The sequence below is a fragment of the Paracoccus sp. DMF genome (assembly GCF_004407025.1).
Classification (GTDB): domain Bacteria; phylum Pseudomonadota; class Alphaproteobacteria; order Rhodobacterales; family Rhodobacteraceae; genus Paracoccus; species Paracoccus aminovorans_B.
On record NZ_SOKV02000029.1, the window covers coordinates 1 to 40,646 of the forward strand.

Sequence of the window (40,646 nt, forward strand, 5' to 3'; positions counted from 1 at the left end):
TGTCAGCGGTTCAAATCCGTTATCGCCCACCATTATTTTCAGTGACTTAGGTAGCTTCCAGCGAAGTGATCCTAAGTCGCATGAACCTTCTTCCAAAATTTCACCCCTGCCCCGCGGCGCGTCGATTCTTCCCATCCACGGAGGAGCGACAGCATGATCAGCCTCGGCATCTCCATGATGAACGCCGTCATCAACGTCGGCATGGTGGCCGGCGGATTAATCAGCGCCGAATGGGCCGCAGCCAGCTGGACCGGCGGGAACACCGCGCTTCTTCAGCTTTGGTTCTTGTCCCGCAGGCCCGCCCTGCCCCAGCCCCCGGTGGACGCGCGATGACGCCAAAGCGAATCCAGCTCAAGCGCACGAAGGGATGGCGAATGCCCGAGAGCGCGGTGAAGGTTGACCGATCAACGCGATGGGGCAATCCGTGGCGGGTGGGCGAACCGGGCATTCCCGACGCGGCCGAGGCGGTGCGCCGCTTCGCTTCCGCCGTCGAGGGCTTCATGTCGAACGGCTCTTTCTGCCCGCCGGTCGCTCACCCGGACAGCCACATCGGCCGGATCATCGCTAACGTCCATCATCTTCGCGGTCGCGATCTGGCCTGCTGGTGTCCGCTCGATCAGCCGTGCCATGCGGACGTGCTGTTGCGGCTGGCAAACCAGGAGGATGCGCGATGAGTGACGGCCTATGGCATGCCCGCTAGCCTTCAGGCCACATGCCGGATCGGCGCATAGCCCAGCACCTCGATCCCGAGGTATGTGTCATCGACGACATGTGTCTTGATCGTCTCGGTTACCGTTTCCCGCTTCCCGAGCTTGCGTACGTCGGCCAGCCAGCGATCCCGGCCGACCCGGCGCACCGCCTTGACCTCGCACCCGGGGATCACCTCGCGAAGCTCGTCCGCGATCAGTTCCTCCTCGGTCACGTCGAACGCCATCACGCGACAGCTGATCGGCTTCAGTCCCATCATCATCATGCTCCATTACCTTGCGCCGGCAGCCGGGCACCGATGCCCACCCGCAGCGCGGTTGCGATCCGCTTCAGCTCGGCATAGCGCAGGCCGCCATTGGCTTGGCCGAGGGCCTTGCCCCATGCAGCGGCCAGCATCGCCCCCTTGGGGTGCGCAGCCGTCGCCAGGGCCAGCGCCGCTTCGAGCTCCGCGTCTCCGCGCAGGTCTTCAGCCAGCGTGTCGATCACGGCCCCGTCGAGGCGCCGCATGGCCGCCTCCAGCGCCTCGTCATCAGCGATCTGTTCCGACCAAGCGCCGCCGAAGCTGACGTTTCCGAGCTGCTGTTTCCTGTCCATTTCGTCCTCTTGCCGAATGAGAACAATTATAGAACAAACGGGCAGGAACGCCACAATCAGAAATCGTTAGAAATGGGCCCTTTCCGCACGCTCTACATCGACATGAACAGCTTCTTCGCCTCGGTCGAGCAGCAGCTGAACCCCGCGATTCGCGGCCGGCCGGTGGCGATCACCGCCATGGAGAACGAGAAGGGCTGCTGCGTCGCCGCCAGCTATGAGGCCAAGGCATTCGGCGTGAAAACAGGCACCAGTGTGCCAGACGCGCGGGCGCTCTGCCCCGGCATCGTGTTTTTGCCAAGCCGGCACCGGCTCTATGTGCGGTTCAATCTGCGCGTGGCCGCCGTCCTGGACCGGTTTGCCGAGCTGGAGCGGATCAGGTCAGTGGACGAATTTCAGATCGTGCTGTCGGGCGAAGCAACCGAACTGGCCGGCGCCCGCGCGCTGGTGGCCCGGCTCAAGGCGGCCGTGGCGGCCGAGGTCGGGGAATGCCTGCGGTTCAGTGCGGGCATCGGGCCTAACCACCTGCTGGCCAAGATCGCGGGCAAGCTGGAGAAGCCGAACGGCTGCCAGCACCTCGGCCCTGACAACATGCCCGACCGGATCGCGCATCTGGCGCTGGACGATCTGCCCGGCATCTCGCGCTCGATGCGGGCGCGGCTGGAAGCCGCTGGCGTTCGGGACATGGTGTCGCTCTGCCGCCTCGACCCGCGGCACGCGCGGGCGATCTGGCGCAGCGTCGAGGGCGAGCGGTTCGTCAGGTCGCTGCAGGGCGAGCCCATTCCGCTGGTTAAGACGCAGCGCGGCGGCTTTGGTAACAGCAAGGTGTTGGCGCCCGAGTTCAGAGCCCCGGCCGAGGCCTATCTCGTATCGCGCTGGCTGATCGAAAAGGCCGCAGCCCGGTTGCGGCGCGACGGGCGGGTGGCCAGCAGCTTCGCGCTGCACCTCGCGCCGATGGGCGGTGCGGCATGGGCGCGGTCGATCCGCTGCGCCCCGACGCAGGACACGCTGGAGTTCATGCGGATCAACCGCGCTCTCTGGCGGCAGGCGTGGCCCGCGATCCGCAGGCGCAAGCTGGCTGCCATCGGCGTGCATCTGGGCGACGTGGATTTCCTGACCTCACGCACCGGCGACCTGCTGCTGCCGGTCGCTCCGGCCGAGCAAACGCGCGGAGAGCGCGCCTCGGCTGCGGCGGATTTCATCAACCAGAGGTTTGGGCCGGGGACGATCCGGTTCGGCGTCAACCAGCCGCATCCGGGATTCTTTGAGCGAGGTTAAGGGCGGGGAGCTGCCGTTCGCTGCGCTTGTCACGAACGGCAGCAGTGCGCATTACGCGGACGTAGATCCGCGCGCATTTGGTCTTGGTTACCCAGGCGCATTCGGCCTCCATTCCGGCGACATGGCGTTCGCGCCGCTCCGCGACCACCCGAGCGCGCTCGGAACTGGCTTGGATTCCTGCCCAAATCTTCTGTGTCGCCTCCGCCTGTTGGTGAAGTGAGATCAGCATGCTTGCCTCCCATCCCAAACCTCGCGCAGGGTGGATCTAGCTATGAATAATCGCAGATTGCCGAGGGTCCATGTGATCGTCCGGGCCGGAACACCCAATAACAGTCGGGGCTAGAATAGTTGATCCATGTTTGCATCAATTTCCTCAAGTCCTCCAAGGTGGGCTTCGCCGATGGACGAGCTTGCTTTATCAATGCCATCTCTCACGCGCCGCTTGACAACGCTCATATCTAGCGTGGCCAAATCGGATCTAACCTTCTCAGCGACACTCATCAAATCGGGAGGGATGTTATCGAAAAGTTCCGGCGCAAAGACCCTGACACTGTCAGAATCGTTTCTATAAGCGATATCACGCGCCGGTCCGTAGGCGAGATATTTAAGAAGGAAGTCCAGCGACATGATGGGAGAAATGAAGTTCGGATCTGCGGCACGTATTTCCGCCGCGGCTGCCATTCGATGCGCGGCGCCATCTAGCGTTAAGAGCCATGACTTGAAGCCAGCTTCCCTTCCTTCTCGAGCTCGCTCATTGAGGACAGTTATTACGCACTCGATATCGTGCCGAGCCAGCTTATCTGTGTCGATATTGTACTCATCCCCACCTCTTCTCCGCGCGTGAATCTCTTGCCAGTAAGAAGTAATTTTAGACCTCAAATCATCATCCAGACGATCACCCAACTCTGGTTCCGCGACATCAATGCCAACCTCGCCAAGGAAATCAATAACGTCATCCATAGGCCTGTAATCGCCTATGAACTTCTCAAGCCAACCGGAAAATCTATCCCGTTGCCCACCTTGAAGAACATACCTCTGATAAACGTAGGGCACGCTCCCGCTCCAATTTTGAGAGCTGGCGTAGGACCTGCAGCGATTGAGGTGCCTTTCCACTTCTTCAACAACACCGGGGCTAACCTTTAGTTTGGTGCCGGTTCGCTTAGTGCGTTCGAATATGTTGTGAAAGGTCCTGTCAAGCCCTTGGGAGGTCGCCTCTGGGAATAATGGCAATAGCGCGGAGGAGTCGAGCCAGATAATACCCCTTGAGAACAGCTTGTTTGTCGCTGACTGGATGTCAGGCGTTTCTGACAGGAATGCTAGAAGAGTATAGGAATTTGCGCGTCCCGTTAGGTACTTCTTCGCCGATAAACTCGGAGCGGCGAGTGTGTCTAATACAAGGTCAGTAACTTTCTTCTTCAGGTGGGCATGGCGCTTATTGACGCCCGCAATGGACATCCCCTCTGATGCGGCATCCGATAAGTCAGATGCCTCCGGTGCTGGAATCTCTCCTTTAATTACTGCGGAGGCAAATCTCTCTCCTTGTTTCAAGAAGTACGAATCAATACAGGCGAATGCCCAATCAGTGGCAATCGAGGCTAGTTCGGGGCCTCCCTCAACCCGGCCACTGATCGTCTCCGTAATCTCTCGCGCAAATAAGTCCTTGGACAGCAGGCGCTGAGCCGCGAGATCTCTCTGGTGTTCTCGAACGGTATGGTTGAGGTTGAATGAGTCAGTCTTTTCCCAGTAATTAAGGTCACGCCTCTTCAATCTGGAAAGCGCGCTATCGATGAATCTCTTAATGTGAGAAATCTCATATCGCGGCAAGAATTTCTTGACCTTCGTATATATCTCGTCTCGAGGCATGGGGTTTTCAGGGGTCGCATCGGCGAGCGCTGCCTTAACGAGAGCCTCGAAACTAGTTCGCGTCAGGTTTTTGCCCATCTCGTCATCAGCGCGCTGCATGTCCAGATAGAAGAGTGCCACGCTGAGTTCATCGCGCGTGAGTGACTTGGTTGACCTGCCGGACAGCCCCTTCCCATCGATGATCGGGTCTGCCACAAGGCTGCAATATCGTTCTGCGGCGCCTGCTCTGTTCATATCTGAGTCTAAGCGGTCCAAAAACCAGGACTGGTCAAGAACATCGAGAACTTTGCCCTTTCCCATAAGTTCTCTCTTCAACTCGTCAGCCTTCGCCCCGATTTTCTGATTTGTTACGTACTTCAATACGGCGATGTCACCAAAATTTTCCTCCAACCTCCTAACTGTACTGCGAATTTTGGGGCCCCACTCGTCAGTGACAGAGTACTGAAATGCTACAGAGCTGATCCCTTCGTCAGAGAATAGCTCGCTGTCACGCCCACCATCTCCAGATGCAGAGGCCATCGTCCTCAACTGCGTGTACTCCGACGAAAGGAAAGAGGACGCTAGCTCCTCGAAGAGCTCCCACTGAGTCTTTTTGGTATTGTCGAGTGCGAACTCAAACCGATCTCTCGTTGGCATTGTGTTTCAGTACCTTTTTCTCAGATTGGCAGCTGCCGTGTCATGGGTCTAACTTGTGTTGGATTCGCGATTTCGATCCGCCTGATCGTGGCTCTCGGGCTCACTCGAAACAAGCCGGGGATTTGCTCGGTTCTGCCAGCGCACCTCGCTTATAGGGAGGCGATGAACTTTAACTCAGCCCGGTCATGTCGAAAATTGTCGCAGATGTCCAAGGGGCGTGTCACGGATATGCGAGATTGGCTTTGTTCAGGCGGTGAGGTCAAGGGACTTCAGCTCGATAGGCTGTTATCGCTATGGCTGATTCAGCGGTTCCAAATCCCTGAGCGAGCGCCGGGTGAGAGGAGATTGCCAGCTGTTGAGCATAGTAGACTTTCATGCGATTGCAGAAAATGACCTGTATCCGTCCTTTGCGTCGGTGTCTGCCGTCATGCTGCGTGTTGTACAAATGTCGCGGAAGGGCCGTGAGAGACTTGGGCGATCGGTCAGTTCCGACCGCAACATTGCTTGTATTTGCGGCCCGACCCACAGGAGCATGGGTCGTTCCGCCCGGGCCGGGGACCGGCGTTGAACGGCATCTCGGAACGATTTGCGGGCTCCATGCGGGAAAGCTCGGGACGAGACTGATAGAGTATCGTCGCAACGCAGTTCGGGATCAGATTGGGTGCTTCAAGGTCGATTTCGTCGATCTCCTCATCCGTGAACTTGCTGTGGCCAGTGTATATTTCCTGAAGCGCCATCAAGAAGATCATCGTCGTCCGCGTCTCTTCGTCGGCCTGAGCGAGCAGTCGATCCCAAGCATCCGGTCTTAGCCCCATAGCGCGAGTGAAGCCATCGATCCAAGGCTCCCACATCACCTCATCACTGTTGGGGTCAACCTCGTAGATGGGTTCGATCCAAGGTGAGCGGGTCATCGCCTCCGCAACCGAGTTGTAGTGAGCCATGACCGCACCGACCGTGGCTTCGGCGGATTTCTGATCGGGAAAATTTGCCTCACCTGTCTCTCCCCAGACATGGGACATCCATTCCGAGGGCGGGATCATATCCGGGCAGGCAAGAACACCGACTACATAGCCATCAAGTTCACTGAGCGTCATGGGCATGTTCTCGATGGGCAGCGCATGCAACAGCGCGCTGAGACGCTCGAGTTCCTGATCGGACTGGTCCATAAATACCTCCCGGTGTTGCTCGGAATTTTTTACTCTGCGCGACGCCAACCCGCAATCCGCGCGAAGCCTGCTTCAAGCTCGGACAGGAAGATTGCTGCAGGCACCCCGAATGTCCGCAGTGGTGAAGCCGCGACGTAGCATCAGATCGTCGCGCCAACGTCTGCAAAGGGCCGAATTAAACCTTTACCAGCGCACCATCCGGAAGCGGCCGCTGCATCTGCTTCGCGATCTCCCATGGGGCATTCAGCCACGCTTCCCACTCGCCGGGCGCGGTCAGGATCACCGGCATGGCCTTGGGGTGGATGGCGCCGACCTCGGCGTTCGGGGGGCAGGTCAGGAAGCCGAACAGATCGTCGGTGGTTTCGCCGTCCTTGACCTTGCGGATGCTGGTCCAGCCTCGCGTCTCGATGCCGGCAAAGAAGATGGGCTCGCCATCGACCGGCTCAAACCAGACTGGCTTGTGGTCCTTGCCCGGCTCGCTGAAGCGCACCACCGGCACCAGGCATCGATGCTCCGGGCCGAGCCAGCGGCGCCAGTGCGGGCTGCCGACATTGCGGATATTGGTCACGCCGCTGTCACGCCGGGACGCGGGGAGGAATTGCGGCGGCGTCGGCATGCCCCAGCGGGCCTGGGCAATCTCGGGCCCGTCTTCGCCGTGCCGGATGATCGGCGCCAGCCGGTCGGGATAGACGTCATCCTGCCATGCCATATTGCCCGTGCGGTCGCGGGCCGGGAATACTCGCCGCACCTCGTCTGCCGATGGTCTGGTCTGGTAGCGATTACACATCTGCGGATGCTCTAGACACGGATTAAGCCAGCGGCAAGCACGAGACACGCGGCGAAAAACGCTAACCCTGACACAATAATTGTCAATACTCCGGAAAACATCCAGACATCTGATTTTTCATAATCGCCCTCTTCTCCGCGAAGCGCTCGATCAACGTAGCGCGACGCCATAAATCCAGACAGCCACGCGACCATCCCACCCAGCACCCCAGTCGCATAGAGCATCATCGCAGCGCCGATGGTCCAGGCAGACATCAGATTTTCCAAGCTGGCGAACTGAGAAAGCGCCGCCACTGCCGCACCTCCGTTGATCAGGATTGAGGCATTTATCCCGCCTTGAGCATACTGCTGTGAAATCGTGCGATAATCAGCTTCCGGCATCGGTTGATTCTTACTCATTTCACCCCCACTCCATGAGGATCAACCCTAACGCCGCCGATGTGCAAAAAGAAAGGCCCCCGCCCCGGGCGAACCGGGACGGGGCAAGCGGAACAATCCCGCGCGCGGCGGGTTGCGAGGGGTCAGCAATGCGAGGTGGCTAGATGCCCAGTACGAAAACGATCAGGCCAGTCACCTATGAGGAGGATATCGGGCGATTTCGGACGGTGACCGACGCCCGGGGGATGGGCGCGGCTCTGCTGGCGCATTGCGACCAGGACGACCCCGACTACCAGATGGCCGTGCTGGCCTGCCTCGGCCTCGACCGCGGCACCGTCGATCCCGAGCGGGCACGGGCCGATTTCGTGGCCGCTCTCTCCGCCGCCGAGGTCTCCCCGAGCCAATGCGGCCCGAGGAAGCTGCAATTCTTGTATCAGCTGACAAGCGCCTGGCGGTTCTGCGCGTGGCGGGCCGCCATCGTCCGGCCCTGCCGACCAGACGAAAGCTGCCTCGCAGCCACCGGCGTATAGTCGTCCTGCGCAAGCTCCGGGAACAGCGCCAGGATTTCCTCGCGCGCTGCGGCACCCACTGATTTCAGGGCCTCGGTGCCGGTATAGAGAGACTCGCTCTCGGCCCCATTGGAAACGACGACTTCGTGCTGGTCGAACAGGATGTGGAAGTATTCGACCGCCTCGACATCATCGGCTACGTCGATCCCGTCGATAGCGACAAGCTGCTTGGCCGCGACCAGAACCTCGTTCACTCCGAACATGCGCTGTGCGATCCGGGAGCGGACAAGGATCCGGTGCTGCGGCGATACGAGGAGGTCGGTGCTCGGAATCGCCTTGCCGAGCGCGCCGGCTTTGATGCGGATCGGGCGCAGGTGCGGCTGCGCTTGCAGGCGATCAGCCGTCACCAGCGTCGAACCGATCCAACGCACGGCCTGCTGGCCATGGTCCTGCGTGAGCACCATGTCACCGACGCTCAGCGTCTCGATCAGTTCTTCGCCACGAGGCGTGCGGATGGCGGTGCCGCGCGTGAAGCAGGCCACCAGAGTGCTGTAGTCGACAGTGCCGTTGTAGTCGTTATCGCCGGTCGAACTCAGCGAGACGACATCCCCGGCGCTGACCTTGATGGTCGACGCCCAGTAGTAGTCGCCGACCTGTCCACCAAGGTTCTCGTTGGATGTGCCGGAGTAGATCCGGATGGTGTAGGCAGTGCCGGTTTCGCCGGTGGTCGAGTTGACAATCGTCTGCTTGAAGACGCTCCGGACAACCTGCCCAGCGGATCCGAGGCCAAGAGCCGCGGCCAGAACCTGCTCACCATCAAGGTCCAGAGATTCTTCGGGACTGTTGCTTTCGTCTTGCAGGACCGGGTCGTTGTCCTGAATCTGCATGACATCCACAGCGCTTACAGCGAGATTCTGGGCTCCACCGAGGAACCAGTTGGGTTGGCCGATGGCCGCGTTAGAGAAAACATTAAGCGTGTAGACAGGCATGGAAATTCCCAATGTCAGAGGTTGGGCGAAGTCAGGTTGATACCGAACGCGCTGTCTGCGGTGCTTAAGGATTGCACGTTAAAGTTGTCAACGATTATTAACGGCTGTCCGTAAGGACGGGTGAGTGCGACTGTGCCATCACCCGGACCCTATCTGACGCACAGGCTCGATCAAATCTTTGAAACGCAAAAAGCCGCCCCCCGGTGTGAGCCGAGGGGCGGTCTTCGTGGTGGGTTTAACAGTAGCACAAGAGGCAGCGCGCGCTCGGCTGCCGACCCGATATAACCACAGCATGAGAGAAGCAGCAACTGCGCAACCTATACGGGTCCGAGCAAGGTTGACCAAAAGGGCAACTTCACCTCGCGGAAGCTCTCGTGCAGATTGCAGGGGTCGGTGGCGAGTAGTCCTTTTTCGTGGCGGTAATTGGTTTGTGGTTGCCCCGACCTGATCGGGCGGGCTGTGTGGTGCGGCCGGCCCGATGTCGTTTCAGCGGTCAGGTGACGCCGCCGCCCTTCTTGGCCCAGATCCGCCAGAGCATGCTTGCGCCGGCCGAGGCTCCCCCGCCGAGGAACAGCATGAGTGCCGTCGCCGTCGCATCGGCGACAAAGCGGGTGTCGAAGCAGTAATAGCCGAGATCGGCAGTCGCGGTGATGATGCCGGCCGATGCCAGCATCCCGGCAAAGACGAGCAGAACTTGGCGCAGCACTAGCGCGAGGGCTCCCTTGAGCATGGTCACTGTCCTTTCAGTGCATTGAGGCAGAGTTTCGTTTCAGCCGCGCGCCGGTTGGTCAGGCCCTTGACGGGCTTGCCGCCGGCCTTGTCCCAGCGCGGGAGCTGGTTGCAGGCGCCCTGCCAGTCGCCGGCATTGGCTTTCTTCGCGAGCGTCGAGCCGCAGGCCGCGCCCGTCCCGACGTTGTAGGACCAGGACACCAGCGCCACCTGCACGCCCTCGGGCTGCTGCGGCAGCGCCGGGACGCACCGGGTCAGGCCGTCGCGATAGGTCGCGAGTGCCGCCATGAGCATGTCGGTGCATTGCGCGCTGGTGTAGCGGTCGCCGGCCTTCACGCCGCGCGTCTCGCCGTAGCAGACGGTCCAGACCGGGGGCTTGGCAATGCGGTCAAGGTAGGCCTCGGTGCGCTCGCCTTCCCAGGGTCCGATGAAGATGGCAGCGGCGGCGATGACCCCGGCCGCGCCGGTCGCGCCGGCTGCTTTCTTGGCCTTGGACTTCGATCCGAACACGTCGGAGAGCCACGCGAAAAGCGCGGTGATGGGATTGGTCATGGTGTCCTCATGAAAAAAGCCCCGCGCGGTGGCGGGGCGGGCTACAGGGGTGATCGACCAATGATCAAGCCGCTGCTATGCGAGCGTCCGAGACGCAGGCGCACGGAGCGGTGGTGATGGGTTGGGCGATTAGGTTGCTGGATGATGGAGATGTCATTTCCGAGGACGGCGAGGTCCTGGGGACGTGGGACAGAGATGACGAAGATCATCCGTTCTTCATCCCCGCCGGGGAAACGGAGGTGCTGTTCTGGGACACGTATATCCCGGGTCTATGCGACAAGATTGAGCGCTGGTGGCGGGAGCGCGCCTAGATGAAGGCGACGCATGACGAAGCCACCTTCACGCTGACCGGCAATATGTGGTCGGCAACCTATCCGCTGGACGAGCTGCCGAAGTGGCTGGCCTTCTATCGCCGGCAGAAAGCCCGCTTCCCGAAGGCCGGAGACAGCTACGACGGGACCATCGCCGCGCTGGAGGCGCTCGCAAAGGATCTTGGCGTCAGCATCAGTGAGGAGGAAGCGTCCTCTCCTACCAGTGGCACGACGACCAGTTGATCATCCTAGTGGATCGTCACCACCACGGCAGCAGGCGGATCTTCGTCGGATGCAGCCATGCGCGCCACCATGGCCAGCGAGACCGCTCCTCCTCTGGAATCATCTTCTGACGGCACTTCAGGGCGCAGAAGAACGCCACCATCTTCATGGCGCTGAACACGATGTTGATCAGCCGCCCCCGAGTGGCCTCGGACCAGGACGCGGCGAACTCCGGAACCCAGAGCCGCATCAGAGGCAACGATACGTCCCAGTAGAGGCCGCGGGCGATGATGGCGCCGGCAAGGATGGCGAACCCCATGGCGAACCACCATGTCGCGCTGTTCAGTTCGCGGAAGCTGGCTCGAAACGCCCAGATGACGGCGAGATAGCCGAGCGTGTTGATGATGGCGAGCGCGCCGATGGTCAGGGCCATGATGTCACATCCTTCTGAATTTCCGCGACCAGGCGTTCCAGCACGAGCCGCTGAGCCTTGGCCTTCCGCTCGCCCTGCTTGAGGTCGCGCCGCAAGTCGTCGGCGAGCCGGTCCCCTTCCGCCTCTCGGCGGCTCTTCCCTGCGAGTTGTCGGATGAGGCTCATCATTTGCGCGCCCTCATTTCTCGGACAGCCTCGCGCAGCGGCTCGGCGAGGGTGCCCAATGCCAGGTTGGTCTGCTCCACAATGAGGCGGGTCTCGCGCCCCATCTCTCGCATTTCCTCGATTCGCTTGTCTTGCACCGCGATCAGACGCCGGAACAGGACCACGACCACGATGCCCAGGGCGACGATGACGACCGCGCCCAAGCCCCCGCCGATCTCGCGGATGATGTTTTCAGGGTTCACAAGCGCTGTTCCTCCTTTAGTCGTTTGGCCTGCTGTGTCCGGTATGTGACGCAGGGTCGCGCCGGGCGTGCTATCAAGAGGGAGAGGCGGGCGTGTGGTGGCGCCCGCCGACCCTCAGGCCACGATGGCGCGCCAGTCCGTGCCGAGGACGTGACCCGATCCGGTGGTGAGCCGCAGCCATCCCGTGATCACCGCCCCGCTGCCGTCCGGTGTCGGGGCCAGGTTGCGCACGAAATGGCCCCTCGCATATTTTCCCGTGCTGGGAACGGCCGACGACGCATGGAGAGCCCGGCTGGTTACGCGACCAAAGTTCGGCAGGGCGGGATTGCCCTGTTCCACAATCAGTTGACCCACCCGAGAAATGCTGCCGCCAAAGCCGCCGATGCCGATATTCCCCGCGGCCTCATCGTCTGATACCGGGTCGCAAAACAGCCGGTTATCGCTGAAACTTGCCTGAGGGATCGACCCTTCGACAATCCGGCGCAGGTTGCGGAAGCTGTTGCCATAAACCGAAAGCGCTAGGTTGCTGGCGTCCGAACCATAGAGCGCCCCGCAGGCGGCGGCGCCAGAGAAGTTCCAGGTTCCGTCCGCATTCCGACTGGCGCTCTCAAAAAGCGGGTCGCCATCGAATTCGTTCAGGGAAATGGCCGCGTCTCCTGAAACCCCAAAGAAGCGGATCGCGCTATCGGAGAAATTGCGCAGCGTGTTTCCAACGATGGAAAGCGCCTTGTGATTGGAAACAGGCGCGGTTTCACCAACTTGATACTCACTGGCGTCTATGCAAACCGCCGCGCCGTCCACGATATTGTTGGAAATTCGGCAGCCTCTCGATCCGCCCTCAAAGCGGATGCCTCGATCCAGCATCATCGCCCGGGTGATTTCTCCGGTGTATGGTCCGAGTCGCGTTCGGATCTGCTGCGGCAGGCCGTATTCGCTCCACGAGGCGGCCGGCGGCAGAGTGCGCGTGATCACGTTTCCGTCGATCAAGACCGAATGCATCGGGGATGCAGCACGGGTTTTCGTGCCAACACCTTCGGTGCGCCCGACCTTGTAGTAATTGCCATAGGGCGTCTGCACACCACCTGCGCCATTGGATTCCCATTCGTATCCGGGCAGGCCGAGATTGTTGACGGCGGTTTGCAGGGTGACGTAAATGGCATCGGATCGCGGCACCAGAACGCCAGACATTAGCTCCTGGTTAAACATATTCTCGATCACATTGCCCGTGATGGTCAGGCTGTGGAACGTCGCCCATCCGAACACCCCGATAGCGCGGCCAAAGCACATCGAAAATCGGTTATTCGAGATGGTCGTTGAGGCACCACCAGACGCGCAAATACCCTGGCATTGGTAGAAGGTGTTGTTCGTGACGATGTGAATGCGATCAAGGGTATATTCGCCATCGTCATTGTGAACGCCGACGTAATCATCCCACCCATATTCGAAATGGTTGCCGTCAACCATGCAGATCTTGCAGTTCCTGATACCGCCGCCGCCTGTCGCGTTCATCGAGAATTTGCAATTCCGAATGCGCGCCCGATAAGCGAAAGTGCCGGTCGGGCCGGTGCAACCCACGGCGCCGCGCTTGGAGCCGGTGAATGTGCAGCCGTCGATATCCAGCTCCCGAATCCACTGCCCGGACAGGAAATTGCTGCCATCGGCGGTGACGCCCTGGCTCCATGGGCCGACGAAATTGACGCCGCGCAGCGTCACGTCACGCGGCGGGGCAGCAGATGCCAGCACCAGCGCGTCGCGGCGCGCCGTAGACGTGTCGGGACAAATGATAGCATTGCCCGCGTCGCCACGGATGCGCAGATCCATTCCGCCGATGCTGGGCGAGAGCGTCAGCGTGCTGTTGTCGCGCATGTATTTGCTGGTCAGCACGAGCCAGCGCCGGTTGCGCGCGCACCATTCCATGGCCAGCCGCAGCGCCAGGGTGTCGTCGGTCCCGGTCATGGCGGTTTCGTCGGCGTCCCCGACAGCGCCGAAATGCTCCGGGGTGACAGCCCCGCTCGGAATCCAGCCCCGGCCATCGGCGGTCGTCAAGACCGCGTCGGAGCCGGCAGGCTTCCAAAGCAGATCGCCGGTCTTCAGCCGGTTGAGCCCCAGCGTGACCATCGACTGCGCTGCCCGGATCGTCTCGGACTCGACCGCCTTCGGCAGCCGGCTGTCGATGGTGGCATCCTCGACCATAACCGAGTTGATGACTTCGTATGCCGGGTTCGCTGCGTAATTCGAGAATTGCAGGGCGATTTCGACCTCGGTGTAGCCATCGCCAGGCGATTGCAGGTCCCAGGACTGCAACGTTGCAACGCCCGCAGCCCAGCCGGATTTATTATCGGCAAACACCGGCCCGACAATTTCGCCTGCGGCATTGCGCCAGCGGACGCGGGGGCGGACCTGGAGCGTCGGGGAGGTCGCAGTAATGGAGACGGTGATGCGGATGGCCCGACCCGAGAACATCGTCAGATACGGGCTGCGCCGCAGGATTGCCGCTGCGGATTGACCCGCCACGCCTTGCATCCGCAGGGCGCCGCCGCTGACAGACACGGTCGCGCGACCGGTCGTCTCGGACACCCAGCCATCGAGCGTCGAAAACGCGGATTTATACAGCACGCGCCGGTCATATGCGGACAGCGCCGTCTCGTTGGCGATGCGGGCTGCCTCTGCCGCCGCCCGGTCCCCGGCAGCCTGCCCCGCCGCAAGCTGCGCATCCTCACGCGCCTGATCGACCTGCGGCAGAGCCACCTCCAGATCATTGGCAGCGGCAACGGCCTCGTCGATCTTATCGCGCTCGCCCGGAGTGATTCCGTCACCGGCAGGACCGCGGACAATCCCATAGGTCGCTACACCAATAGTCGGCATCAGCGCCTCCATGCCTTGATGAAATGGTCCGGGCCCGGCAGCTGCGTCCATCCGGTGCCGTCGTTGATCTCCGGCGCGCACGGCCAGAGCCGCGGCAGCAGCTGGAAGTTCTCTGGGGTCAGGTCGAACAGGATCAGCGAGGGATGGTGGACGGGAACCGTCTCACCGGGCGGGATGACGTCGCCAGCGCCGGCGTAGGCCGGGATGACCAGATCAGCGCCGGTCAGAAACACCACGACGCGCAGTTGCAGCCCGTCCAGCGGCATGGGCGTTCCGTCTGCCTGGTCCACGGCAAAGCCAAGGGTGGTGGTCTCACCCAGATTGTAAGGGAGGGTCGTCATGCGTGGACCTCACAGGCTGATGGGCAGCCGCGATTGCAGCGGCAGGCCGGGCTCGCCGGGGAAAATCGGGTCGGCGGGATCGGACAGGCGGATGATCCGGCTGGCGTCGAAACGCGCCTCGCGCGCGGGATAGCGCAGGGTCGCGGGCTGGCTCGGGCAGGTCAGCGTCACGCTGTCGCCGGACCAGGAGGCTGAATAGGGCAGCCGCACCCCGCCCGCGTCGTAGAGCCCGAAGTGCGCTGGGTGGGTCGGCTTGACCAGCGCGCCGCCGGAAGGGACGTTGATATTGACGGTGACATTGTTCCCGGAGCGGCTTGCGCTGGCGATGCTGGGGGCTTCCAAGTTGCTGCCCGTCGCAAGTTGCGCTGCGATCCGCCGGCCCGTGTGCGCGCCGAGGGTCTGATAGCCGATCTGTGTCGGATGAAAGGTGCTGTCCAGCTCGATGGCGTATTTCTCGGCGCCGCGCATCACGTTGGGCTGGTCATTGATGACGCCGATCATCATGTCGCGCATCATGTTCTCGCGCGCCTCGTCCGCGACATAGCGGAAGCCCAGCATGTCCACGAAGATCCGCACGCCGAGAGGGGCGCCGGAATTCAGCGCCGCGCGAATGCCGGGGAACAGTCGGTTCACCACCGCTGACCGCACATTGTCCACATCGGTCTGCGTGTTCACGAATTGCGCGTCGCGCTCGCCATGCGACCAGATCGCGAACTGCGGCTTCACGGCATACCCGGCGATGGCATTGACCGCCGAAGTAAGGGACGGCCCGTTGCCATTCCCGTTCGTGACCCAATAGCTGTTGCCGTTCGCGAATTCTTCGCGGATGGCCGAGCCGCCGACCGCCACCTGACGTAGCTGCGTCATGTCACCGGCGGTCACGGTCACGCCCAATGCGCTGGACAATGCCGCCGGTGCCGAGTCGATCATCCGGCGCATCGCGACGGCGAAGGGCCAGTAGGAAAAACTGCGGCCATAGCCGAGTTCCGCATAGGACTGGCCGAAGGTAAGAAAATGAACCGAGCGCGCCATTACGACCTCGTCACGTTGCTGAAATGGATGAGGACGGGATGGGTCATCAGCGTGCTGTTCGGGTTGTAGATCGCAGCCCGATTGGCGGCCAAACCGTTCGTGGTGCCCATTTTGGTGATGAAAGGGGGCGAGCCGTTATAGGACGCCCCGTCCGTCCTCGGCTGTAGCGTCACCGACAGGACCGAGGCGCCATCCAGCGAAAATCCGGCCGGCAGCACAATGTCGGAAGCCTCGGTTGTCGCGGCAATATTCCCGGCCCGGCGATAGAGCACGTCATAGGTGCCGTCATCCATTCGCCGCCAGGAATTATTGATGTCGGGCTTAACCCAGTAGACGCCTTCGACGTAGACATGCACCCGCGTCAGGTTCGCGCGCGTGATATAGGCCACCTGCCCGGGATCGACGGTGATTTGCGTCGTGGTCAGGTTGTTCGGCGTCACCCCGAAACCGAGGAAACCATACTCCGCGCCACAATCCAGCGTCAGACGGTCCCCGAGAATACCGGCGTTGAAAATGGCATAAGTGTATCCGACCACTGCGCTGGACACGTCGAGAATATAGTTCCGCGTGCCGTTGCCCCCGAAAACTGTCGCGTTCGGCAGAAATTTGGTGGCGTCCAGGACATGGGTTCCATCCACGGTAATGGCATCGCGATCACCGGCCACGCCGATCAGGGCTCGCCACGCCCCAGGATCGTCAGGCCAGGCATCCAGCTCGGCCAACACCTCATCGGCTGCCGCCTGCGTGTCGTCCCGAAGCTGCTGGAACTCCGTCACCAGCGCCTCGGCCTCGGGGGTGCCCATGCCGGCAACCACCGCTGCATCCCAGACTACGCCGAGACAGCGGTTGATCTCCGCATCATGCGTGGCTTTGGTCGCGCGGGGGCCCGCCAGCAAAGGCAGGCTGTAGACAGGCTTTCTCGCCATGCTGTTCTCCGATGTTAGGTAGTGGTGGCGCTGATCGAGGCGCTGAACGGCGACCGGCTGCCGTTGCGGTCGAGGGATCGCGCGAAGTAGTAGCGCGTCACGCCCGAGCCGAGACCGGTGTGGATCTCGGTCACGCTGGCATTGGCCGCGCCATAGATCGGCCCCGCGCGCAACACGGCCGCGCCGGAGTTGTTGGTGTTCGAGACGTAGATTTCCATCGCCCGATAGTCGGCGTCGTTCGGTGCCCGGAACGTCACCGCGATCTGTCCCGCTCCGCCGATGGCGCTAACCGGCGCAGGCGCAGGCGCCAGGTAGGCCCCGGCCGATGCGGTGATCTCGCTCGACTCGACCCAGTCGGACGCCCCGCCGGGCGCCAGGGCGCGCACGCGGATGGTGTAGGGGTTGCCCACGACCACCGGCGCCAGGAAGCCGAACGGATTGCCCGAACCGTCCTGCACCATCGCGTCGATGGTGCCGCCGGTCTGCCAAGGGCCTGTGCCCTCGCGATACTGCCATTCATAGGCGATGACTGTCCCTGAGGTTGACGGCGCAAAGCCCAGGCGGATACGGGCGATGGACGTGTCGCCGGAGATGACCACCGTCGAGGCGTCGCTGGTCAGCGTGACGGCTCCGGGCGGTTGAACGCCCTTGATGGTCGGGTCGAAGTCCTCGACCACGATATCCTGCTCGTCGGTCTCCGGGCTCCAGGCATAGATCGCCGCGGTCGTCTCGCGCAGGCTGACCGGGCAGCGCATCGCCACACCGTCCAGCCCGACCGGGTCGAAGCCGGGATGGATCTGCTCGACCTGATAGGTGCCGCTGCGCCGAGCATAGGGTGCGGGCAGCTCCAGCTGCATCACCGATCCCGCGACCAGGTCAAACGCATCGCCGGGCAGCACTCCCGACCAGGACCGCTGCATGCGCGTTCGCCGCCCCAGTATGGCCGCGACGTATTGCGCCTGCCGGTGATCGGTCACCAGGGGCAATTCGAACATCCCCGGCTTGGGCGGCCCGCCGTCCTCTGCCTGCGCGCCCGGCAAGACGAAAGTCGGCGTCGTGGCATTCTCATACATGCGCAGAAGCGAGGTGTAAGAGGCCGAAACCTCGGTCACCAGCTCGCCCGAGGGCCGGTAGCGGTTGAAGGTCATGGGCTGATCATCGAGCACGTCGCTGATCGTCATCACCGGCTCTTGCCACACCGCCGGGACCAGGCCAAGCCGGCCGCCGACGCGGACGATCTGCGACGCGCCGGCATTTACCAGCGGCCCGACCTGATCCTCCAGCTCGGCGCCGTCGGTAAAGGCGAGCACGCCGTTCACCTCGAATTTCGGGATCGTGCCTCCGGCTTTGACCGGGAAAGCCTCATCGGCCACGTCGGCCGCCCAGCTGAAGGTCTCCAGCCAGAGGTTCCGATCGTCATACGGCCGCAGCGGGTTTTCCCGCAGGGCATCGAGAGTGCACAAAGCCTGATTGGCCGACCAGGCCGCAGGGGCCGAGGGCTGGCGCGGGTCGCGCACCAAGGACCAGTAGCCGTCCACCATGACCTCGGGCGGCGAGGCCGGCCAGCGTTCCGCCCGATCATCGTTCGGGCCGGCATCCAGGCGCAGCCAGATTACCGTCTTGCCGCGCCAACCATCGGTCGATCTGTAATGCTCGGGCGCCTCAGCCAGGATCCGGGCGGGCGGCGAAGTCTGGTCGCCGCGACCGATCCAGTAATTCACGTGCCGGTCGAAAGGCTCATTGCTGGCGACCGCGCCATCCCCGCTGAAATCAAACGGATCTCCGTCATAGATGACTTCGCGCTTGTCCAGATAGAGCGTAAATGGACCGGCGCTCGGACGGGAATTGAGCAGATAGCAGGCATAGATTGTGTCGCCCTTGACCCTTACCGGGGCGGGCGTGCCGGGCGCCCAGGTCTTGCCATAGACGAAGCGATAAACCGGTAGGCTGGTCGGCTGCTGCAGCTCGCGGATCAGATCCTGCTGCTTCATGCTCGGCCGCCCCAGCAGCGCCGAGGCAGCGGCATTCAGCAACAGCGACACGCCCAGCTTGGCGATAGCACTGCCGAGGGTGGCGCCGAACGTAGCCGTCAGCCACCCGCCGACAGCTTGCACCACAGCGACGACAGGCGCGGCCTCGGCCGGCGTCGCGTTCAGGCACAGCGCAACGGCGATTGCGATCAGGATATGCACCAGCATCTCTCCGCGTTCGGCAGGATCGTGTAGCCAAGTTCCGTTTTTCCGGCCCAGGCGCCGGGCTCGATGCAGACCAGCATCGCCCGCCCGTCGGGACCGCCCGCATCACCCGGCGCGGACAGGCCGATGTCACCGGACTGCCCGTTGCTCTGGACAAGGCAGGCAGCACGCGCGAGCGCCTCGGCCATCTCCGGGAACCCGCCCCACGAGCGGATCAGCCGGGCGGCCGAAACCGCATCATCATAGGTGCCCCGCACCGTTTCCATGGGGTCGACCCCGTGCAGGGCCGCGAACACGTCGCAGGCGGCAGTGCAGCAATCGGCCGCGCCCCAGCGCCAGCGCGTGGACATGACGCGGTCAACCTCCGCCATCACGGCGGAGGGGAGGATGCTCGACATGTCGTCGCCTCAGTTCTCTGGCCAGGTGAACTTCTGGGCCCGGGCATAGGCCAGGATTACCAGCCGGCCGGCGGTGTCGCCGGGAAAGGCCCGGCTCTGGTCCTCGTCCGAATGGTAGATCGTCGCGCGCGAGCGCGCCTCGACCCCAGTCGCCACCGCGACCTGCACCGCGTGGTCAACGCCCGTGTCTCCGGAGCTGTCGGTGAAGGTCATGGCGTCCATCAGCCCGCTGAACAGCTGCGTCGGCGTGCCGACCAGCGTGGTTCCCGGTCCTGTGACCTGCTTGCCGTCGTGACCGCCCGGGCGCCCGGCGACCGCGCCGATGTAGATCGAGACCGCACGGTTGCGGATCGCATCGTCGGCATAGCCATCCAGATCGGCAGGGACGCCTGCCAGCGACATGATCGCCTCGACCGCGGCAATCTCGGAATCCTCTGCCGGCAATTCGACGTTGCCGAGCATGCCGACGCCGCGCCAGATCTCGCCGCCCCATGCAATCGACCCGACCCCGCTATGCGCCCAGACCGGCGCATCGGGCCAGTCGAGATGCGCCAGCAGGATCGGATAGCCGCCCCGCGCGAGCGCGGAGAGCAATGCCGGGTGAACGCCGCGCCTCAGTTCCATGGGTCGACCTCGACAAAGGGCCCGCGCTCGTCCTCGAAGACCTGCCTGAACTCGAGGCCGTAGTTCTCCGGAAACCGCAGCCGGTTCAGGACCTTGGGCCATGCAGAAGCGATTTCGAACACCCCGGTCTCACGGCCGCCAAGCGAGACCCGCCCCCCGCTCGAAGGCGCGGTGACCAAGCGCACGATTGCGACGCCCGATTCATCGGATCGGGTTTCCGTGGCGATCATGTGGGCCTCATCCCCTGCCGGCAGATGGATCGCCAGGAACTCACCCGGCAGCGCCACCAGCGCGTTGGTCGGCAAGCCGGAAATCCGGACCGCAGGAAATGACCCACTGGTGATGAGCGTGCCTTGAAGCGACACGCCGTCGAGCCATTCAATAGGCGACGCGGGCACGAACCATGGGATTTCCTGCGGCGGCACCGCCCATGTGATCCGGCGGCCGCCGCGGGCATCATCCGGGACCGTGGAACCATGCGGAATGCGGCACGAACTCAATCGAACCAGATGCACACCACCGTCGAGAAACCGCCATAGCGCCTCGAGATAGCCGGCGCTGTAGAGCGGCCAGCCCGCAACATCGAAGCCCGCCAGGATGCGCTTGCGCTGCGCGGCGCTGACATAGCTGGCGCCGGTGATCAGGCTGCGAGACCGGCTGACCGGCTGCTCCATGGTCCAGTATCGCGCCACCACCGCGACCGGGGGCCATGCATAGACGTTGACCATCAGAGCCCCCAGCCCGCCTTCGACTTGTTCATGGACCGCTTGGACGCCTGCACGGATTGCCCGACGATCTGTGGCGCGGCCGACAGAATCTCGCCTCTGGTCACACGCTTCACATAAGCATTGCCCTCTTGGTCAAACGAGGCGGTGATATGCACTGCCATCGACCCGCCGCCAATCGACTGCCCGCGTGTGTGATCCAGCACCGTTTCGTTGGGATGCAGGATCGCCGGGAACCCGCCCTTGCCATCGATGCCGCCCGAGCGCGAGCCAAAGCCCGTGAACCCGCCGCCGTCGTAGCTGTTTACAGCGGGAAGCCCTGCACCTCGCAACGCCGATGCCAATGGATCGCCCCCACCGAAAAGCCCGCCGAAAAGCGACCCAAGCCACCCGCCGCCCCCGCCGAACTGCCCCATCAAGGCATCGCGGATGCCGCTGTTGATGATATCCGACGCGATCTGCTTGAACACCTGCGCCAGCCCGTCGCGCAGGCTCTCCCCCGCGACAAGCGCGCCGGCAAAGGCATCCGCCACCCCTTCGATGGCCTGGTCGAATTGCTCTTGCGCAAACTGCGCCTGCTCAAGCCGCTCGGTCAGGCCCCCGATCTGCGCGGCCTGCGCCTCGATCTTGGCGCTCATCTCATCGTTGACAGGGATGCCGGCCTTCTTCGCGGCGTCGAGCATCGCCCAGCGGGCCTCAGCCGTGGCGACCTCCCGGTTCGATTTGCCAAGGAGGCTGATCTGGCGTTCAAGGTCGCGAATATCGTTCTCGCCAAGGACCAGCACATCAGCCGCGGTCTTTTTCTGACCGCCAGAGGATCGGCCGCCTCCGCCACCGCTGCGCCTACGCCCCAAGCCTCCGCCGGGCTTGCCCGGATCAACTGGATGGTCGGCAATGCTGACCGTCGGTACTGGCGCAGACCAACCCGCAGGGACATAGGGGCCGAAAGTGGGAAGATCAGGCCCTTGGACCTGAGGTTTGCGTTGGGGGTCGCGCGGCCCGCCGACATACCTGGGCATGCCCGCTGCCTCGGCCCGCAATGCCGCCAGTTCGTTCCGCACCTCGCGCAGGCGGGCAATGGCCTCGGTGTTGTCGAAGCCAAGGGAGCTGTTGTTTTCGATCTGCGCTTGCAGGTCGATAACGTCCTTCTCCAGGCCGGAAATCTTGGTTTCAGCCGCCGTGACATCGGGGTTCAGGATATTGCCACCCTCGGTGCCGCCCATGGCGTCGGATAGGTCAGACCAGCCGGACCAATTGCCAACCGAGTTCAGCCAGTTCGTTCCGGCCTCTTCGGCCTCAATGAACTTATCGATGATCGACTGGATCTTGGACACGAATGCTTCAGCGTCGAACTGATCAAGCCCATCACTCATGGTGCTGATGCCGTCTGCGAAGGTGGAAGACGCGCCCGTGGCCTTGTCGAACTCGCCTACCACCGTAATCAAGCTGTTGCCCAGCCTTGTGAATGCCTGACCGACGGTAGTTTGCGAGGATTCGGCTTGCTGGCGCAGTTCTGCTGAACCGGCTTCGAAGGCGCGAAAGAACGCGGTGCTGGAAACTTTCCCTTCCGTGACGAGCGTGCGCAGCGTGGACACCGAGCCGCCGGCCTCTTTCAAGCCCTTCGCGACGGCCCGCGCGATGGTCGGCGTGCCCTCCAGGATCGAATTGAATTCCTCGGCTCGCACCACGCCGCCGCCGAGCGCCTGGCTCAACTGCAGCAGGGACCCGCTGGCAGCCTGGGCGTCCGTCCCGCCAACTCGCAAGGCCACAGAGATGCCGTCGGTGAACTTGATGAGATCCTGCGACGAAACGCCGAGCGTGTCCTGAGCCAAGGCCAGCTTGGAATACAGATCGACCAGAGATCCAATCGGGGCCGCGTTCTTCTGCGCCGACTTGAAAAGCTGGTCATAGACGCGCGACAGCTCCGCGCCTTCCAGACCAGCCACCCGCAAGGAGTTCTGCATTTGCGTTGCCGCATCCGCGATCCGGGTAAGCTTTTGGGACACCCCGGCAACAACGGCGACGGAGAAAGCCCCAGCGAACGCCCTGCCCATACTGGCCAAACCAAGCTCTGCACGCTTGGCCTGGGCGATGATTTGGTCGTTCGTAAGCCGAGTCATGTTGCGCATGCGCTCCATGCCGGCGCGAAACTGCTGGTCTTGCAGTTCGTAGATCACCCTGAGGCGGTCAACTTCCGTCATTTCTTCTGACCCTTTTTCGCGCTGGCCTTGATGGCATTGAACGTGTCAGCGTCGGGCGCCGCGGCGGCGTCCTTGTCACCGCGCAGCGCGGCGAGCAGCGCCTGAATTTCAGCGAAGGACTTGCCGCGCAGCACGCTCGTATCCCCACCGCCCTTGACGAAAGCGGCCTCAAGGTCAGCGAAATAGCGGTCCATCTCATCATTGGTCAGAGGCTGGGCGCCAGTCTTCCGCTCCGATCCGTTCCATGCCGCGCTGAGGCAGTCATATGCGATCAGGTACGCCGCTTTCAGCGGCCGCGGCGGCGCTGCATAGTAGCCCACCAGGTCCGCCGCCTCGGACGGATCCGCACCGCCGCCGATCAGCGCCAGCCGTAGAATGGCACGAACCTCCTTCGGCTCCACATCCTTATCGAAGTTCAGGAAAAGGCTGTAGAAACCGCGCCCTGCCTCCCGTTCAACGATCAACAGTTCATCGTACCCGAGGAAGAATCTGCGTTGCTTGCCATCGCCCAGATCGGCATGGAGAATGGGGCTGTTCGACATAGGGGCCTCACATGAGAATATTCTTGGCTGTTTTTGCGCTTGTCGCCTCAGTGGGAGTCGCGCATTCGGAAGGGGCTCCAAAGGGCGAGATAACCTCGGAGAGCATTGATGTTTGCGAGAAGTGGGGTCGATTTGCCGAGCTCGCGATGACCGCACATCAAGACGGTCGACCATTGGCCGATCAGATGAAGCTAAGTCCGGATCCGCGCGCGTATGAACTCACGCTTGAGGCATATAGGGCCGAGAGATTTATTTCAGATTCGCAAAAGGAGCGCGCCGCAGCGCATTATCGCGACAGAATAGTTGCCGAATGTCTTTCATCCCTATCCGGTATGGATGAGTCGGGCGGAAAGCGCCCGGCAAGCTTTTGGGCCATCGAAAAGCAATAGGCGAAGATGAAAACGCCCCTCGCGGGGCGCTTCCTGTTCAGGCCACCAGCGCGCGAGCTTCGGCCAGGAGCGGCCCCTCAGTCCAGCCCGAGCTTCTTCCTGACGCCCTGCTCGACCAGTTCACCGGCTATCCCGGCCAGCTTCTTGAGCGACAGCGCGCCAAGCTCTGACGGTTTCAGCGCCGCCTTGAGGCGCTGAATCACGTCCGTTGCTCGGATCGCGTTCAGGAACTCGTGCCCTGGCGTGGTCAAATCGCGAACCAGGTAGTAGCTCCACTCCAGATGCACATCCATCGGGGCAATCTTTCCGGCGTATTCCAGCATGCCGTCGTTGCACAGCCGCTCAACGTGCCGAGCGACGACATGCTCCGGCCAGCCCGCTACCTCGACAGCCTGCGCCGATGCCGTCTCCCGGCTCTCGACTTCTTCCAGAATGGCGCGGATCAGATCGAGGTCGTTCTTCATGCCGATTCCCATGCGGTTGACCTCCTGATCTTCACCTATGCGACAAAAATGGCAACGGCCCTCAGGTCGGAGCGCCGGTCGTCCAGGTCAGCGTGCCCGAGCCCTTGCTGATGCTGATGTTCGCGGTCGGGATGCCGTTCGCGTCGGGCTGGCTGGCCGGGTATTCCAGCAGCACGCCCGGCCCTTGGTAGTAGCCATAAGCGACCAAGTCGTTCTTGTCGCCGGTGTAGTGGATGATGCGGACGTTGCGCTGCTCCGCGTTCAGGATCCACTGGCGGCAGAAGTCGAAGGTTTCGAGCTCCAGCGCAGCCTCGCCGGTAATCGTCCAGTCCAGCGCACCCGCGGCGCGCCACGTCTCGACGGGGGCGCCCGGGCCACAGACCGCGACGATGTTCGTCGTCTGCTCAGCGCGGGACAGGTTGAAGGCGCGAGCATTGATGCCGCACAGCAGCTGCCAGTCGGGCGTGCTGGTCGCGCTCTGGTCCACGAAGATGCCGAGCGTGGAGATGACGCCGGTCAGGTCGGTAACGTCAGCCATGATGAACCTCATGAGTTGTGGCTGTGAAGACGAACGACCGACCCCAGGTCAGGCCGTCGTCAGGGGAACGAGGCGTCATCACCCCGCATTGGAATTGCTGCACGATCAGATTGCCGCTCGATAGGACGGAGGATCCGAGAAGCCGGTGCGCGGCCTCGGAAAGTTGAAACGCCTCGACCGGGCTGGGCACGGTGCTCACCGTCTTGCGCGACCAGACCGAAACAACGCCTCGGTGCTGTTCGGCATAGAAGGCTTGCCCCCGAACCGGCACGCTACTGGTCAGGTCGATGAACCCGACAGGATAGTCCGGCGTCTCGATCCTTGTGGCAAGCCAGCCGCCGGCCAGCGAAACCTGCGAATCCAGCATCGACTGGATCGCCTGCATAAGCGTCAGCGCGTGGTCAGCCATTGCGAAGTCCTTTCCTGAGCGCCTTCGCCAGATCGGCCACGACTTGCCGCTTCGTCTCGTCAAAGGCGGGGCCCATCGCGGGCCGCGGCGCCATCTTGTCGGTGCCGAATTCCAGGGCATCCGCATAGCTGGCCGATGCGAAGGTTTCGGCCTGGTTGCGATGGTCGCTGGAAACGCCGGTCGAATTGACGAGCAGGCCTGTATCCGCATTCGGCGCTGACCCCGCAGCCGAAACCATGACGTTTCGGCGCGGGCTATAGCGCACATCGGGCCTGCCAGGAGATGGCTCTTGCACCGCCTCGATATAGGCTTGTCGCGTCCGTTCCGCCCCCTTCAGCAGGATCGGCGTGACGTTCTGCCCCTTGGCCATGCGTGTCAGCTTGGCGTTCAGACGCTTGTCGCCAATGATCCTGGCCATCAGACCGGCCTCGCTTGGCAGGTCCAGATCGCCCTGGCCGGATCCGTGTCGACCTTGATGATGGCCCACCGCCGCCCGCTCAGCGTCACGGTGTCTCCCTTGAGGGGGTCGACCGAGATGCTGGTGCCGACGATCATCACCTTCACGTCTGTGTCCGGGATGCCGGCCACGGCCCGCAGATGGTCGGAATAGGATTCGAGCATTGCCCTGCAGGGATAGATCGCAGTCGTCCCGGCGTCGTCCTTCCAGCCTCCCGCGCCATTTGCGCGCGTCAGCGTGGCCTCGCTGAAGAAAAGGGCCGTGTCCGAAAACACAGCCCCGATCTTGTCGCGGATCTCGTCAAGCATCGCCATGCCTAGACCTCAATCGAGTAGCTGACCGTGCAGCGGCAATGCACGATCTCAGATGCAGGCGCGCCCAAGGACCGGTCGCCGGGGAACCGCATCGCTGCCCCGGTCAGCGGGGACACGAATGCCTCGCCATATCCCACGGTCTTTCCGCCCAGGGCGCGGTGGCTGTCCCTGGTCCTGCGGTCCCTCGTGGCTTGCCATTTGATGGTGATCGCATCCAGGCCAACACCCGCCGCTTCGGCTGTCTGCCGCATCGCCTCATAGCGGCCGGCATTCAGCGCGTTGTGGGCCTCGGTGCGGGCAATCAGGTCACCGCGTCGGATGAGGAGCCCGTCCGAATAGCGCGAGAGAATCCTGTTCAGCACCTTCTCCGGCAGCGGCTTTCCTTCGCGGATCGCCCTGCGGACCGTAGCGTCATAGCGCCGATCCCGGGCCTTCCGCTGAAAATATGCGGCGTCAAGCGCGTGCAACTCGGCGCGGGCGCCGCTGACGGACCGAGCCTGCTGCCCAGTGAGGCCGACGACCCCGCCCTCGCGCCTCCCGGTCGCCCGGTTGACAGATCCTACGATGTCTCGCGCGATAGCGCCGGTGCTGCGGCCAGAAGACAGGCCAGCCGCAACGATCTCGCGCACGCCCTGCCGCGTGGTTTCAGCGATCTCCACGATGAGCCGGGAGCCGTTATCACGGGCCCAGGTCTCTGCAGCCCAGTGCCGCCGATTGAACGGAAGCGATGAGACCGATGCGGCGATGCTGACTTGGTAGGCCGCGCCAGCATAGAACACCGCGTCAACCGCATCCTGGATTGAGCGAAAGTACTCCGGCGAAAGGTTCAGCGCGTCAAGCAAGCCCTCGACGTCGCGCCGATCCAGATAATCCTGCACCCGGCGCAACTCGGCGGTCGTCACGATCCGGTTGATTGCCTCGGTGAACGCAGCTCTGACCGATGGCTCAAGCGACAACAGGAGTCGGTCAATCTCGCCAGGGTAATCTCTCATACCACGAAAGCCGCGAAACCAAGGCGCGGGTTACACACCAGCCCGCGCAACATAGTCGGCCAGATTCCCCCAGCCGCCTCCGCATCCCGTTGAGGATCCATGTATTCGATTTCCGCTGAACCTGCTTTGACGCGCTTCACCGCGGCTTCCTGTGCCGGATTGGGCGAGAGCGCGCCCGGCGTCTTCTGCTCGACCAGCGCGGCCTCGATGATGGCGAATTTCACCGCGTCGGGGGCCGCGTCATTGTCGAAGGCAATCAGCCAGCGCGAGTTGTAGCGCGCTGCGATATATCGCTGGCCGCGCATCAGGTCGGTCTCGTGCAAGACCACCTCCAGCCCCGCCTGCCCGGTGTAGTCCCGCGCCTCGTCGGCCGTCACGGCAAGTTCCGTCATGCTCAGCGGCATCGCGCGCCCTCCTGTGGTTAAGCAGGCCCCGAAGGGACGCCGCTATTTCTTGGCGGATGCCGTCTTGCGCTTGGCTTTGGGCTGCCCATCCTCGAACGCCCAGAACTCCGGCGCGGCGGTCGCGATGAATTCGGCCGTCGGCTCGCACTCGACCGAACCAAATGCGGGGGCGATGATGTCGCCGTCCGAGGTGGCGACGGGATAGGGGGAGTTCGTCAGGTTCTTCACGATCATCGCGGCCTCCATGGAAAGAAGGGGGCCGTCACAGCCCCCGAAGATGTCAGGCCGGCGCCTGCGAAACGCCGTCGAGGTAGTAGGCCGAGGTCGGCACGAACATCTCGACCCCGCCGGTGCGGAAGATGCCCGGCACGACGAAGTTCAGGGGCCCGTCCTGCCAGACCGGCAGGAAGTTGTGCGGCATCGGCAGGTGGAGTTTCACATAGGCCGGGTCGTTGTTGTAGGCGACCAGACGCCCCTGCCCTGCCCCCGCGTCCACCGTCCCCGCGGTGCGCAGCTGGCGCTCGCCGCGAATGGTCAGCGGCCGGCCGGTCTGCTGCGTGTAGAGGTTCGTCCGCTGGATGAAGGACAGGATCGTCTCCATCGTGGTGGACGAATACGGCGTCCCGGCGATGTAGGTATAGGCCACGTCGGGCATCAGGACCGTGTCGGCCAGGACGGTGCCATAGGTGGCATTGTCCACACCCTGGAGCGCGATGTTGATGTCGCGCACGATCTGGGCAGGGGTCTTCACGCCGACGCCGGTGTTGTCGACCCAGTAGGGGACGGTGCCGGTGCCGTCCGCAGGAGCGACAGAGGCCGGGACGCCGGGATAGTTGGTGATGCCCGGCATGTTCTTCTCGGCATTCCCGAACCAGGTCAGGTCCCACATGAATTTCATGTAAGCCTGCCGCGCCGCCTGCGCGCGACGGTCGGGGAGATTGCCGCCCACGATCATGTTGCGGGCCGCGTTGACCTCGGCGATGTTCCACTGGTAGCCGATAGCCGCCAGTTCGAACGTCTTCATCTGCATGTCCTGCGACACGTCGGCCAGCGGGACATCCTTGGCATAGCCCGACTGCCATTTCGCGGCGCCCGAGATGTCCGAGGTATAGGTCAGCACACCCGGAGCCCAGGGGTCGCCCTCGGTTTCGACATAGATCAGGCGGCCAAAGTCCCACGAAGGATAGGGCTGCGCGATCACGCGCGTGTTGACGCGGTACGCCTGCCCCTGGACGAACGCCAAGGCCTGCGCATCGGAGAAATTCTGGTACTTCATCGTTTTTTCTCCTTATGCGCCGGCCGACAGCGACGGCACCGGGCGGCGGTAGCGGACGATGCCGACCGAACCGTTGGTGCCGGCTTCATCGAACTGGGCGCCGGGGATGGTGAGGACGGTCGCCGATGCTGCCGCGCCGGTCCAGGTCTGGTTGGTGACGTTGAACCGCGCCTGCGCGCCTTTGGTCACGTTGGCGCCGAGCAGGACGCCGATGACCCCGGATTCGCACACGCCGACCGTGTCATACTGCGCAAACTGGTCGCCCGGACGCGGCAGGATGTGCGAGGTCTCGGTGATGCCAAGCACGTTCTGCCCGGCCGCGGTGAGGGGCGCGCAGGTATGGGGCGCGGTCCCGGCGATCACGGGCACGCCGAAACCGACCGGCGTGGCGCCTTCCAGCGTCCGCGAGATGGTGTTCCACTGTTCCATGTTGGCGCGGCGGCCAACGGCATAGGGAGCAAGGTTTTCCTTGAAGGTGATGGGCATGGCTTACGCCTCCTGATTGCCGGCCGTGCGCCAGGCGTTGAGATCGGCGACCGACGCCTGGAAGGCATGGTCTTGCGCCGCTGCAGTTCCGACAGGCGCGGGTGCATCCTTCAGCGCCGCCCGCACGGCATCGCCGGAGCCCGCGTCCTTGGCGATGGCCTTGAACATGCCCAGCACCTCGGCGTCGGACGCATCCTTGACCATCTCATCGCCGAGGCGCGCCGCCACGGCCGCCTTGCGAAGCTCGGCATCGGTCTTGCCCTTGGGGTCGATCTTGGCGTCGACGGCCTTGACCTGCTCGACCAGCGCGGCGCGGTCAGCGACCAGCTTGTCGATGTCGACCTTGGCTGCGTCCTGCGCGGTTTTGACGTCGGCCTTGAGCGTGCCGATTTCCTCGTCCTTCGCCGCGATGGCGTCGGCGTGGTCTTTGTCCTTGTCCCGGATCTCGGCATCCTTTGCCACGATCTGGGCCTTCAGTTTCTCGATGGCACGGGCGCCCGCGTCGGTCGTTTCGACCGCCTCGTCGCCCACGACCACGGTGCGCAATGCTTTGTCGGTCATGGCCGAACTGTCCTTTGCTGCTGTGGGAACAGGGCTGACGCCCCAGGTATCCGCGCCGTCCCCGACGCGAAGCTCGGCGCCACCGCGCGCCTTGGGCACGATGGCGAGATGGTTGATGCGGATCGGGCCGGTCTGGACCGCCTGATAAGGCGTGCCGTCCGGCGCGACCCCGTCCTCGATGCTGATGCCGGTCGTGTAGCCCATGCTGATTTCGCGCGTGCCGTCCTGCACTGCGCGGATCGCGGCAGCATCCATGAGGGTCATCGGCACCCGGACGAATTCCCCGTCGCGTGCAATTTCTTCGCCGATGCTGCCGATTGCATGGTCCTTCCAGTTCTCGGCGGTGACCGGTTGAGCGGGGTGGCCGAGCGTGACCGGCTTTCCGGCGAAAGTGGCGAGGCTGGCCTTGTCGAATACCGCCGCTTCAGGGCGGAATACCGTGACCGTCTCCTTGTCGTTCAGGCCCAGCTCGGCCCCGAGGTAGGTTTGGCACCCGGTCCTGGCGCAGCGCACCTCGGCGACCAGATAGCCGTCATTGGTCAGCCGCATTCCTGCGACCGACGCCGTGTCGGTGAACTGCATGGATTGCTCCTAGGGTAGCGGGTCAGGGTTCGGCAGCGGGTCAGCCGCTACCGGATACGGCGCAACCACGGTGTCGCCGCCGAGGCCGGTCATTTCATAGGCCTGGAGGATGCCCCAGGCGGTATCGACCAGACCAACCAGTTCGGCGTTCCAGCTCGGGTCATCGGCCGACCGTGCGCCGGTCAAGAACATGCGGACCATCTGGCCCATGGCATTGTTCATCTGGTTCGGGGCCGGATAGGCCGGGGTGCGCAGGTGCAGGCCGTCGGCATAGATCGACGTCGGCGCGAACTGGTCGACCATCGCCCGAACCATGACCGGCGCAGGGATGGCATAGACCGGGATGGTGATCTCGGGCCGGGCGCGCAGCCAGTCCAGCCAGTATTGCACCTTCTCCAGCGCATCAGCGTCGATGTTCACGCCCTCGGGACTGTGCGGGATGTAGATCCCCAGCAGCTTGCAGCCCTTGGCCTGCGCGGTCAGGGCATACCAGTATAGGTGCTGCAGCGTGTCGATGCCCTGTGGACTCGCGGGATCGGCGAGACCTGTTTCCAGATCTCCGATCTCTGTCACGATCAGCGCGCCGTCATATTCGGCCGTCCGATCCGAGCCGTTCGCGTCCCATCGCTGCCCGAGGCTGGAAAACTCCGCATAGTTGATGTGCAGGCCGCCAGTCCAGTAAGCCCCCAGATCTCCGAAATCACCTGGCGCCACCGCCTGGTAGAGGAAGGAATGCGCCGAGAACCCAAGCCCTTCGGTCCCGGCCAGCACCGCGCGAGACTCTGGCGGCCTCGCGCCGAAGGACACGGGGATTGTGTCGACCCATTGGCCTGCGATGTTCTGCGCGGCCTTTCCCGTGGCGAACCGCATGGGCACGCCGCCGGCGGATTCCTCGGCCTCGATCACATCGACCGGTCGGCCAGCGATGTCGGTCTCGCCCGGGGAGGCCAGCCTATATGCGGGCACGTCAACGACCTGCCCCGCCGAGTTCTCCGCGACAAGGCCGGTGACGGTCTGAATTTTCATGGCTTTTCTTCCGTTTCCTCTGGCGCCGGCTCGTCATCGTCGCCGTCATCCTCGTCCAGCTCCAGACCGTGCTCCTTGATCGCCGCCTCGAGCCCCGGCAGAGCGCCGGTCTCGATTATGGCGTTCGCCGCCGCGGCCTGCAGCGTTTCGACCGGGAACAGGTTGGCGCCGGACAAGGTCTGCACGATCTGTGCCGTGATGCTGCCGACCTCGGCGCGCTCCTTGTCGGTGGTCTGCCAGAGGCTGCGCCAGTTGTAATGCACGTCGTCCGGCCGGCTGCCGAGGGCAGAGCGGATCAGGCATTCATCCAGGGTGGCCAGGGCCGGGGTAAGCTCCAGCTCCTGCATGCCCTGCACGCGGTCGTAATAGTTGCGCAAATCGCTTTCGCCCGAGCTATTGAGCCCGCCCGGAGACTGTCCGAAAAGCCGGGTCATCGGGATGTCCGCTGCGCCGGAGACCGCCTGCATCATGCGGTCCCAGATATCGCCGAGGCCGCCGAAGCTGATCGGCTTCCGGTCGTATTCCGTGCCGGGGTCTCGCTTCTCGCTGCCCGGGATGGCGCCGCCGCCGTCCAGCACCAGCATGCCGTTGTTGCCTTTGGCGACGGCCAGCGTCGTCAGATAGCGCGTCAGAGCAGCATCGCCCCCCTGCTCCAGCAGCATTTCCCGCAGATTCGGGATGCGCAGCACGTCGACACAGGCCTCATAGGTCAGGGTCGCTATGTTCGCGGCCGTGCCGTCTGCCTGGGTCATGGCGTCGAAAATCGGCTGCAGGACGCTGTCGCCCCACTGGTCGAAGATCGGCGATCCGACCGGCGTCACAGCGCCGCGCAGGTCGACCACACGCGAGGGGTGGATTTTCACCCCCTTATTGCCGACCTGATACCAAGCCGGCTTGCCGAAGGTCGCGCTTTCCGGCTCCTGATCCATCTGGCCGAGCGAGATCTGATCGCGGCCGATCACGGTCAGGTGCTTTACGCCGCGGCGGCCGATTCGCTCGACATTCAGAGGCTGGGACACGTCCCGGTCGCCGGTGCCGATGTAGATCACGGCGCCCCCGAGCAGGCGCGCTGAGGTCATGGCCTCCCGCAGCCTCATCTGGACGCCGAGCCGACGTTCCTCCGCCTCGATTTCGGTAATCTCGACGCTGTCAGCCTGCCAGGCGCGCCAACGGCGGGTCGCGTCCATCGGGATGATGTCCACGATCTTTCGGGCGAGCCAGGCCGTCCGATAGGCCGCAACCAGCTCGTCCTGCGTCCGCTGCCGATGGCCGTAGGTCGCGGAAAAAGCCTTGTCGCGCGGCGTGCCGAGGTTGGCCAAGGCGTTCTGCAGCCCGTCGTGCACCCTGACGGTGCTGCCATCGGCGAGACGGCGGTAATGCGGTTTTGCCATCTCGGCCTCACATGAAATCCAGGGCGAAGCGGCGGGGCTGCAACGCTGTCGTCAGTTCGGTGAATGCACGGCTCGCCGCGTCCACCTGGTCTTTCCATTTCCCCATCGGGAACCCGGCCAGCTCATCGAGGAACGCATCGTTCCAAGCGCCTTCCAGCAGGAAGACGTTGCCCGCCTCGGCCTGGGCAGCCAGCGGCAGAGCCCGGGTTTCCTTGTCGCCCGTCTCGGTGCTGGTGTGGTAGTCGTGCCCAACCAGAACGTGCCGGAGCATGTGCTGAGCCTGGGCCTTGCCAGCTTGGCCGGGGTCTTGCGGAATGGACCCGCGCACCGCGCCATGCGCGGCTCGATCCTGTTCCGCCGTGGCGCGTAGCGTTCGCTCGACCCCCATGGGCCCCTCTTGCACGCGCACCATATCGGCGACGATGAACCGGCCATCAGGCGCCAGAGCCATGAGGCAGCCGGCGGTTGCTGCCGCTTCGGCATCCTCGGTCGCAGCCAAGTCCCAGCCCCGGACGAACCGGCAGCCCACCGGAAGCGCCTTGACGGTGCCGAACCAGCTTTTCTTGAACAGCCCGCCCCCACGCGGCACGGGGCGCTGCTGCAGCTGACCAGCCGTGGCGTAGCTGCCAAGCGTCTTCTCCAGTTCCGCCACCTGATCCTCGGGGAACCGCTCGGGGAAGAGCAGTTCGCCGTCCTTGCGGCGCGGGTCCATGAAACCAATGCTGGTCTGGCAGCGCCGGTCCGGCTCAAACCGCATCGGCAGGCACAGATGCGTGTAGGGCAGGCCCTTCGTCAGGATCAGCCCCGAGGTGTCGCGCTCGTGGAGACGCTGCATGATGACCACAATGGCGGAGCGGTCGTTGTTGATCCGGGTCGGCAGGGCCTCAAGGAACGACAGCTCAGCCGCCAGCAAGGCCGCCTCACTGTTTGCGTCGTCGGCTGACAACGGGTCGTCCAGGATCACGCGGTCGCCGCGGGCGCCGGTCATGCTGGTGAAAGCCATAGCCTCGCGGAAGCCGGTGGCGAGATTCTCGAACTTGGTCTTCTGGTTCTGGTCGTGGACCAGCGGGACCGGCCAGCGTGCCTGATACCATTCGGACTGGATTAGCCGGCGGCACCTGATGTTGTCACGGATCGCTAGATCCTGTTTGTGCGCCGTGGCGAGGAACCGCTTTTCCGGCAGTCCGCGCGGCCCCCATTCCCAGGCTGGCCAGATCACGCCGGTCAGCAGCGACTTCATGGTTCCGGGCGGCACATTCATCAGCAGGCGGGTGATTTCGCCGCGAGAGACCGCCTCCAGGTGGGCGCAGATCGCATCCAGTGCCCAGCCCCACTTGAGCGGCGTCGCGGGTTCCAGAATGTGCCAGGCGCGCTTTGCGAACTCGGCCAGAGACCGCTTGCACAGCTCGCGCTCGATGGCGATACGGTCAGCCGCCGTCAGGTGCAGGGGTTTCATCGATCACCCCCATCAGCTCCCTTAGGGCGTCCATACTCAGTTTCGATGCATCGATGGCGCGCGGCGCCATGGAGCCGTCAGGGTTCGACACGTCCAGCTTGTCGCGGAACGCCTGCACCCCGACGTGCTTGCCCACCAGCTCCAGCGCCTTCGCAGCGCCGGTAGCGTTGAAGATGTAGATCGGGCGACCCTCTTTGTCATAGACCTGATCGCCGGCTCGGTCGGTGAACGGCTCAATCTCCTGCATGCACCGCTCGTGCAGCTTCACTGCCTGCCGCAGCACATAATCCGCGTCGATCTTGGTCCGCTCGGCCCGCTCGGCCCGCGCCTGTGCGATGGCGGCCATCACCTTCTCGCTGCCCATGAGCTGCGCGGCATACTTCCCGGCGCTCTTGGCCGCATATCCTGCCCGGCGCGCGGCAGCGGAGGCATTGCCGTCAGCATCGCGCATATACTCCTCGACAAAGCGCCGCTGGCGCTCGGTCAGGCCGTGCGGATCATCCGGATTCGCCGGACCGTGCGCGGGGCTTGCCATGATGGGCCTCGATGTTTCGGAGGGGGCCGCGCTCAGCCGAAGCCGGGGCCAGCCCTCCCCGCCCGGTGGGGCGGAACTTGATATGAAAGAAACCCCGAGGGGCTGTCTGCTGCGGCGTGCCGAGCAGGGGGAGAGGCGCTGGCATTTCACCCAGCAAGGGCCATCCTAGTGAAAGTCGCCGAGACTCACCCCGCCTTATTCGGCGCAGGGCTTAACCGCCACGTGGGCTACCGATGGTGGCTGCCAAGCCTGCATCCTTCCGGGTAGCAGTGCCCCTTGCACGCAAGGGAGCGGTCGCGCCATGACAGCCGCCAAAGCGCGGAATCGAAAAGCCCGGCGCGGTTTCCACCGTCCGGGCACAATTCGACTGCTGGCGGCAGGTCAACACATCCGATCCGCAAAGTCAATAGGGCTGACCTTGTCCCCCTGTCCTTGTCTGGTAGCGGGGCGTCATGGCTGGCTGTCCGGTTGTTCGTTGATCTTGCCGAATGCTTCGTCCATCTCGACAAAACACGGCACGTCGATCCAAACGGTTCCGCCGCCGGGCTTGTTGAACGCCTGCTGCAAGTGCTGCCGGTCGCTTGGCAGCCTGATGATGTAGCGCAGGTTCATCGTCGGCATCAGCGTCTCACTCATCCCCGCCTCCCTGTCCGGTGCGGCGGGCGGGAACGCGGAACTGTGACCAAGGGCCCTCTGCCATCACGATCCGCCCTCTGCGTTCTCGATAGTAATCGACCGGCTTGCCGGATACCCGGTCCAGGAAGGCGGGGCCTATCCGCCGCATGGGGATCAGCCTATCCAAGATCCACCCCATCACTCCGCCCTCCACGGCGCCAACGGCGGAAACTGATCCGTCAGCGTGATCGACCACAGCGCGCCATCGAGCCGGCTGTGCAGGTCGTAAAGCGCGCCGATCCAGCCCAGATACTCTCGCCGCTTGGCTGCCGCGCACCGGGCGGTGCCGGTGTAGATGATCGGGCAAAACTCGCCGCGGACGACCTGGGTATGCCGGCACGGGGTCCGGTATTTCCAGATGCCGGCGCGGTCCATCGAACGCACAGTCGCATAGCCGTCCTGCTCGACCCGCAGCTGGGCCCGCCAATCCGGCGCGATGCCGGCACGGGCCAGTTCCGCCACCATCAGGGCCATCCTCTGGCCGCCGCAGCCCTCGGGCAGCGTCTCGACCGCGGAGGCGATGATATGCGCATCCGCAGCCGTGTCTCGGGCCGACCCGCCTCCACCGCCGTCGACGGCGCAGCCCAGCGTGGCCATCTGCATGCCGCGCCAGATCGGGTCGATGCCCGGCCGGTCGAACTCGTGCGCGCCGGTCAGGTCGAAATCCAGCTGGGCCTTTTCGGTGGCGAAGGCCCAATGCAGAGCCTCCATGATCGACATCTCGCGGTTGCCCCTGACGCTGCGCGGGCGGGTGATCGGCTGCATCATGGTCACTGGCGCCCCCATTTCTTCGGACGCAACACGATCCGTTCGCCCTTCGCCGGCTTCGGGATGGGAGAACCCAAGTGCCACAAGCCGCAGAACCTGCAGCGATAGGGCTCCAGCGCGTAGCCGCGGGACCGGCTGGCAACCTTGCGCGCGAGCTGCGGCGTATCGAACGTCTGCTTGCCCGCGCACATCGCCGCGCGGTTCTCGGCCGAGCCGCGGCCCTCAGGGTCCGGGGTATGGTCCAGCGCCGTCATTGCGCGGCTTCCTTCGCGCGATACCGCACCGCCGCCAGCAGGCGCTGCTGGCCGTTCAGCGACGCGCCTTTGCCGTTGGCCGCCCGAAGCTCGGGATGCCGGACCATCGCGTTCCAGCGGGCCTTGAGCGCATCAGCATCGATTCCCAGCAGGGCGCTGATGATGTCGAGCTTGTTGCCCTTGATCAGCATGTCGACCAGGTGCTCGTCGTCGTCCGGCGTGAAGGTGTCCGGCAGCCCTTCGAGGTGCTCCACGACGCGCCGCTCGGTCGGGGTAAGCCGGGCCCAATCGGCGATGCGTTGCTTTTCTGCAGCGGCCCGCAGAGGCGCTGTGCGGGGCGCTGGGGCGGCATCTTCGGTTTTTGCGACACGGGTAGCCGGAATTCCCGACTCGGGCGCTGGCGCATTGTCCTGCGCAGCCGGAGGGGCGTCCTGCGGGACGCCGGCCAGCAGCGCATCGAGGCTTATCGCGGGCCGGGTCCCTTCTTCGGTCAGGACCAGCTTGCGGCCAGTCGCGGCCTCGAACTCTGCCATCGCCTTGGCCAGCGGCTCCATCGCCTTTGCGGCGGTCAGCATCGCCTCGACCTTGGCGGTCAGGTCGGCGGCGGTCATCGGGGTGTCGAAATAATAGGTCATGGTTGTTTACCTGCTTTCCCTAGATCACTCTGCTGGGTCGATGGTCTTGGCGGCGAGGGGATTGCGGATGCCCATCTCGGCCAGGATGGCGGCGTGGCGCTCGGGGCTGATGCGCTCCTTCGGCGGCTCGACCGGCGCGGCGAGCGCGGCGCGGGTTTGCTCGACGTGCTTCTTGCCCCAGGCCTCCTTGAGCATCTGGACGATGTGGCCGGGGTTCGGGCGCTTGTTCGGGTTCTCGTTGCGCCATTTACGCAGAGCGGCCAGCACGCTGTCGGGCTTCCAATCCTGCAGCGTGTCGCACCAGTCGCGCAGGACGGCGGCCCGCAGCGCCTCGCTGTCGCTGGGCTGCCAGTAGCCGTGCAGGACCACCTCGACGGCCTGGCCGATGGCAAGGCGATGCTCAGTCAACTCGTGCGGCAGCATAGAGCCGGGCTCGCAAGGCTTCGTCGGCGGCAGCTTGGCGGCGGTCACGGGCAGTTGCTCGGTCATAGGTCGGGCCTCCTGTGGGCTGGGCAGGGATTTCGAGGGGCGGGGCATTCTTCGCGGCGGCGAAGGCCTGCATGTGGCGAATGAGGGTCTTGGGGCCGTTGGCTGGGCTGCCGTGCTGGCGCATGTTGGCCACGGCGACCTCGACAATTTCGGCCTCGCTCAGGCCAAGGTCTGTGATCCACCTGCTGGCGATGATCGGGGCGTCTGCTGCGACCCAATACCGGGGCCAGCCCGTTCCGTTCGGGTCGTTGAAACCGAGAGCCTCGGCCAACTGCGCGACGAGCGACGGGGCGCGGCAGGGCTTGTCGACATCGGCAGTCGCGCGCACGCCCTCCTCCCCTCCCCTTGACGGTTCAATGATGGTTCCTGACGGTTCGGGTGCATCTGCTGCGGGGTTTACCCGCATCTCCTGCGGGGTTTGGGGTGCATCTGCTGCGGGGGTGCATTTCGTGCGGGGTGCATCTGCTGCGGGGTTTGCGCTCACGAAATACAGATTCGCGTTGCCCTTCCCACCGCCTGGAATGGTACGGATGTAGCCCTGATCGACCAGCTTGCGGATGTTGGTCTGGACCGCTCGCTCGCTCAGCCCGGTCCGCTGGCAGAGGCGCTGGATTGACGGGTAGCATCGGCCATCATCGTCGGCGTGATCGGCCAGCGCGAGCATGACCAGTCGCTCGGTCGGCCCGAGCGTATTGCTCTCGAAAATCGCCGACATCAGCCTGATGCTCACCACGTCACCTCGATCTCGACCAGCACCGCGCCCGCCAGGCACCGCTCGCCCCTGACGACCTCGGCCGAGAATCGGCTGTCATCGACGCCCAGGGCGCGGGCGATGGTGTCGCGGGCGTGCTTCATTGCTCCGGCAAGGCCGTCATCGTCCCAGCGGCGGCGCGCGGGCGAGCAGGCTATCCAGCGGAAGCGGACCGGCCCCTCAGCCAGGGTCAGCGCCGGCAGCCCGGCCTTGACACAAGCCTCGGCCGTGTCGCGGATCAGCGCCCGCTTGTCGGCATAGCTGACGCGCCAGCTGCGGCCCTTGCTGCGGTTCGGCCAGAGGGTCGACCCCGGCCACGGCAAGACGAGCCGCGGAACGATGCAGACCGGGCCCGGGCGGCGCGCGGTGACAGCCAGCGCATCGTCCAGCACATCGCGCTTCCGCTGGCGGGGCTGGCTCTTGGCCTGGGGCATGCCGGGGGCGCTTCCGTCGGCGGGGCGCGGGATGCGGGTGAAGGGGGATTTCATGCCCCGACCTCCACGACATGCCGAAACCCCGGAACATCATCTGCTATGTCCAGCCGCTTGGCGGCGACGCCATCGGCCCAGACCTCGCAGCCTTCCCGGAAGGTCAGCCCCGCGCGGCGGGCGGCGTCGCCAATGTCCAGGCGCTCGGCCCGGATCGCGGCGAGGAACCGGCGCTTATGATCGAGCGGCGCGCTCATGCCCCTGCCCCTCCGGCCAGCTGCCGCGCGCGGCGCGCGAGCGCGACAAGCTCACCTTCCCGGGCCATATCCTGGAAAATCGCCAGAGCTTCGGGGATGGGGAAACGGCCCGCGACCGCGGCGTCCTCATAGCCGAGGCCGGCGCACAGGGCCTGCCTGACCAGTTCGCGCTTGTCGGTGGGGGCGGTCATCGGCGCGAACCGCTGATCTTGCGGAAAAATTTTTCCGCTTTTTTCTTCAGCCGAATATGGGCGGCATGGGCGCGGATCGACCGCGCCTCATAGAACCGCCCCAGCAGATGCCAGAGCACGGACATCACGATTTCCCTTCGATTTTCCCGAAGATGATTTCGGCACCCGCGATGGCCATCACGGCGGCGACATAGCGAAGGGAGGCGTCGTTCTCTTCCCTCAGCCAGTTCTTCACCTGGCGCGGAGACACCTCCAGCACGCGGGCGGCCTTCACCGACAGGTCGTTTTCGGACGGTGACGGGAAGGCCCGCCACAGCATGTTTTTGAACCATTTCCGCGCTGCGCGGGGGTTGGTCGAATCTGCAAGATTTTTCATCGCACTGTTCCCACATTGATCCTGTGCGAAGGGACCAGTCGAAACAGCATGAAAGGACGAGGGGGCGGCAGTCATGCTGCCCCCTCGGGAGTTTGTGCGGGCAGGAAGTCTTCCGCCGAAAGCTCCACGCCTGCATCGCGCGCGGCAGAGATGAGCTTCGGAACATGTTGAAAAGGGACGACCCCGCCAGTCCCGCCAAGGGACTTCGGCCTGGTCCAGTTCCATGGCCTGGTACGATGAATGCCAAGGATTTTGGCAACTTCGGACGCGCCGCCGAGACTGGAGATGATGCTGCTTGCTGGTTCCATGATGCAAATGTAGCGATATTCGCTACATTGTGCAAGCGGCATTGTAGCGAATACGGCGACAGACTGTTGTCGCGAAAACCGCTACATGTCCCACATGTCTGGTAAAGCGCGATACAAGAACCCGCCAGCCTCGCCCATCAACCAATGGGTCCGGGATGCGCTAGAGCATTCCCGCATGTCGCAGCAGGGGTTAGCCGACTCTTTGACCAAAACCGGCGCGGGAAGCTATGATCGCTCCATAGTTCAAAAAATGACTGTGGCCAGAAAGGTCACGGCCGAAGAAGCCCAAGCGATAGCTGCAATTACTGGCCACCCTTTGCCAGACACCTCTAGCGAGGACACCTATTACCACGATTACCAGCAACTGAGCGCTGAGGGGAAAGCGGCGGTTCAGGCGTTGATACGCGCGCTGCTTCCAGCGTCCGGATCCGGGAAGCCATGAATCGCACGAGGCTCTTTGCGTCGTCGCTCAACAAGGCGAACGCTGCCATCATTTCCTCGTCCGACATCCCCGCCTCCGATTCCCTCGTCACATTAGGAACATTAGGCGAACATCCGCAGATCGGTCCAGCGGAGAAGCCGGGAACAGCGTCAATGTTCCCCTTAGGTTGTGCCGACGTATCCAAAAGGACAGGCCCCATGCCCGACCCGAACCACGACCCCAACACCGAGGACGCCGAGCAGATCGCCATCGCGGCCCGCGTGGTGCTGGGGCTGGTGCGGTCCCTGGTCCAGAACCCGGGGTCCGTGGAGATGAAGGCCCTGCCCTTCCTGTTGCTGGAAGCGGCCGAGGAGCGGCACCGCCAGGGCGATTTCGGCGCCGAGCGG

56 protein-coding genes are annotated in these 40,646 nt (G+C 63.8%); 7 read left to right on the forward strand and 49 right to left on the reverse strand.

Features of this window, described 5'->3' with window-relative positions; translation table 11 throughout:
* Window positions 1-153: 153 nt before the first annotated feature.
* Together E3D03_RS14245 and E3D03_RS14250 are read left to right on the forward strand one after the other, a co-directional pair.
* Window positions 154-333 carry a hypothetical protein gene (locus tag E3D03_RS14245; RefSeq protein ID WP_263567480.1) on the forward strand — a complete coding sequence of 60 codons (180 nt, stop codon included), beginning with the start codon at window positions 154-156 and terminating at the stop codon, window positions 331-333.
* Complete coding sequence (locus E3D03_RS14250) at window positions 330-674, forward strand: DUF4326 domain-containing protein (protein WP_082724720.1); 345 nt, start codon at window positions 330-332, stop codon at window positions 672-674. Before E3D03_RS14245 ends, E3D03_RS14250 begins: the two co-directional genes overlap by 4 nt.
* Before the next feature lie 29 nt (window positions 675-703).
* Here the strand turns inward: E3D03_RS14250 and E3D03_RS14255 are convergent, their stop codons facing one another.
* Both E3D03_RS14255 and E3D03_RS14260 read right to left on the reverse strand, forming a co-directional pair.
* Complete coding sequence (locus tag E3D03_RS14255) at window positions 704-967, reverse strand: hypothetical protein (protein ID WP_156429052.1); 264 nt, start codon at window positions 965-967, stop codon at window positions 704-706.
* Window positions 968-969: 2 nt separating this feature from the next.
* On the reverse strand, window positions 970-1,302 hold the full coding sequence (locus E3D03_RS14260) for a hypothetical protein (protein WP_263567532.1): 333 nt from the start codon (window positions 1,300-1,302) through the stop codon (window positions 970-972).
* A 102-nt stretch (window positions 1,303-1,404) separates the two neighbouring features.
* Between E3D03_RS14260 and E3D03_RS14265 the strand changes: the two genes are divergently transcribed.
* Window positions 1,405-2,577 carry a UMUC-like DNA-repair protein gene (locus E3D03_RS14265; protein ID WP_263567531.1) on the forward strand — a complete coding sequence of 391 codons (1,173 nt, stop codon included), beginning with the start codon at window positions 1,405-1,407 and terminating at the stop codon, window positions 2,575-2,577.
* Here E3D03_RS14265 and E3D03_RS14270 read toward each other — a convergent pair.
* The 8 genes from E3D03_RS14270 to E3D03_RS14305 form a co-directional block, all read right to left on the reverse strand.
* Window positions 2,540-2,806: a hypothetical protein gene (locus tag E3D03_RS14270; protein ID WP_263567481.1), complete on the reverse strand. Its 267-nt coding sequence runs from the start codon at window positions 2,804-2,806 to the stop codon at window positions 2,540-2,542. The genes E3D03_RS14265 and E3D03_RS14270 overlap by 38 nt on opposite strands.
* Before the next feature lie 110 nt (window positions 2,807-2,916).
* Window positions 2,917-5,076, reverse strand: coding sequence for a hypothetical protein (locus E3D03_RS14275; RefSeq protein ID WP_263567482.1), 2,160 nt, complete (start codon window positions 5,074-5,076; stop codon window positions 2,917-2,919).
* A 482-nt stretch (window positions 5,077-5,558) separates the two neighbouring features.
* Complete coding sequence (locus tag E3D03_RS14280) at window positions 5,559-6,242, reverse strand: UPF0149 family protein (RefSeq protein ID WP_263567483.1); 684 nt, start codon at window positions 6,240-6,242, stop codon at window positions 5,559-5,561.
* A 175-nt stretch (window positions 6,243-6,417) separates the two neighbouring features.
* Complete coding sequence (locus E3D03_RS14285; protein ID WP_263567484.1) at window positions 6,418-7,029, reverse strand: SOS response-associated peptidase; 612 nt, start codon at window positions 7,027-7,029, stop codon at window positions 6,418-6,420.
* An 11-nt stretch (window positions 7,030-7,040) separates the two neighbouring features.
* Window positions 7,041-7,427, reverse strand: a complete 387-nt coding sequence (locus E3D03_RS14290) for a hypothetical protein (RefSeq protein WP_263567485.1) — start codon at window positions 7,425-7,427, stop codon at window positions 7,041-7,043.
* A 412-nt stretch (window positions 7,428-7,839) separates the two neighbouring features.
* Complete coding sequence (locus E3D03_RS14295; protein WP_263567486.1) at window positions 7,840-8,904, reverse strand: Hint domain-containing protein; 1,065 nt, start codon at window positions 8,902-8,904, stop codon at window positions 7,840-7,842.
* A gap of 493 nt (window positions 8,905-9,397) precedes the next feature.
* Window positions 9,398-9,634: a hypothetical protein gene (locus tag E3D03_RS14300; protein WP_036744604.1), complete on the reverse strand. Its 237-nt coding sequence runs from the start codon at window positions 9,632-9,634 to the stop codon at window positions 9,398-9,400.
* A gap of 2 nt (window positions 9,635-9,636) precedes the next feature.
* Complete coding sequence (locus E3D03_RS14305; RefSeq protein WP_263567487.1) at window positions 9,637-10,185, reverse strand: lysozyme; 549 nt, start codon at window positions 10,183-10,185, stop codon at window positions 9,637-9,639.
* A gap of 116 nt (window positions 10,186-10,301) precedes the next feature.
* On the opposite strand from E3D03_RS14305, the gene E3D03_RS14310 reads away from it, so the two are divergent.
* Window positions 10,302-10,496, forward strand: a complete 195-nt coding sequence (locus E3D03_RS14310) for a hypothetical protein (RefSeq protein WP_263567488.1) — start codon at window positions 10,302-10,304, stop codon at window positions 10,494-10,496.
* Entirely contained in the window at window positions 10,497-10,739 is a 243-nt protein-coding gene (locus E3D03_RS14315) for a hypothetical protein (protein WP_263567489.1), read from the forward strand.
* 16 nt (window positions 10,740-10,755) lie between these two features.
* Here the strand turns inward: E3D03_RS14315 and E3D03_RS14320 are convergent, their stop codons facing one another.
* From E3D03_RS14320 to E3D03_RS14380, 13 genes are all read right to left on the reverse strand, one after another.
* Complete coding sequence (locus E3D03_RS14320) at window positions 10,756-11,151, reverse strand: hypothetical protein (RefSeq protein WP_263567490.1); 396 nt, start codon at window positions 11,149-11,151, stop codon at window positions 10,756-10,758.
* A complete protein-coding gene (locus E3D03_RS14325) occupies window positions 11,142-11,318 on the reverse strand; it encodes a hypothetical protein (protein ID WP_263567491.1) in 177 nt (58 codons plus the stop codon). Before E3D03_RS14325 ends, E3D03_RS14320 begins: the two co-directional genes overlap by 10 nt.
* Window positions 11,315-11,557: a hypothetical protein gene (locus E3D03_RS14330; RefSeq protein WP_263567492.1), complete on the reverse strand. Its 243-nt coding sequence runs from the start codon at window positions 11,555-11,557 to the stop codon at window positions 11,315-11,317. The genes E3D03_RS14325 and E3D03_RS14330 overlap by 4 nt, the downstream gene beginning before the upstream one ends.
* A 114-nt stretch (window positions 11,558-11,671) precedes the next feature.
* Complete coding sequence (locus E3D03_RS14335; protein WP_263567493.1) at window positions 11,672-14,434, reverse strand: right-handed parallel beta-helix repeat-containing protein; 2,763 nt, start codon at window positions 14,432-14,434, stop codon at window positions 11,672-11,674.
* On the reverse strand, window positions 14,422-14,763 hold the full coding sequence (locus tag E3D03_RS14340; protein WP_263567494.1) for a hypothetical protein: 342 nt from the start codon (window positions 14,761-14,763) through the stop codon (window positions 14,422-14,424). Before E3D03_RS14340 ends, E3D03_RS14335 begins: the two co-directional genes overlap by 13 nt.
* Window positions 14,764-14,772: 9 nt before the next feature.
* Window positions 14,773-15,795, reverse strand: a complete 1,023-nt coding sequence (locus E3D03_RS14345; protein WP_263567495.1) for a hypothetical protein — start codon at window positions 15,793-15,795, stop codon at window positions 14,773-14,775.
* Window positions 15,795-16,721, reverse strand: coding sequence for a hypothetical protein (locus tag E3D03_RS14350; protein WP_263567496.1), 927 nt, complete (start codon window positions 16,719-16,721; stop codon window positions 15,795-15,797). Before E3D03_RS14350 ends, E3D03_RS14345 begins: the two co-directional genes overlap by 1 nt.
* Window positions 16,722-16,735: 14 nt before the next feature.
* Complete coding sequence (locus E3D03_RS14355) at window positions 16,736-18,919, reverse strand: phage tail protein (protein WP_263567497.1); 2,184 nt, start codon at window positions 18,917-18,919, stop codon at window positions 16,736-16,738.
* Window positions 18,901-19,314: a DUF6950 family protein gene (locus tag E3D03_RS14360; RefSeq protein WP_263567498.1), complete on the reverse strand. Its 414-nt coding sequence runs from the start codon at window positions 19,312-19,314 to the stop codon at window positions 18,901-18,903. The genes E3D03_RS14355 and E3D03_RS14360 overlap by 19 nt, the downstream gene beginning before the upstream one ends.
* 9 nt (window positions 19,315-19,323) lie before the next feature.
* On the reverse strand, window positions 19,324-19,938 hold the full coding sequence (locus E3D03_RS14365; protein WP_263567499.1) for a hypothetical protein: 615 nt from the start codon (window positions 19,936-19,938) through the stop codon (window positions 19,324-19,326).
* Window positions 19,929-20,666, reverse strand: coding sequence for a hypothetical protein (locus tag E3D03_RS14370; RefSeq protein ID WP_263567500.1), 738 nt, complete (start codon window positions 20,664-20,666; stop codon window positions 19,929-19,931). Before E3D03_RS14370 ends, E3D03_RS14365 begins: the two co-directional genes overlap by 10 nt.
* Window positions 20,666-22,864, reverse strand: coding sequence for a tape measure protein (locus E3D03_RS14375; RefSeq protein ID WP_263567501.1), 2,199 nt, complete (start codon window positions 22,862-22,864; stop codon window positions 20,666-20,668). The genes E3D03_RS14370 and E3D03_RS14375 overlap by 1 nt, the downstream gene beginning before the upstream one ends.
* Window positions 22,861-23,406, reverse strand: coding sequence for a gene transfer agent family protein (locus E3D03_RS14380; RefSeq protein WP_263567502.1), 546 nt, complete (start codon window positions 23,404-23,406; stop codon window positions 22,861-22,863). The genes E3D03_RS14375 and E3D03_RS14380 overlap by 4 nt, the downstream gene beginning before the upstream one ends.
* Window positions 23,407-23,417: 11 nt before the next feature.
* Here E3D03_RS14380 and E3D03_RS14385 point away from each other — a divergent pair, with 11 nt between their 5' ends.
* On the forward strand, window positions 23,418-23,795 hold the full coding sequence (locus E3D03_RS14385) for a hypothetical protein (protein ID WP_263567503.1): 378 nt from the start codon (window positions 23,418-23,420) through the stop codon (window positions 23,793-23,795).
* Between the two features lie 77 nt (window positions 23,796-23,872).
* On the opposite strand, the gene E3D03_RS14390 is transcribed toward E3D03_RS14385, so the two are convergent.
* The 26 genes from E3D03_RS14390 to E3D03_RS14515 form a co-directional block, all read right to left on the reverse strand.
* Window positions 23,873-24,259, reverse strand: coding sequence for a DUF2513 domain-containing protein (locus tag E3D03_RS14390; protein ID WP_263567504.1), 387 nt, complete (start codon window positions 24,257-24,259; stop codon window positions 23,873-23,875).
* Between the two features lie 61 nt (window positions 24,260-24,320).
* Complete coding sequence (locus E3D03_RS14395) at window positions 24,321-24,797, reverse strand: phage tail protein (RefSeq protein ID WP_263567505.1); 477 nt, start codon at window positions 24,795-24,797, stop codon at window positions 24,321-24,323.
* Window positions 24,790-25,206, reverse strand: a complete 417-nt coding sequence (locus tag E3D03_RS14400) for a hypothetical protein (protein ID WP_263567506.1) — start codon at window positions 25,204-25,206, stop codon at window positions 24,790-24,792. Before E3D03_RS14400 ends, E3D03_RS14395 begins: the two co-directional genes overlap by 8 nt.
* A complete protein-coding gene (locus E3D03_RS14405; protein ID WP_263567507.1) occupies window positions 25,199-25,693 on the reverse strand; it encodes an HK97-gp10 family putative phage morphogenesis protein in 495 nt (164 codons plus the stop codon). The genes E3D03_RS14400 and E3D03_RS14405 overlap by 8 nt, the downstream gene beginning before the upstream one ends.
* Complete coding sequence (locus tag E3D03_RS14410) at window positions 25,624-25,977, reverse strand: hypothetical protein (RefSeq protein WP_263567508.1); 354 nt, start codon at window positions 25,975-25,977, stop codon at window positions 25,624-25,626. Before E3D03_RS14410 ends, E3D03_RS14405 begins: the two co-directional genes overlap by 70 nt.
* Before the next feature lie 2 nt (window positions 25,978-25,979).
* Window positions 25,980-26,969 carry a phage head morphogenesis protein gene (locus E3D03_RS14415; RefSeq protein WP_263567509.1) on the reverse strand — a complete coding sequence of 330 codons (990 nt, stop codon included), beginning with the start codon at window positions 26,967-26,969 and terminating at the stop codon, window positions 25,980-25,982.
* Window positions 26,966-27,373 (reverse strand): DnaT-like ssDNA-binding protein, encoded by a 408-nt coding sequence (locus E3D03_RS14420; protein ID WP_263567510.1) that lies wholly within the window; start codon window positions 27,371-27,373, stop codon window positions 26,966-26,968. Before E3D03_RS14420 ends, E3D03_RS14415 begins: the two co-directional genes overlap by 4 nt.
* 42 nt (window positions 27,374-27,415) lie before the next feature.
* A complete protein-coding gene (locus tag E3D03_RS14425; RefSeq protein ID WP_263567511.1) occupies window positions 27,416-27,607 on the reverse strand; it encodes a hypothetical protein in 192 nt (63 codons plus the stop codon).
* A 46-nt stretch (window positions 27,608-27,653) separates the two neighbouring features.
* A complete protein-coding gene (locus E3D03_RS14430; RefSeq protein WP_263567512.1) occupies window positions 27,654-28,649 on the reverse strand; it encodes a DUF2184 domain-containing protein in 996 nt (331 codons plus the stop codon).
* 12 nt (window positions 28,650-28,661) lie between these two features.
* Window positions 28,662-29,135 (reverse strand): hypothetical protein, encoded by a 474-nt coding sequence (locus tag E3D03_RS14435; RefSeq protein WP_263567513.1) that lies wholly within the window; start codon window positions 29,133-29,135, stop codon window positions 28,662-28,664.
* Window positions 29,136-29,138: 3 nt separating this feature from the next.
* Window positions 29,139-30,278 carry a DUF2213 domain-containing protein gene (locus E3D03_RS14440; RefSeq protein ID WP_263567514.1) on the reverse strand — a complete coding sequence of 380 codons (1,140 nt, stop codon included), beginning with the start codon at window positions 30,276-30,278 and terminating at the stop codon, window positions 29,139-29,141.
* 9 nt (window positions 30,279-30,287) lie between these two features.
* Window positions 30,288-31,304 (reverse strand): hypothetical protein, encoded by a 1,017-nt coding sequence (locus E3D03_RS14445; protein ID WP_263567515.1) that lies wholly within the window; start codon window positions 31,302-31,304, stop codon window positions 30,288-30,290.
* Window positions 31,301-32,695: a DUF1073 domain-containing protein gene (locus tag E3D03_RS14450; RefSeq protein WP_263567516.1), complete on the reverse strand. Its 1,395-nt coding sequence runs from the start codon at window positions 32,693-32,695 to the stop codon at window positions 31,301-31,303. Before E3D03_RS14450 ends, E3D03_RS14445 begins: the two co-directional genes overlap by 4 nt.
* Window positions 32,696-32,702: 7 nt before the next feature.
* Window positions 32,703-34,151, reverse strand: coding sequence for a phage terminase large subunit (gene terL / locus E3D03_RS14455; RefSeq protein WP_263567517.1), 1,449 nt, complete (start codon window positions 34,149-34,151; stop codon window positions 32,703-32,705).
* Window positions 34,123-34,686, reverse strand: coding sequence for a terminase small subunit (locus tag E3D03_RS14460; protein WP_263567518.1), 564 nt, complete (start codon window positions 34,684-34,686; stop codon window positions 34,123-34,125). Before E3D03_RS14460 ends, terL begins: the two co-directional genes overlap by 29 nt.
* Before the next feature lie 450 nt (window positions 34,687-35,136).
* Window positions 35,137-35,322 (reverse strand): hypothetical protein, encoded by a 186-nt coding sequence (locus tag E3D03_RS14465; protein ID WP_263567519.1) that lies wholly within the window; start codon window positions 35,320-35,322, stop codon window positions 35,137-35,139.
* A gap of 177 nt (window positions 35,323-35,499) precedes the next feature.
* Complete coding sequence (locus E3D03_RS14470) at window positions 35,500-36,135, reverse strand: hypothetical protein (protein WP_263567520.1); 636 nt, start codon at window positions 36,133-36,135, stop codon at window positions 35,500-35,502.
* Window positions 36,132-36,383 (reverse strand): hypothetical protein, encoded by a 252-nt coding sequence (locus tag E3D03_RS14475; RefSeq protein ID WP_263567521.1) that lies wholly within the window; start codon window positions 36,381-36,383, stop codon window positions 36,132-36,134. Before E3D03_RS14475 ends, E3D03_RS14470 begins: the two co-directional genes overlap by 4 nt.
* Window positions 36,380-37,018: a hypothetical protein gene (locus tag E3D03_RS14480; protein ID WP_263567522.1), complete on the reverse strand. Its 639-nt coding sequence runs from the start codon at window positions 37,016-37,018 to the stop codon at window positions 36,380-36,382. The genes E3D03_RS14475 and E3D03_RS14480 overlap by 4 nt, the downstream gene beginning before the upstream one ends.
* A gap of 24 nt (window positions 37,019-37,042) precedes the next feature.
* Window positions 37,043-37,426 carry a hypothetical protein gene (locus tag E3D03_RS14485; protein ID WP_263567523.1) on the reverse strand — a complete coding sequence of 128 codons (384 nt, stop codon included), beginning with the start codon at window positions 37,424-37,426 and terminating at the stop codon, window positions 37,043-37,045.
* Window positions 37,419-38,237 carry a helix-turn-helix domain-containing protein gene (locus E3D03_RS14490; RefSeq protein WP_263567524.1) on the reverse strand — a complete coding sequence of 273 codons (819 nt, stop codon included), beginning with the start codon at window positions 38,235-38,237 and terminating at the stop codon, window positions 37,419-37,421. Before E3D03_RS14490 ends, E3D03_RS14485 begins: the two co-directional genes overlap by 8 nt.
* Window positions 38,234-38,746 carry a hypothetical protein gene (locus E3D03_RS14495; protein ID WP_263567525.1) on the reverse strand — a complete coding sequence of 171 codons (513 nt, stop codon included), beginning with the start codon at window positions 38,744-38,746 and terminating at the stop codon, window positions 38,234-38,236. Before E3D03_RS14495 ends, E3D03_RS14490 begins: the two co-directional genes overlap by 4 nt.
* Window positions 38,743-38,943 (reverse strand): hypothetical protein, encoded by a 201-nt coding sequence (locus E3D03_RS14500; protein ID WP_263567526.1) that lies wholly within the window; start codon window positions 38,941-38,943, stop codon window positions 38,743-38,745. The genes E3D03_RS14495 and E3D03_RS14500 overlap by 4 nt, the downstream gene beginning before the upstream one ends.
* Window positions 38,940-39,134, reverse strand: coding sequence for a hypothetical protein (locus E3D03_RS14505; RefSeq protein WP_263567527.1), 195 nt, complete (start codon window positions 39,132-39,134; stop codon window positions 38,940-38,942). Before E3D03_RS14505 ends, E3D03_RS14500 begins: the two co-directional genes overlap by 4 nt.
* Window positions 39,131-39,259 (reverse strand): hypothetical protein, encoded by a 129-nt coding sequence (locus E3D03_RS14510; RefSeq protein ID WP_263567528.1) that lies wholly within the window; start codon window positions 39,257-39,259, stop codon window positions 39,131-39,133. The genes E3D03_RS14505 and E3D03_RS14510 overlap by 4 nt, the downstream gene beginning before the upstream one ends.
* Window positions 39,259-39,510: a hypothetical protein gene (locus tag E3D03_RS14515; RefSeq protein WP_263567529.1), complete on the reverse strand. Its 252-nt coding sequence runs from the start codon at window positions 39,508-39,510 to the stop codon at window positions 39,259-39,261. The genes E3D03_RS14510 and E3D03_RS14515 overlap by 1 nt, the downstream gene beginning before the upstream one ends.
* 947 nt (window positions 39,511-40,457) lie before the next feature.
* Here E3D03_RS14515 and E3D03_RS14520 point away from each other — a divergent pair.
* A partial coding sequence (locus E3D03_RS14520; protein WP_263567530.1) for a hypothetical protein occupies window positions 40,458-40,646 on the forward strand: 189 nt, incomplete at its 3' end.

Excerpts from the sequence above, each read along its gene's own strand:
- E3D03_RS14245 (WP_263567480.1), top strand. The coding sequence starts at position 154 with ATGATCAGCCTCGGCATCTCCATGATGAACGCCGTCATCAACGTCGGC.
- E3D03_RS14250 (WP_082724720.1), top strand. The coding sequence starts at position 330 with ATGACGCCAAAGCGAATCCAGCTCAAGCGCACGAAGGGATGGCGAATG.
- E3D03_RS14255 (WP_156429052.1), bottom strand. The coding sequence starts at position 967 with ATGATGGGACTGAAGCCGATCAGCTGTCGCGTGATGGCGTTCGACGTG.
- E3D03_RS14260 (WP_263567532.1), bottom strand. The coding sequence starts at position 1,302 with ATGGACAGGAAACAGCAGCTCGGAAACGTCAGCTTCGGCGGCGCTTGG.
- E3D03_RS14265 (WP_263567531.1), top strand. The coding sequence starts at position 1,405 with ATGAACAGCTTCTTCGCCTCGGTCGAGCAGCAGCTGAACCCCGCGATT.
- E3D03_RS14270 (WP_263567481.1), bottom strand. The coding sequence starts at position 2,806 with ATGCTGATCTCACTTCACCAACAGGCGGAGGCGACACAGAAGATTTGG.
- E3D03_RS14275 (WP_263567482.1), bottom strand. The coding sequence starts at position 5,076 with ATGCCAACGAGAGATCGGTTTGAGTTCGCACTCGACAATACCAAAAAG.
- E3D03_RS14280 (WP_263567483.1), bottom strand. The coding sequence starts at position 6,242 with ATGGACCAGTCCGATCAGGAACTCGAGCGTCTCAGCGCGCTGTTGCAT.
- E3D03_RS14285 (WP_263567484.1), bottom strand. The coding sequence starts at position 7,029 with ATGTGTAATCGCTACCAGACCAGACCATCGGCAGACGAGGTGCGGCGA.
- E3D03_RS14290 (WP_263567485.1), bottom strand. The coding sequence starts at position 7,427 with ATGAGTAAGAATCAACCGATGCCGGAAGCTGATTATCGCACGATTTCA.
- E3D03_RS14295 (WP_263567486.1), bottom strand. The coding sequence starts at position 8,904 with ATGCCTGTCTACACGCTTAATGTTTTCTCTAACGCGGCCATCGGCCAA.
- E3D03_RS14300 (WP_036744604.1), bottom strand. The coding sequence starts at position 9,634 with ATGCTCAAGGGAGCCCTCGCGCTAGTGCTGCGCCAAGTTCTGCTCGTC.
- E3D03_RS14305 (WP_263567487.1), bottom strand. The coding sequence starts at position 10,185 with ATGACCAATCCCATCACCGCGCTTTTCGCGTGGCTCTCCGACGTGTTC.
- E3D03_RS14310 (WP_263567488.1), top strand. The coding sequence starts at position 10,302 with ATGGGTTGGGCGATTAGGTTGCTGGATGATGGAGATGTCATTTCCGAG.
- E3D03_RS14315 (WP_263567489.1), top strand. The coding sequence starts at position 10,497 with ATGAAGGCGACGCATGACGAAGCCACCTTCACGCTGACCGGCAATATG.
- E3D03_RS14320 (WP_263567490.1), bottom strand. The coding sequence starts at position 11,151 with ATGGCCCTGACCATCGGCGCGCTCGCCATCATCAACACGCTCGGCTAT.
- E3D03_RS14325 (WP_263567491.1), bottom strand. The coding sequence starts at position 11,318 with ATGATGAGCCTCATCCGACAACTCGCAGGGAAGAGCCGCCGAGAGGCG.
- E3D03_RS14335 (WP_263567493.1), bottom strand. The coding sequence starts at position 14,434 with ATGGAGGCGCTGATGCCGACTATTGGTGTAGCGACCTATGGGATTGTC.
- E3D03_RS14340 (WP_263567494.1), bottom strand. The coding sequence starts at position 14,763 with ATGACGACCCTCCCTTACAATCTGGGTGAGACCACCACCCTTGGCTTT.
- E3D03_RS14345 (WP_263567495.1), bottom strand. The coding sequence starts at position 15,795 with ATGGCGCGCTCGGTTCATTTTCTTACCTTCGGCCAGTCCTATGCGGAA.
- E3D03_RS14350 (WP_263567496.1), bottom strand. The coding sequence starts at position 16,721 with ATGGCGAGAAAGCCTGTCTACAGCCTGCCTTTGCTGGCGGGCCCCCGC.
- E3D03_RS14355 (WP_263567497.1), bottom strand. The coding sequence starts at position 18,919 with ATGCTGGTGCATATCCTGATCGCAATCGCCGTTGCGCTGTGCCTGAAC.
- E3D03_RS14360 (WP_263567498.1), bottom strand. The coding sequence starts at position 19,314 with ATGTCGAGCATCCTCCCCTCCGCCGTGATGGCGGAGGTTGACCGCGTC.
- E3D03_RS14365 (WP_263567499.1), bottom strand. The coding sequence starts at position 19,938 with ATGGAACTGAGGCGCGGCGTTCACCCGGCATTGCTCTCCGCGCTCGCG.
- E3D03_RS14370 (WP_263567500.1), bottom strand. The coding sequence starts at position 20,666 with ATGGTCAACGTCTATGCATGGCCCCCGGTCGCGGTGGTGGCGCGATAC.
- E3D03_RS14375 (WP_263567501.1), bottom strand. The coding sequence starts at position 22,864 with ATGACGGAAGTTGACCGCCTCAGGGTGATCTACGAACTGCAAGACCAG.
- E3D03_RS14380 (WP_263567502.1), bottom strand. The coding sequence starts at position 23,406 with ATGTCGAACAGCCCCATTCTCCATGCCGATCTGGGCGATGGCAAGCAA.
- E3D03_RS14385 (WP_263567503.1), top strand. The coding sequence starts at position 23,418 with ATGAGAATATTCTTGGCTGTTTTTGCGCTTGTCGCCTCAGTGGGAGTC.
- E3D03_RS14390 (WP_263567504.1), bottom strand. The coding sequence starts at position 24,259 with ATGAAGAACGACCTCGATCTGATCCGCGCCATTCTGGAAGAAGTCGAG.
- E3D03_RS14395 (WP_263567505.1), bottom strand. The coding sequence starts at position 24,797 with ATGGCTGACGTTACCGACCTGACCGGCGTCATCTCCACGCTCGGCATC.
- E3D03_RS14400 (WP_263567506.1), bottom strand. The coding sequence starts at position 25,206 with ATGGCTGACCACGCGCTGACGCTTATGCAGGCGATCCAGTCGATGCTG.
- E3D03_RS14410 (WP_263567508.1), bottom strand. The coding sequence starts at position 25,977 with ATGGCGATGCTTGACGAGATCCGCGACAAGATCGGGGCTGTGTTTTCG.
- E3D03_RS14415 (WP_263567509.1), bottom strand. The coding sequence starts at position 26,969 with ATGAGAGATTACCCTGGCGAGATTGACCGACTCCTGTTGTCGCTTGAG.
- E3D03_RS14420 (WP_263567510.1), bottom strand. The coding sequence starts at position 27,373 with ATGCCGCTGAGCATGACGGAACTTGCCGTGACGGCCGACGAGGCGCGG.
- E3D03_RS14425 (WP_263567511.1), bottom strand. The coding sequence starts at position 27,607 with ATGATCGTGAAGAACCTGACGAACTCCCCCTATCCCGTCGCCACCTCG.
- E3D03_RS14430 (WP_263567512.1), bottom strand. The coding sequence starts at position 28,649 with ATGAAGTACCAGAATTTCTCCGATGCGCAGGCCTTGGCGTTCGTCCAG.
- E3D03_RS14435 (WP_263567513.1), bottom strand. The coding sequence starts at position 29,135 with ATGCCCATCACCTTCAAGGAAAACCTTGCTCCCTATGCCGTTGGCCGC.
- E3D03_RS14440 (WP_263567514.1), bottom strand. The coding sequence starts at position 30,278 with ATGCAGTTCACCGACACGGCGTCGGTCGCAGGAATGCGGCTGACCAAT.
- E3D03_RS14445 (WP_263567515.1), bottom strand. The coding sequence starts at position 31,304 with ATGAAAATTCAGACCGTCACCGGCCTTGTCGCGGAGAACTCGGCGGGG.
- E3D03_RS14450 (WP_263567516.1), bottom strand. The coding sequence starts at position 32,695 with ATGGCAAAACCGCATTACCGCCGTCTCGCCGATGGCAGCACCGTCAGG.
- terL (WP_263567517.1), bottom strand. The coding sequence starts at position 34,151 with ATGAAACCCCTGCACCTGACGGCGGCTGACCGTATCGCCATCGAGCGC.
- E3D03_RS14460 (WP_263567518.1), bottom strand. The coding sequence starts at position 34,686 with ATGGCAAGCCCCGCGCACGGTCCGGCGAATCCGGATGATCCGCACGGC.
- E3D03_RS14465 (WP_263567519.1), bottom strand. The coding sequence starts at position 35,322 with ATGAGTGAGACGCTGATGCCGACGATGAACCTGCGCTACATCATCAGG.
- E3D03_RS14475 (WP_263567521.1), bottom strand. The coding sequence starts at position 36,383 with ATGACGGCGCTGGACCATACCCCGGACCCTGAGGGCCGCGGCTCGGCC.
- E3D03_RS14480 (WP_263567522.1), bottom strand. The coding sequence starts at position 37,018 with ATGACCTATTATTTCGACACCCCGATGACCGCCGCCGACCTGACCGCC.
- E3D03_RS14495 (WP_263567525.1), bottom strand. The coding sequence starts at position 38,746 with ATGAAATCCCCCTTCACCCGCATCCCGCGCCCCGCCGACGGAAGCGCC.
- E3D03_RS14500 (WP_263567526.1), bottom strand. The coding sequence starts at position 38,943 with ATGAGCGCGCCGCTCGATCATAAGCGCCGGTTCCTCGCCGCGATCCGG.
- E3D03_RS14505 (WP_263567527.1), bottom strand. The coding sequence starts at position 39,134 with ATGACCGCCCCCACCGACAAGCGCGAACTGGTCAGGCAGGCCCTGTGC.
- E3D03_RS14510 (WP_263567528.1), bottom strand. The coding sequence starts at position 39,259 with ATGTCCGTGCTCTGGCATCTGCTGGGGCGGTTCTATGAGGCGCGGTCG.
- E3D03_RS14515 (WP_263567529.1), bottom strand. The coding sequence starts at position 39,510 with ATGAAAAATCTTGCAGATTCGACCAACCCCCGCGCAGCGCGGAAATGG.